Source organism: Paenibacillus sp. GM2FR (assembly GCF_002803325.1).
GTDB lineage: Bacteria > Bacillota > Bacilli > Paenibacillales > Paenibacillaceae > Paenibacillus_AQ > Paenibacillus_AQ lautus.
Map to the genome: position 1 here is coordinate 115343 of NZ_MKZM01000012.1, position 57671 is coordinate 173013.

Consider the following 57671-nt stretch of genomic DNA (forward strand, 5'->3'; position numbering starts at 1 on the left):
GATCGATCTCTGTAGCCAGCGTGACCGGTTTATCGGTGTTGTACATGCTGTATCTCATCATCCGGGCAAGGGCGGAGATCAGGGAGTAGATTCTCTTCATTCCATGCTCCAGCGCAAGGGTGCCGATCGTTTGCAGCGCATTGTTCATAAAATGCGGGTTCACCTGCGCCTGCAGCGCGCGGAGCTGGTTGGTCCGGTTCGCCAGCTTCAGCTTGTATTCCTGCAAGATAAGGTTGTTGATCGTATCCATCATGCTGCCGAACCTGCGGTGCAGGGTTCCGATTTCGTCTTTGCGGTTGGAGGAGATATCCACGGCCATTCGTCCGCTTTTGACTTGGCTCATGAGGCCTACCAATTCCCGGATCGGCGCCGTAATATAGACCGAAATCCAGATCGTGGCGGCGATGATGAGAATAAGGGACACGGCTATCAGCAAAATATTGACGAAGGCTGCTTTGTCCGCGCTGCTTAGAATATAGGAGGAAGGGATCTCCTTAATCATCGTCCAGTCGTTGATCGACGTCTTGATATTGTTATATAAATAGATTTTGTTGTTATACTCGAAATGGCCTTCCTTCTTGCCGGACTGCTTGATGCTGTCGTACCATTCCGTTTGAATCTGCTGTCCCAGCATCTCGCCATGGCCGGCATACATGATATACCCGGCTTCATTCGTAATATACAGCTGCTCATGTTCGGGCTGGAACAGCTGATTGCTGATCCGGCTCAGGAAATTCATGTCCATATCGATGGCGAGAATGCCCAATCGCTCGGTCGAAGGGACGCGTTCAATGACCCGGTACATCGTGAATACTTGTTTATTGGCCTCATAGGGATAAGCTAACTGAAAGCCATACGTGTGAAGGGGATGGGGCGGCTGTAAGACCACCGTATAGTTACCGAGATCGGGAATTTCGGGATAGAGGTTGACATCACTCGTTTTTCTGGCGATATCCTGGGCGAATAACGTGGCCTCTCTTTTGCCGTCGACATAGAGATAGACCTGTCTGGAGCCGCTAATGGCTTTTTGAATGGACTGCAGCGTGGCGGACTGCCTGCCGCTGGCATTGATGTTCTCATGACTATAATAAAGGCTGCGGAAAAAATCCGGATCCGAATAAACCGTAAGGGAATTCCGGTTCATGTCTTCCAAATAGCTCTCCAAGTTCAACCGTCCCTGATAGAGAAGGTTCATATTCTCAACAACGGCCCGTTCCTTGAGCGAGTTGGTGGTCATCACATAGCTGATGATCATGGAGATGGTGGTCGGAATGATGGTAGCCATGATCATAAAGGTAATCAATTTGGTGCGAATGCTGTTCCAATTCCAGTTCAATAAATTCACCGCCGATCAATTTTCTATACCATTTAGTTCACATCCTGTGGTAGTCCCAAGGTCTTCATCTTAGCATAATTAAATCATAGAGAAATGGATAGAGAAACGATAGGACAAGCGGAGGGGGATTTACATGAACAGCAAGAGAACGGCTGCCTTGACGCAGCAGTTGGTTTATATCGGACCCGCGCTGCTGTTTTTCGGTATTACGATCATTATCCCATTTGTGATGGGGATGTATTACTCGTTTACCAACTGGAATGGTGTATCGGGGAATGTCGAATGGGTAGGACTGGACAATTTCAAACAGATTTTCACAAATGACAGCGCATTCGCACAGTCCTTTTGGTTCACCACCAAGTTTACGATCGTTGGCGTGCTTCTAACGAATCTGGTCGGTTTTTTCCTGGCCTACTTCTTAACGAAAAATATTAGGGCGCGCAACTGGCTGCGGACGATCTTCTTCATGCCGAACGTGATCGGCGGATTGCTGCTCGGTTTCATCTGGCAGTTCATCTTCATAAAGGGCTTTGCCACCGTTGGCGAGGCAACGGGGATTCCGTTCTTTAATCTTCCGTGGCTGGGAGATGAAGTAACCGGCTTCTGGGGCATTATCATGGTCTTTGTATGGCAATCATCAGGCTATCTGATGGTCATCTACATCGCGTCCATTACGAATGTGTCCAAGGAAGTCATGGAAGCTGCCGAGATTGATGGTGCGAACCGGTTTCAAGTGCTCAAGAGCATCATCGTTCCGCTTATCATGCCGGCGGTCACCGTATGTTTATTCCTGGCGATATCCTGGTCCTTCAAAATGTTCGACCTGAACCTGTCGCTCACGAAGGGCGGACCCTACCGCTCCACGGAGTCGCTGGCCATGAACGTGTACAATGAGGCATTCCTGAACAACCGGTATGGACTCGGGACGGCCAAGTCCCTGATCTTCTTCCTGGTCGTTGCCGTCATCACGCTCATTCAAGTCCGTTTAACGAAGCAGAAGGAGGTCGAAGCTTAAATGAGATCGAAGAAACCTCCTATGTCGGCTTCCACGATCGTATTGCAGATTGTGATGGTCATTATTGCGCTGATCTTCCTGGCGCCCTTTTACTTCCTGCTGGTGAACTCGGTCAAATCGCTGGGCGATATTATGGTCGACGCGGCCAACTGGCCAACCGCTTTTCACTTTGACAACTACAGCAAGGCTTGGGAAATGACCCGCTTCCCGGAAGCGTTCGTCAATTCCGTCATTATTACGGTCATCAGTAACCTAATCATCGCCCTGTTGAGCGCGATGGCGGCTTACCGGATGGTTCGGTCCAATACGAGATTCAATCAAATCGTGTTCATGCTGTTCGTATCGGCCATGGTCATTCCGTTCCAATCCATTATGATTCCATTGCTGCAGGTCATTAACTTCCTGGGCGTTAACAACAGTATCGTCGGATTGATTCTCAGTTATCTGGGACTCGGCATCCCGTTGTCGGTCTTCCTGTTCCACGGGTTCGTGAAAGGCATTCCGCTTGAAATCGAAGAGGCCGCCACGGTCGACGGAGCTTCTCCGTTCCGAGTATTTGCCCGTATCGTTATGCCGATGCTGAAACCTATGATGGTTACGGTCATCATCCTGAACTGTCTGTGGGTCTGGAACGACTACCTGCTGCCGTCCTTGATCCTGCAAAGTCCGGAACTGCGGACGATTCCGCTCGCGACCTTTGCTTTCTTCGGACAGTATTCGAAGCAGTGGGATATGGCGCTGCCGGCTCTGGTGCTGGGCATTACGCCGATTATCATCTTCTTCCTGTCATTACAGAAGTATATTGTTGAAGGCGTCGCTGCCGGCTCCGTTAAGGGGTAACGGCAGCCTGGCTTCTTCCAAATCGGTTTTTCCATCTTTATATATAAACAATACTAGGGGGTAGTAAAGATGAACAAAATGAAATTATCACTCGTGATGCTGCTGGCTTTCTCGCTGCTGCTTGCGGCTTGCGGCGGCAAGTCGGAGGAAGGCCAGGGCGGAAGCTCGAACGGAGCTGCCGGCGAAGTTAAGACGGTTAAGATTTTCCAATTCAAAACCGAGATCGTGGACGGCCTGAATGAACTCAAGGTTGAATTCGAGAAGGAATATCCAAACATCAAGCTTGATATTCAAACCGTGGGCGGCGGCGCTGATTACGGTGCTGCACTGAAAACGAAATTCGCATCCAACGATGCGCCTGATATTTTCTCCAACGGCGGCGACGCCGAGATGGAGATGTGGATCGACCGTCTGGAGGATCTGTCCGATCAGCCTTGGGTGAACGATCTGGTGGACATGGCAAAAGAGCCGATGACCAAAGACGGTAAAGTATACGGCATGCCAATGAACCTTGAAGGATGGGGTTACATCTACAATAAAGATTTGTTTGAGCAAGCAGGCATTACCGAGCTTCCTAAAACCTATGCCCAATTGGAAGATGCTGCGAAGAAGCTGGAAGCGGCAGGCATAACTCCTTTTGCGAACGCTTACCAGGAATGGTGGCTGATCGGTAACCAAGGCATTAACCCGGCGTTTGCCCAGCAGGATGATCCGAATGCCTTTATCCAGGGCTTGAACGACGGTACTCAAACATTCGCAGGCAATGCGAAGTTCGAAGAGTGGGCCAAGCTGATGCAGCTGACATTGGATCACGGGAACAAAAACCCGCTGACCACTGATTATAATACGGCCATTTCCCTCCTGGCTACGGGCAAAACAGCCATGATGCAAAACGGCAACTGGGCCCAAACCGAGATTGATGCCATTAATCCGGACCTGAATCTTGGCTACCTGCCGATGCCGCTTGGCGACAATGCGGAGCTAAATGACAAGCTGAACGTTGGCGTACCTGCGAACCTGGTCATTAACAAGGATTCCGCGTCGAAGGAAGAAGCGAAGATCTTCCTGAACTGGTTTGTCACATCCGATATCGGTAAAGAGTACATCGTCAAAAAATTCAAATTCATTCCGGCCTTAAAGACAATTGAAGCAACGCCTGAGGATATGGGCGACCTGGGTTCGTCTGTGTGGGAGTATGTACAAGCTGGAAAGGTACTGCCAAGACAATCCGCGAAGTTCCCTGACGGTGTAGCACAGGAATTCTCCGGTGCGATGCAGGCCTTCTTCGCAGGCAAATCCGATGCGAACAAGATGCTTGAGGATATGCAGACATCCTGGGATAACCTGAAAAAGTAAGGAGCAACGCTCTAATTCAAGTTAGCTAATCGTTCATAAGAGGTATGATCCCTGTCCGACATGACATGGGATGGTACCTCTTTTCTTTAAGATTCATAGTTCGTTGATAGAGGTTTGCTCAGCTAAAGAACGATGAAGGAGGCAATTCGATGATTAATGAACATTTTCCTAAGATATGGTATGGCGGGGACTACAACCCCGAGCAATGGGATAAGGCAACGATGGAAGAGGACCTGCGGATGTTTGAGCTGGCCGGCGTTGACGTGGCGACCCTCAATGTATTCTCCTGGGCCAAAACGCAGCGCGATGAGGACAGCTATGATTTCACATGGCTAGATGAAATTATGGATCGATTGGCAGAGGAGCAGGTCCATGTCTGCTTGGCAACAAGCACGGGGGCGCATCCGGCCTGGATGGCCAAGAAATACCCGGACATCCTGCGCGTTGATTACGATGGGCGCAAACGCAAATTCGGCGGTCGTCATAATTCATGTCCGAACAGCCCGACGTATCGCAAATATTCGGTGCTGATGGCGCGCAAGCTGGCTGAACGGTACAAGGATCATCCGGCATTGGTCATCTGGCACGTCTCCAATGAGTACGGGGGGTATTGCTATTGCGACAATTGCGAGCAGCAGTTCCGCGTCTGGCTGAAAGAGCGTTACGGGACGCTCGATAAGCTGAATGCCGCATGGAATACCGGATTCTGGGGCCATACCTTTTACGAGTGGGACGAGATTGTGGTACCGAACGCGCTCAGCGAAGAGTTCAACGGGAACCGGACGTTCTTCCAAGGGATATCGCTGGACTATCGCCGATTCCAATCCGACAGCCTGCTGGCATGTTACCGGTTGGAGAAGGAAGAATTGAAGAAGGTTACGCCGCACATACCGGTCACCACCAACCTGATGGGATTTTATCCGGAGCTGGATTACTTCGAGTGGGCGAAGCATATGGATGTGGTATCCTGGGACAACTATCCCGCGCTTGATACGCCGGTAAGCTTTACGGCGATGTCGCATAATCTGATGCGCGGGCTGAAAAGCGGGCAGCCGTTCATGCTGATGGAGCAGACCCCGAGCGTTCAAAACTGGTCGCCCTACAATTCCGCTAAGCGTCCAGGCGTGATGAGATTATGGAGTTATCAGGCCGTAGCCCATGGGGCCGATACGATCATGTTCTTCCAGCTCCGCCGTTCCGTGGGGGCATGCGAGAAGTTCCACGGCGCATTGATTGAGCATGTGGGACATGAGCACACCCGGGTCTTCCGGGAATGCGCGGAGCTCGGGCAAGAGCTGCAGCAGCTCGGAGACAAGCTGCTCGACTCCCGTTCGGACGCCAAGGTAGCGATCATGTACGATTGGGAGAATCGTTGGGCGCTGGCGCTGTCAAGCGGACCTTCCAAAGCTTTGAACTACGTAGACGAGGTTCATAAATATTATGATGCGCTGTATCAGCTGAATATCCAGACGGATATCATCAGCGTTGAGGAAGACCTGAGCAAGTACGATGTGGTAATTGCCCCCGTGATGTATATGGTGAAGCCTGGCGTTGCCCAGCGCGTGGAGCAGTTTGTATCCAGGGGCGGAACCTTTGTGACGACCTTCTTCAGCGGCATCGTCAACGAGAACGATCTGGTGACCCTGGGAGGTCATCCCGGCGAACTGCGCAAGGTAACTGGTATCTGGGCCGAGGAGATCGATGCCCTGCTTCCCGGGCAGCAAAATCAGATCAACATGAAGCAGGATTGGGGATCACTGCGTGGAAGTTATCCATGTGGAATTTTGTGCGACGTCATCCATGCGGAGACGGCGGAGGTTCTGGCTGAGTACGGATCCGACTTCTATAAAGGCACGCCTGTTCTGACGAAGAATGCGTTTGGCGAAGGTCAGGCCTATTATGTGGCGAGCAGTCCGGATTCGCAGTTCCTGCAGGGATTTCTTGCCAATCTGTGCGAAGAACAGGGTGTGAAGCCGCTGCTGGAAACACCAGCCGGGGTAGAGGTGGTGGAACGGGTGAAGGATGGGAACTCCTATTTGTTCATCATGAACCACAATGCCGAAGAGATGACGTTTGATGCAGGTTCTGCCAATCAATTCGATCTCCTGGGCAGCCGACAAATTTCGGGCCATGTTACGATTCCGGGAAGGGACGTCATGATTCTGGAACGGACGGCCGCCGTAAGGTCTTAAAGAGGACCATGGAGATTTAACTCGGACCTTGGTTAGGGGGCAAAAGCAGTGAGTATACATTTTCATGAAGATCTGGGGGTATTCCATCTCCAAAGCGATCGATCAAGCTATGTGATTGAGCTTGTGCGGGGCGTTTATCCGGCGCATGCCTATTGGGGGCGTCGTATTCGCGATAACCGCGTCTTAGGATTGCTGGAACGCAGGGGAAGAGCATCCTTTTCGCCGTCGCCGTTTCGCGAAGATGCTTCCTTTTCCCTGGACAGTTTGCCTCAGGAATACCCGGGCTATGGCAGCGGCGATTTCCGGCAGCCTGCGTACCAGGTACAGCTGGCTAACGGGACCACCGTCACCGAAGCGGAATATGTCCGTCACCGGATATACAGCGGCAAACCGAAGCTGGAAGGCTTGCCTGCCGTATACGCGGAACAGGATGCTGAGGCGGATACGCTGGAGCTGGAACTGCTTGATCGGGTAAGCGGCTTGACGATTTATTTGTCTTATACGGTCATGAATGCATTCGATGCCATTACGCGTTCCGTGTCCTTCCGTAATGACAGCAAGGAGAACATTACCCTGCTGAAGGCCATGAGCGCCAGCGTGGATATGAATCATAGCCGTTATGACCTTCTGCATCTCCATGGGGCATGGGCGAGAGAGCGCCATGTGCAGCGCAGAAGGTTATCCCCCGGCATGCAGGGAAATGAGAGCCGCAGGGGTTCAAGCAGCCATAACCATAATCCGTTCCTTGCGCTGCTGTCCGAAGGCGCCGGCGAAGAGCACGGTGAGGTGTACGGCTTCAGCCTTGTATACAGCGGCAGCTTCTCTGCACAGGTTGAGGTGGATCAATACGAAACAGCCCGGGTTACGATGGGATTGAATCCATTCGATTTTTCCTGGCTGCTGGAGCCGGGACAATCGTTCCAGACGCCGGAAGCGGTGATGGTTTTCTCGGCGGAGGGCTTGGGCGGCATGTCCAGACGCTATCATAAGATGTACCGTACAAGGCTGAGCCGGGGGCAATTCCGGGATGCCACTCGCCCAGTATTGGTTAACAACTGGGAAGCGACCTACTTTAACTTTAATGCGGATAAAATCGAGCAAATCGCCAGCGCCGGACGGGATCTCGGCATCGAGTTGTTTGTGCTGGATGACGGCTGGTTCGGCAAGCGAAATGATGATACGACTTCCCTCGGGGATTGGGTCGTTGACAAGAACAAGCTGCCGGAAGGCCTTGAGGATCTCGTGAAGCGGGTTCGCGATCTGGATATGCAGTTCGGTTTGTGGTTTGAGCCGGAGATGGTTTCGCCGGACAGCGATCTGTACCGTCAGCATCCGGACTGGTGCCTGCATGTAGAAGGACGCCGGCGAACGGAAGGGAGACAGCAGCTGATCCTGGACTTCTCCCGCCAGGAAGTAGGCGATGCGGTGGCCGATATGGTTCGTAGCATCCTGAGAAGCGCGCCGATCACCTATGTGAAATGGGACATGAACAGGAATATGACGGAGATCGGGTCGGCCGCGCTGCCGCCTGAGCGCCAGCGGGAAACGGCCCACCGTTATATGCTCGGGTTGTATCGGGTGATGGAGCAGCTGACGACCGAGTTCCCGCATATTTTGTTTGAGAGCTGCTCCGGCGGTGGCGGACGCTATGATCCGGGGATGCTGTATTACATGCCGCAGACGTGGACAAGCGATAACTCCGATGCCGTCAGCCGATTGAAGATTCAATACGGAACGAGCCTTGTGTATCCTCTTAGCTCCATGGGAGCCCATGTATCCGCTGTTCCGAATCATCAGGTGCACAGGAATACTTCACTCCGTACGAGAGGCCATGCGGCGATGTCGGGCAATTTCGGATATGAGCTGGATCTGACGGTCTTCAGTGAACAGGAAAAGGAAGAGGTCCGCGAGCAGGTGAAACTGTATAAGGAGATTCGCCATCTGGTGCAGTTCGGGGATTTCTACCGCCTTCGGAATCCGTTCGAAGGGAACGAAGCAGCCTGGACCATCGTCTCCGAGGATCGATCTGAAGCGGTACTGTATTACTTCCGCATCTTAAGCGAGGCGAATGAGCCGATAGTGTGGCTGCGTACGGCGGGGCTGGATCCGGAAGGGGATTATCGGTGCATTGACGATGGAAACATCTACGGCGGAGACCGACTGATGAACGCCGGATTGGCCATTCCCTCGATGCATGGCGATTTCCAGAGCTTTATTTGGAGGTTCAAACGAGTGTAAGTTGCCATACTCAAGCTTTACGATCTGCGCCTGAGCGCAGCGTTATTTATAACATCGATCCAACATATAGCTGAATCATGCCATAAAAGAACCGCCAGAGATGTAACAGCTCTGGCGGTTGTTGCTGTTTCATTCCGGCTGCCCTTAGGTTGCCGTAATGGAATAGGTGCCCCGGTCCGTTGTGAGCACCACTTGACGGTCTTGGATGTCCGCAGCCGTTAACCCGTCCAGTCCAATGACAAAGGCATTGCTTGGCAGCGGCGCTTCATGGCCGGCCGTGATGACAACGCCGGGGCCGTGCAGCAGCAGCGCATGGCGGTCTCCGTAACCGTCGATGGACTGCTCTTGATGCTGCTGGTGTTCAAATCGTTCCAGCTGTATTTCAATTTGGTCCTGATCCTTCTCTTCTTGCTTGGATATGTGCAGAGTGTGATTGCTTTTGGATTGAAGCCAATGGGTGACCTCTTCGATCGATGGATTCATCATGAACACCTTCCTTGATTTTAGGGTGGCTTCAAATAGTCTGTCCATGAAACCGCAACCTTATTTCAATTACAAGGGGTTCCTTCGTCAGAAAGCATATGAAAAATTAACGCGGATCAAACCCTCTTCATCTATTTACGTGTTAAGATAGTTTAATAATATGGAACAATCGCATGATACATAAGGAGGGGCCATGAGCAAGAAATGGTATTATGTTCTCGCCATCCTGTTCGTAGCCTGCAGCTGGGTCGGGAATGTCTGGTATTATGAATCCAACCAACTGGGAAGAACCGTATTCCTTGAGCATCATGTGGAAACAAGGGAAGGGGGAGGCCGTGTATTTGACTTGTATTATGTAGAAGACAAACGAGCAGACAAGACGCTAAGCTCCATCCGGATCGAAGGTTATCCCGAACAGATCATAACGCCATACCCTCAATATGCAGAGTATCAGAGGCAGGACCTGGGAAAAATAATGGTGAACTTAAATAAACCCGCCCCCGAGGAAGAAGGGACAGGAGAGCAGTTGAAGGAGCCGGTTCTCGTTCGAGAGATTACTGCCCTATACTCCGATGGAACCTCGGAACGAGTGGATATCGGGGAGATTTACATATGGCCTGGCGTATATGATCAGGAAGATCAAGATCCGATATCGTGGACGTCCGGCGGATCCTCTTCCGATAACTCGGGTTACGAATCTGCCGTCGTGAAGCGGTCCCTTCAGTTAACGGCGTTCTCCTCGAAATGGCTGGATATCGCAGAGGAAGGAGATCTCCGAATCCATGTCGACATTTCCAGACAAATACCGGGTACTAGTTACCGGTCTCAGCCTTCGGAAGCACACATCGAGTTAAGAGGTAAACCTATCGACGAGATTCAGCTTCCACTCCAGATGAATAAAGGGGATTCCATAAGAATCAGCCACCAATTTGATATGCCATCGCTTGAGAAGAGCATGAAGGTATATCAGCTGATATTGAGAACCGCCTTTATGGAGGAAGGCCGTCGCTATCGGTATGGAGATACGATGATTCCTTATCATCCAAGGCCGACGGATCAGGAAATGACGGAATTTGTTCGGGAAAGCAGGAGGAAACCATGAGAAGCGCTTATTATCGCATCGTGTGGGGCCTGCTCTTTGTACTGGTCGATCTGAAGATCGAAGTTGTGGATGTATTGCCGGACATGCTGGGATACCTGCTGATTGCTTCGGGATTATGGCGGCTTCAGGCGTTGAACGGATATTTCAGGGCAGGGCATCTGTCAGCCTGGCTGCTGCTGATCTGGTCGGTTCTTTCATTATTCTGGTTTCCTGAGGTGGGGACAGGCGGCGTGCCTATGCAATCTGTGAAGGAGCTGCTGATTCAACTGCCTTCCGTCTGCTTGCATATGGGATTGATATTCGGAATCTGCCGAGGCATTCAAGCCAATTCGGCAGGTGCCGAATCCGGACTGGATCATAAAGCCCGCTTCCGGGGGCATTTATTTATGGCCGCGCAGCTGCTATGGCTTATTGCCTACCCGTTCATGCTAAATTTGGATTCGGGCGATATGATCCCTGTCATTTTTATATGCTCGCTCGCTGTGATGGCTGCCGAGATCGCGGTTCTGCTTCTCGTCAGGCTTGCCGGACGGGAATGGACAGAGGAAACGGAATAAAGTGCAAGACCTCAGTCCGTAATGGCTAACGGAGTTTAGTTTAACTGTTATCTTTGCTGGGATGATAAACAATCGTAACGCCCAGCTGGTTATATATTTCTTCGGTGTAGTGGTGATCCGGGCAATGCTTGATCGTAGCCATGTCTTCCTGCCTGGAAATCAGCTTCTGCTCGCAATCAGGGCAACGGTCCTGGAAAAGGAATTTCAGCTTATTCAACATGATCACCACACACCTCCTTGATTTCCGATACAAATACTTGGGTTTATTATAAATCAACAACGGGGTACATTCAATAGCAATGTGCGCGGTCACGAAATTAAATTGAACGGAGATCGATCACCTTGATAGTGCAGCTTGTAGTCATGATCTTTATAGGTATCATCGGTTCTTTTTTCTCAGGATTGCTGGGAATCGGCGGGGCGATCATTAACTTTCCTTTGCTGCTATACGTTCCTTCCTGGTTTGGATTGGAGGCCTTTACCTCCAAGGAGGTGGCGTCTATCAGCATGCTGCAGGTATTTTTCGCCTCATTGTCAGGCATGATCACCAACCGGATGAGTTCGCGCGGCGGTGAGTCGTACTTTCACAAGCCATTGGTCATTCAGATGGGGATCAGCACCCTGGTTGGGAGTCTGATCGGGAGTTTGTCCTCCATGCTGATGACGAGCGGTACAATTAACGTGATTTACGGTTTTCTGGCGGTTATCGCCGTGTTATTGATGATTGTGCCGACCCGGGCAACCATGGAAAACAGGTCGGTTACCGAGGTAACTTATCATTCAGGGATTGCGATGGGAGCCGCTTTTATTGTCGGCGGCATAGCCGGGATTGTCGGCGCTGGCGGCGCCTTTATCCTGATCCCCATCATGCTGACGATTCTTAAGATACCGACTCGGATAACCATCGCATCCTCACTCGCGATCGTCTTTCTGTCCGCGGTCGGGGGCGTCATCGGCAAAATCGCCTCGGGCGACATCCCGATCTGGCCGTCCTTGTTCGCGGTTGCCGGAAGCTTGATGGGTGCCCCCATCGGCGCCATCATCAGTCGCAAGCTGAACGTCCGACTGCTGCGGTATGCCTTGGCGATTCTCATTGCAGTTACGGCCGTGAAGATCTGGATCGATATTTTAGGGTAAGTAAAGAAGTAGAACCTTATTCATCATAGGGAAGAGGAGGAGATCAAGCATGAGAACCAATCCGCTAGGATCTTCGGAATTGTATGTAAGCGAAATCGGGCTGGGCTGTATGTCACTGGGGACGGATGAGGGACAAGCCGTGAAGCTTATCCATGAAGCGCTGGACCGGGGCGTGAATTTTCTGGACACGGCGGATCTGTACGACGAAGGTCGTAACGAGGAACTGGTAGGCAAAGCGATTGAAGGTCGGCGCAAGGATGTGATCATTGCCACCAAAGTCGGCAACCGTCGTGTACCCGGGCAGGATGGATGGGTTTGGGATCCTTCCAAGGACTACATCAAATCCGCCGTCAAGGACAGTCTTCGCAGACTCGGTACGGATTATATCGATCTCTATCAGCTTCATGGGGGGACGCTTGATGATCCGATTGACGAAACGATTGAAGCTTTTGAAGAGCTGAAGCGGGAAGGGTGGATTCGATACTACGGCATCTCGTCCATCCGGCCGAACGTCATCCGCGAGTATGTCGCGAAATCCAATATCGTCAGCGTCATGAGCCAGTACAGCATCCTGGACCGGAGACCGGAGGAAGCAGTGCTCGATCTGCTTGCTGAGAACGGAATATCCGCCATTGCACGGGGTCCCGTTGCCCGCGGCATCTTGTCCGAACGCGGACAAGCCAAAGCCGAGAAGGGCTATCTGGACTACAGCAAAAATGAGCTGCTTGATGTTCTCAAGGGGCTTGAAGGGGTTGGCCGTGGCACAGATCTGTCCCATCTGGCCATTCGTTATGCTTTGGCCCATGCCGCTGTTGCCTGCACCATCCCTGGAGCAAGCTCGCTCGAACAGCTGCTGCATAACTTGGCGGCGGGAAATAAGGAAGAGTTATCGCCGCAGGACATCCAATCGATCCAGGCGATCAGTCGCGCCAATCAATATGAGGCTCACCGGTAATGATGGGTGCGATAAGCATGTGAATGATCCATCCCGTTAATTTTTTGGGACATGAAATGTTTATGTCCTAAAGGTTTAAGGATGAACCGCATCTTCGCATGTTATAATAACTGAATAAGAGCCTGATGTCAGGTGAATATAGAACATGCCCGCAATCCGCTTTAAGGATCACGGGCTTTTTTGTACCTTATAAATTAATTGGCGTCAAAACGCCTCGAATGCCAAACTTTTTGAGACGATAGTTCGTTCCAAGTAACGTAAACCGCGCGGCTTATGCCATAATCGTTAATGGTGAAAGGATTCTAGAATGATTACCATTGAGCATTTATCAAAAACCTATCGCAAGGGCGCTTGGGCGCTCTTGGATGTTTCTCTACAATTGGATAAAGGCATGACAGGTCTGCTAGGACCCAATGGCGCCGGCAAAACAACGCTGATGCGGATTCTGGCGACCTTATTGACGCCAACCTCCGGACAGGTGAGAGTGAACGGGATATCGATTGGACGGCCGGAGGAGATCCGGCAGATGATCGGGTATTTGCCGCAGCATTTTCACATTTACCCGCAGCTGACCGGCCGAGATTATCTGGATTATGTGGCAGCCATGAAAGGGATCACGGAACGGGGTGCCAGACAGAAGGAAATCTCCAGGCTGCTCGAGATGGTGAATCTCCAGGGGAAGGCAGATAAAAAAGTGCGTACTTACTCCGGAGGAATGAAGCAGCGGCTGGGGATTGCCCAAGCGTTATTGGGATCGCCTGATATTTTGATCGTTGACGAACCGACATCCGGGCTGGATCCTCAGGAGCGTGTCCGGTTTCGTAATGTGTTAACCCGCTTTAGCATCGACCGGACGGTCCTGCTATCCACCCATATCGTTGCCGATATCGAGAGCAACTGCCGTCGTATCGCAGTCATGAACAAGGGGAGATTGGCCATGAACGGCAGTCTGGCTGAACTGCAGGCTTGCGGGAAGGGACAAGTATGGGAAGCGGTCATGAGTCCGGATGAATTTGCCTTGATTGATCCCATGTCCGTCGTGTCTACCCGTACCGTTCCGGAAGGCGTCCTGTGCAGGTTTATCGGCCAAGCGGCCCCGGTTGCAGGGGCGTTTCCCGCGGATCCAACCCTGGAGGATGGATATCTGAGCCTGCTGCGGAGGGATCGCCATGCATAAATGGTGGAGACATAGTCTTCTTGAGCTTCGGCTTTTGTTCGGCAATCCCTTGTTTGCCTCTCTTCCAATCCTCTATACGATTCTGTTCATCATTATGATGCTGCAGGCGGCAAGCGGCAACGGACCGAATCATAATTTATACTCGGCGGCTTATTCATTCCACATGCTGGGTCATACGATGACCCTGGGTCCGGCTATGTTAATTGGCATCTTGTCCATTCGCCGGGATGTCCGCCGTCGATCCTTTGAATGGAATCACAGCTTGCCCGTGTCTTTCTTTACCTTGTTATCGTCGAAATATGTGGTCAGTTTGTTGTACTTTTCCCTGTTCACGTTGTCGACGTCGGTTATATTCTATATCCTGTCGGTTAGCCAGGGAATCGCCGGTCATATTGCGATGATGCATACCATGCAATTTGCTGTGCAGTATGAGGTTTCCTATATGGTGACACTCGCGCTCGCCATGCTTCTCGGGGCAAGCATTCCGAATCGGATCGTTTATTTGATTGGCTTCTGTGCATGGATGTTCGGAACGTTTTTCATGGAAATTTATATTATCAGCGAATTAAGATGGATGCCGGCCCAAGTGTTTCACCTCAACCAATTCTTCCTTCAATCCAATCGGTTTGAATATGAGAATTGGGGGTACGGTCTGTTTAGCGAAGATTTAATGAGTTCCCGGTGGTTCGTGCTGGCCTTCACTTTCCTGCTGCTAACGGTGTGTTTGTTCCTGTTAAACCGCAAGCGCCCTACGATGCTCTTGAAAGCGGGATGGCTCGCAGTACTGGGGGCTGTCGTATTGACGGCAGCTGCCGCGGTACCCTACGGCACGCTATGGGCGGAACGATATGCCCAAATTGATGCGAAGATTGGAGACCCCACGGTTTCTTATATTGATGATCCTGAAGATGGATCTTTCTATCATGTTTCTTCTTATGATCTCAAGCTGAAGCGGCTGCCAAACGATGAACTTCGCGTGATTGCGAAGCTAACGATACCCGCCTCCGAATTATCAGGCACGAGGCAGCTTCCGTTAACCCTGAACCGGATGTTCAAGCTTGAGCGTGTCCAACTCCAGGGTGTTGACGCTCCCTATCACAGACAGGGAGATTGGCTATCGGTAAGGATGATTGGCCATGCCAAGGACGGAGAGATTCAAGCCGAGCTGGAATATAGAGGCAAGGTCATGGACTTTATGGCCGGGTATTCCCGTGAGGAATTTTCGGTTTACAGCGTGGGACCCGAAGTGAAGCTGGATGGTTATATCGCGTGGTATCCGCTTCCCGGTCATCAGCATGTATATTTAAAGAGTGATAACGGAGACCGTCCGCCGAAATATGTGTATCTGGGCTGGGAATTTGGCCGGATGCGTTATTCTTTCGGGGAGATGAAGCTGGAGGTCGAAGGTTATCCGGTACCCTTGTACACGGGGATGCGGGAGCTGGAACGAAGGCCCGGCTACCAGCGGTTTGAGGATAGGGAGATCGAGCAGAATGTCTCTCTGTACGGAGGTCAGTTCTGGAAAGAAATCCACCAGAGTGATCTGCCGATTACCATCGTGACAACGCCATATATGGAGAAGGCATCCGTGTTGATGCTGCGGGATATGAGAAAGAAGTATGACTATTTTTCCAAGTGGGTACCTGCGTTCAACAGCAACGTCGACAAGATCTTATATTTAGGTCAAGGTTTTGACTATCCCCGGGTGGACCATCGTCTGATTCTGTCCTCGAACCAGTACACATACAACCACTCAAACCTGCCCGGCGAATGGATGAACTCGGTTCTGTTCGGCAACCAGGATGGGCTGAATTATTATTTTGAACATCCGGAACGAGATGTGCGCGGAAAGATCAGCAGTCTGTTCTGGTATGTGTATTACGTGGAAGAGAAAGGGCTTAGCGATAAACAACTGAGATCCGCTTACGGAAATCTCCGGTCGGTACAGCAACTGTTGTTCAAAAATGGAGACGGTGATGATCCTCAAAACAAAATAGGGATAAGTATGGCTCAGCAAGTCAGAAGAGCATTGGAAGAAGGCAGAGGAGATCAGGTCAAAGAGCTGCTGGTTCATTTTTACCAGCAAGGGCTGATGCTTCCGAGCACCGAACGGAATTCGTACGTAAGCCCGGAGAGTCCGATTACCTACAAAGAATGGCAGCAGAAATGGGATGCCATGATGAATGTCAAATAATGACGACTATGCACATGCACACGGTCGGTTATAATTGAGAAATAGATATAATGGGAAGATTAGAATGCACATAGAAAGGGGGGGAAGGCATGATTTCCGATCAGCAGCTGTCCGAACGCATGGCTGCCGGCGACCAGGAAGCGTTTGAAATGTTGGTGACGAGGTACCATGGTCCGCTGCTCAGTTATACGACCCAGAGGCTGGCCGATAGGCAAAAAGCCCAGGATATCGTTCAGGAAACGTTTATCCGGCTCATTCGGCATCTGAAGCAGCACGGCACGCTGGAGCATGTTCGCTCCTGGCTTTATCGCGTGGCTCTGAATATGTGCAAGGATTATTGGAAAAGCGCATCATACAGGTCTGAAGGTCTTGCGGGTGAGGAGATGCCGGATGCATACGACCCTGCACCCGGCGCGGAGGAACTCGTGGAGAGGCAGGAAACCTCACTGGAAATTGCAGCATCGCTGGAGAACCTGCCCGATATACAACAGGAAGTCATATCTCTTCGATTCTTCCATGATTTGAAGCTGCAGGAAATCGCCGACCTGGTCGACCTCCCCTTAAGTACGGTGAAAACGCATTTATATAACGGCTTGAGAAAGCTGAAGAAAACATTGTCCATGGAGCATTCCGATTTGGTTCCCGTCCATTCGTCCCGAAGGACGCGGGAGAAGAGTCCTCAGGAACAGGTTCGGAACCGCTCCAAGTCGGAAGAGCCGGATTCGCAGTGCAAAGTAAAAGAAAGTGAGGTGTATCTCCATGGATCATCCATTCGATCATGAATTGAGAAGACTTGAAGACGAGCTTCGCGGCCCGCTTAGACGCGCTGCTCTTCCATCGCCGTCACCGGATGAGACGGCGCAGCTCATTGCGTCTCTTCAGGGAGAGTTCAATTTGCTTAGGATTGAGCCCGAGTCCCCCAAGCTGGATTTTAATCCGCAGGTCGACCCACCCTCATTAAAACAGATTCTTCGGAGCCAGATCCGATTGAACCAAAGATCCATTCTGCTCACAGCAGGCGCTGTATTCTGCATGTTGGTTCTGCTGATCGATCCGGAGTATCCGCTGGATCAGTTTGCCGGATTGCCCGGCGGCATTTTTCCGTTGATTACCCCTCTGCTGCTGATTGTATCGATGCTGTTCAGCAGCCGAACCTGGGATAAAGGGATGCGGGCCGTGGAGACCCTGACCCCATACCCGCCTGCGCTGGTGTTGTATACCCGGCTGCTGCTTGTGACCGGCATCGTTGTCGGAATGGCCTTGCTGAGTACCCTCGCGCTCGGGCTGCGATCCATCCAGGCGGAAACCTCCCGCTTTTTATTCGGCCCCTTTATTCTGGAGTGGATGGGCATTCTGCTGGTGACGGGAGGCGCTGCGATGTATATGCTGTTTCGCAAAGGCATGGTCGTCTCACTGATCTCGGCCATCCTGGTCTACGGAATGTGGATTGTGATTCAGGGACAAATCGTGGATCACGGCGTTTCCATGAGCGGCAAAATGATGACGGACATGGCCCTGCTTGTTATCGGAGTGATTCTGCTCGTCTCTTCTTACGGACGCAGCTTGAAACTGAACGGAGCCTGGAGAATGGCGAATGATTAGGCTGGAAGGACTGGAACGCCAGGCGGGTACGTACCGGCTTGAAATCGACAAAGCGGAGATTCACTCCGGCCTGAACCTTATCGTCGGAGCGAACGGGGCCGGGAAAACCACCTTGATTGAGCTGCTGACCACGCTGCAGGCGCCCGATGCAGGCGAAATTCTGTACAGCGGGCGCAGGGCAGGAGATCATTTGCCGCTGATCCGCAGTCAAATCGGTTATGTCCCGGCAGATATCGAGCTATATGGAGATATGAAGGTCGGCAAGCTGCTGACCTATATGGCCGAATTAAAGGGCGTCTATAACCCGGAGGCCATTGACAGGCTGATGATGGACTTTCGACTGGAGCCCTTCCGCAAGAGCAAGGTCAAGAATTTATCACAAGGGGTGCAGCGGCGCATTGCCGTTGTGCAGGCGCTGCTGGCCTCACCTTCTTTTCTATTCCTCGATGAGCCTTTAAACGGCATGGACGCCGAGGAACGCAAATTCCTGATCACGTACCTGACCAAATACGCCAGGGGCCGTATGGTGATCGTGGCCGCCCACGAGCTGAACGAATGGGAAGAAGCGGCAGATACCGTGATATGGATACACCGCGGTCGCATCCGGTATATCGGTTCACCGACCCAGTGGAAATTGAATGTAGCCTCCAGCGTCTGGGAAGGCGAGATCGATCTGGAAGTCTTCGAGCGGATACCGCAGGAGCTCCTGATTCATTTTCAAATGACGGAACATCACATGAGAGTAAGGCTGATGGGGAAAAAGCAGCCGGGCCCCGAATTTGTGGAGAAGGCGCCTACGCTGGAGGATACCTTTTTCCTACATATGAACGCCTTAGCCAGACGCGGCTGAGTATAGCTTGGATCATGAAAAATCATCGTCTTATTTTGGGCGATGATTTTTGCGTTTTCATCCGTTGGAAGCCGCTTACTTGGTCGTTTTCCCGCGCTTATGCCTCCAATTATAGATCCACGAGGCAACCATGGTGGAAGGCAAAAACAAAATTTGCGTGTTGTAGTGTAGCTGTTCTTCTTGAAACGACATCTTGTTGTAATACGTTTCCTGATCGACCCCTTGCCTCAGGGGATCCTTCTTTAACGCTTCAATATAACGGTACTGCACGGGGATCATGATCAGGAATACGGCAACTAGAACGCCCGCAATAATCCACATCACAGAACTCATAAGTACACCCTCCTAAATATTATCGTTTATGGAAAATCATATAATATTCAATACGTATTTAACCTTGGTATGGATTCATCTATTTACAATAACGAACGCCCGTCATGCTGACTTTGTCAAAAGAAAGCCAATCATCCGATTCAGAACAGGGTAAGGAAGGGTAGGCATGGTGCGTCGTATACGCTGAACAGCGGCGCAATCGTGTATGAATGGATGATGGAGAAGGGAGCGAGATGTAATGGGAACCGTAAGTAATTTAGGAACGGAGAAGGTGGCGCTGGTAACGGGCGCTGGCGCCGGAATCGGACGAGGGATTGCCAAGGTTTTGGCTGAAAAAGGATACCGGCTGGCGATGACCTACAATTCGAGCAAGGATGGAATATCGGACATAGCAGAGGATATTCGCCATACCTATGGCAAGACGCCTCTTATTATTCAAAGCGATTTGACCGTTCGCAGTGAAGCGGAGAATACGATACGAAAGACGATAGAGGAATTTGGCCGGATCGATCTGTTGGTGAACAATGCGGGGATCGGCCTATATGACGAGCTCACGGAGCTTGAAGAGGACGCGCTGGACATGACGGTTCATCTCGATTTTCGAGCGCCGATGCTGCTTAGCAAATATGCCGTCCGGGAGATGATCGCCCAGGGAATACCGGGAAATATCATTTTCATCACGTCCTCCCGAGGAGAGAGGGCTTATCCCAAGGACAGCATATACGGCGGTATGAAGGCAGCGCTTATACGTGCCGCACAATCGCTGGCGCTCGAGTGGGCGCCGCATGGCATCCGCGTAAACTGCGTCGCTCCGGGGGCGACCGTTCACAAGCCGGACCAATCGGCAGAGGATGAACCGCTCGGCAGAAAAGTTCCGCTGGGACGCTTAGGTACGCCTTCGGATATCGGGGAAGCGATTGCTTGGCTCTGCTCGGATGCGGCATCCTATATTACCGGCATTAACCTCCGTATTGACGGCGGTCTGATCTTGCCGGGCATGCCCGAGGATACATCCCCGGAAGCCGGTTATGGATGGGGTAAAGTTTATAAAGAGGAGAAGGAATAAAGCTGTTTTCAGACTGCTTCCAGCATAAAATAATTAATTCCGATGAAATTAGTTGGTTATCACTCTTTTCAAACAAAGGAAAGTATGAGAGAATGGGAGAAATTATGAAACCATAATACTTTCCATATGAAGAAAAGGGAGGAAACACCCATGTCAGAAGAACGCCAATTTTCAATTGAAACCTTAGCGGTTCACGCCGGTCAGGAGCTTGATCCGACCACATTATCCCGCGCTGTCCCTCTGTATCAGACGACTTCCTACGGGTTTAAAGACAGTGAGCATGCGGCGAATCTGTTTGCGCTCAAAGAATTCGGTAACATCTACACGCGTATTATGAACCCGACCACGGATGTGTTTGAGAAGCGGATTGCAGCGCTCGAAGGCGGTGCCGGTGCACTGGCGACATCTTCCGGGCAGGCAGCCATCACCTTCTCCATTCTCAACATCGCGGGCACAGGTGATGAAATTGTTTCTTCCTCTAGCTTGTATGGCGGCACTTATAATTTATTTTCCAATACGCTTGCGAAGCTGGGCATCAAGGTGCATTTCGTGGATTCCACGGACCCGGAAAATTTCCGCAAAGCGATCAATGACAAAACAAAGGCAGTGTTTGCCGAAACGATCGGCAATCCGCAGGGCAATGTGCTGGATGTGGAAGCGGTTGCGGCCATCGCGCACGAGAATGGCATTCCGCTTATCGTAGATAACACCTTCCCAAGTCCGTACTTGCTGCGTCCGATTGAATATGGGGCAGATATCGTCGTTCATTCTGCGACCAAATTCATCGGCGGTCACGGGACCTCCATCGGCGGGGTCATTGTGGATAGCGGTAAATTCGATTGGACGGCAAACGACAAGTTCCCGGGATTGACCCAGCCGGATCCAAGCTATCATGGCGTTGTGTATACGGAGGCAGTAGGTCCGATCGCATACATTATCAAAGCGCGCGTGCAGCTGCTGCGGGATATCGGCGCGTCCCTGTCCCCATTCAATTCCTGGCTGCTGCTGCAAGGGCTGGAAACGCTGCATCTTCGCGTTGAGCGCCATAGCGAGAATGCGCTGAAGGTTGCCAAGTATTTGGAGAGTCACGAGGCGGTGGAATGGGTGAGCTATGCAGGGCTGCCGAGTCACCCTTCGCATGAGCTGGCGAAGAAGTACCTGCCCAAGGGCCAAGGCGCTATCCTGACCTTCGGTATCAAAGGCGGGGCAGCAGCAGGTCAGAAGGTGATCGAGAATGTGAAGCTGTTCTCCCACTTGGCCAACGTCGGCGATTCCAAGTCGCTTATCATTCATCCGGCGAGCACAACGCATCAGCAGTTGACGGAAGACGAGCAGCTTACGGCTGGCGTAAATCCGGAATTGCTGCGTTTGTCGATCGGAACCGAGTCTATCGATGATATCTTGTACGATCTGGGACAAGCTATTGAAGCCAGCCAGAAGTAAGGCAACCTTTATCATTTGAATTGGAATATCAAGGCACTTTCCTCTTTAGGGGAAGGTGCCTTTTCCTTAATTTCAATCGCTAGGACGATTCATGTAATCGATCCAGGGATGCCCGTCCGGAAACTGCGTCCGCAGCGCTTGGGCAAGCCATCCTGCAGCCGCCTGCCGATCGAGGAAGGGCAGAACCTTCCTGAAATCCCGTTCGTCTTTTTCGCGGATGTTCTTGCTCCCTCCTTTATATAGGAGTTGTATCTCCGGTTTCAGAAAAGGAATGCCTTGGTCTGTTTTTAAGGATATATCTTGGAGCGGTCTTCGAATGGACGGTTCTCTGCGATAAACCCAGCTGTCCTGTTCGGTCTCCACCAGCATGATCTGGAATGAAAATGGGGCTTCCTCATTCCGGCTTACCCATACATCGCCAACCGAATGCAAATATTCGCCTTCCTCCCAGAGCGATAAGGTTCCTTGATCCGCTTTGTACAGCGTCCATTCGTTGGCTAATGCAGCGTAAATGGCGGCTTGCTCTTCGCGAAGGATCAGGATATCGATATCGCCGTGTTCTCTAGTCTGTTCTCCCAAATATAAATCCAAAGCCCAACCTCCGGCGATATACCAACGAGCAGGGATTTCAGCAAAAATTTTGACGGCATCCGATACGCTGATCGGTTTCCAATGATCATAATCGGTTCTCATGTTCTACTCTCCTTTTTTCCAGCATTGATCTATCCTCCATTGTAAAGGTTTTATCCTGCTCCTGAAATGATGATAAATAGATAGGGTCAGGCGTCCGCACCTTCGTGCAGGCATCCGGTACAAGGAGAGCAGGGCGCTTGGTTCGTACCGTCCCGATATTTTTCAGCCGGTGTTTATCCCGTGCCCTGTATATTTCCAATTGTTTCATAATAATCTGTAAGGAGGCGTTTATCCAATTCAAGGTGAAAGGGAGTAGAAGGATAACCATGACGGAAAGGCAATGGGGAGCAGGCAGTGAATTGGGAGAGCGTCGATTTGAAGATGAAGAGTTCATCGGAGCAGAGGAGATTACGGCAAACGAGATTTCTCCCGAGACAGATCTGCTGAAGCATTTTGCAATGGCAGGAGGAGTCACCCATGAGGAGGTATTGCTGTTACTGGCGTCGCCTGACGATATTGAAGAAGCCCTCAGGGTTTCAGGGATTCGGCATAACGGCACAGACAGACCGTCCTTGACCCGACTGCTGGGGTGGAGTGACAGGAACCGAAGACTGAAAGTCATGAGCCGATCCGCAGACCCTGAATCCATTGCACGAGATATCAGGCAAGGTGCTCAGGGAATCGGGCTGATACGCGGGGAGGATGCTTTGCAGCATGGCCTGCTGCAGGAGGTTTACACAGCGTGGTTGAATTCGCGGAGCGCAGAGAAGAGCGCCCTATTAAGGCGGAGACTTATTATGCTATGGAAGACCTATTGGGTGTCGGTGTTTCAGGCGGCGGATGGAGCCCGATGTGCGGTCAGCTTGCTGCACGATGCCCGGCTTTTCAACACGATGGAGTTGCGTGAAGCGCAGGATGCTCAGCTTGAGTCCTTGTTCCGGGCTATGGAGCAGTGCAGCGAGGAAGGCGTAGATTGCCAATTAGAGCTCCTGGCTGTACGCCCGGCACACGCGGATGACTTTATATCGATCCATAATTTTATCGAAGAAGTGGCAGAGCAGACCCTTATGGATCAGAGGCGTTTTGTGCGTATACGCTATGGAGCGCTGTTCGGAGAAGGAATGAACCCAGCGGCGGCAGCGGAGATTGCCCGTTTGGCCGATGTGATTGTATTCGATTCGGAGGGGACGGAGAATTCCGTGTCGTCGGATGAGTCAGGACACAAGGTCTCGGCTTTCTCAGAGATGATCCATCGTATTAGGCGAACGAAGCCGCAATTAACGCTCCGGATCAATGGGGTGGCTACCACGGATTTACGTATGGTTTACCGGCAGGGCATACACGAGGTGTGCTGTCAGCCCTCAGAGATTGCAGCCATTCGAATAACCGGTGCAAGGCTGGAGATGCGCCGCAGATGTTCGACGATTGTTGATTGATGGAATGTGAGCGCTTTACACAATAGGTGAGTGATTAGAAAGAAGTCCTTGCGGACAGAGATCGCAAGGGCTTTTTTACGTGCAGAAGATTCGTCTTCATCATCAAGAACGCCAATAGGTACGCTTCTGCATTTAAAAAATGTGAAAAATATGGTTTACAAATGAGGGTGAAGTGAGTATGATACATATAAAGTTGTACGAAGGAAAATAAATTGTATAAGTTCAAAAATGATTCTCATTCTCATTTAGCATGCTGCTCCGGCGAAGCCGGGGCAGCATGTGTCATTTTAAGGCTAGTAATAATGGATCTCATTCTCAACTAGGAAGGTGATTGGTTATGCAATGGATACAAAGTCAAACGACGACTGGACGCATATCGACAATAGAAAACGGAGCGGATCCGCGTGAGCCGCGGCAGCCTGGAAAGTGGGATATACGCAGCCTGCTGAGTAACGCGGAGGTCGTGGCTGCGCTGGGCAGCGGCCTGCTGATGCTGGTGGCTTGGCTGACCAGCCAATGGTCCGAGCCGCTCTCCGTTGTGCTGTACGTGATATCCTACGCCGTCGGCGGATGGGTGAAAGCGAAAGAAGGTGTGGAGACCCTTCTGAAGGAGCGCGATCTGGATGTGAATCTGCTGATGATTGCTGCCGCTATGGGAGCTGCGGCGATCGGATACTGGAATGAAGGTGCGATGCTGATCTTCATCTTTGCCCTCAGCGGGGCGCTTGAGAGTTACACGATGGAGAGAAGCCGCAAGGATATCTCGTCCTTGATGGAGCTGCAGCCGGAGACGGCCCTTCGCATCGAGAAGGGGGAGATGGTATCGGTATCCATCAACAAGCTGGAGATCGGCGATCTGATTCTGGTAAAGCCGGGCGAGCTTATTCCTGCAGACGGCAAAATTTATCGCGGCAGCTCCTCCGTCAACCAGGCTTCGATTACCGGCGAATCCGTACCGGTGGATAAGGCCATTGGGGATGAAGTGTTCACCGGAACCTTGAACGGGGAAGGCGTATTATACATTGAGGTTACTCAATCGGCGGAATCTACGTTGTTCGCCAAGATTATCAAGCTGGTGGAAGAAGCGGAGAACGAAGTTCCGGAATCGCAGCGGTTCATCAAGCGGTTCGAATCGATATATGCCCGTGTCGTTGTCATTGCGACCGCGGCTCTGATTGTTTTGGCTACTCCCGTCCTGGGATGGGATTGGGATACCACCTTCTATAAAGCGATGGTGTTTCTCGTTGTAGCATCCCCTTGTGCGCTGGTATCTTCCATCATGCCTGCGATGCTGTCGGCGATTTCCAATCGCGCCAGAAAAGGCGTATTGTTCAAAGGCGGCGCCCATATTGAGAATATGGCGCGCACGGCGGTTGTCGCTTTTGATAAGACCGGTACCTTGACGCTCGGTACGCCAGTGGTCACGGATTTTATCGCAGGCGAAGGCTGGGATCGGCATGAACTGCTTGGCATCAGTGCTTCTATCGAAAGAATGTCGAAGCATCCTCTGGCCTTGGCGATTGTCCAATCGGCTGAGAAAGAGGGGGCCGAGCTGCAGCAGGTAGAGAACGGACAGTCCATAACTGGATGGGGTATGCAGGCGGAAGTGGAAGGAATCACTTGGAAAATAGGAAAAAGCGATGTTTTGGATCATCCGACTATAGATCAGCATTCAGGTGCAGCTACCGCGCAAAAGGAGTTGAGCGCGCTTGAAGAGAATCGCCTGCACTGGCTGTCCATCCGGAACATGCTGGAATCCGAAGGCAAAACGGTATCCGTTATCCTGAAGGGAGACCGTATCGCGGGCATGATCGCTCTGCAGGATGCGGTCCGGCCTCAAGCGGCAATGGCTGTTAAGCGGCTGCAGCAGTTGGGCATCAAGGTAGCGATGCTGACGGGGGACCGCAAGGCGACGGCGGACGTGATTGCGAAGCAAAGCGGTGTAGACATGGTGTTCTCCGATTTACTGCCGGAAGATAAAGTTACACATATTAAAGAGTTACGGGCCCGTTACGGCCATGTGGTCATGGTTGGGGATGGTGTGAACGATGCACCGGCACTGGCTACCGCGACCGTAGGCATCGGCATGGGCGTTTCGGGAAGCGGAACGGCGCTGGAGGTAGCGGACGCGGTGCTGATGAATGACAACATCGACGAAATTGCCGGCACCGTCAAAGTGGCACGCCGCGTTCAGCGCATCGTGAAGCAAAATATGATATTTGCCATCACCGTGATTTTGACGCTGATTGCAGCCAATTTCATTCAAGGCGTTGCGCTGCCGTTGGGCGTCATCGGTCACGAAGGAAGCACCATTCTGGTTATACTGAACGGGCTTCGTCTGCTGCGCAGCAGCCATTAAGTTAATGGACCGAGTATCGCCTGCAATGACAAAGCATCCCCTTCTTTTCCTTGGTGGAGAAGAAGGGGATTTTTTATGGGCAGCGGAAATGATCTAGAATATCTTCAAGATTCAAACTGCTGCGATTCGCATTCAGTAGATCCCTTCAAGACCATCCTTATGTCTTCATCAAACATTCATCTTCCTGACGTCAAATGGATGGTGGTGGCCTTTTCGTGCCCCTGATTTCTTCTAACCCAAACGGAGCGCACCCATGACCTCGAAGTAAACGTTTTAAAATGAGGTACTCTTTCGTGAACGAGGTTCGTTTTTTCAAAATAGTAAAGTACCTTCCGATTTATGAAGAATGGATTAACAATATTTTCAGATGGGGTGTGATGTGGCATATTGACAGACGGCTCCGATATAACCATAATTAATATTAATTTATAATGATTATAATTAAGTGTTCCATATATAGGAGGGAAACGATATGTACAAATCCGTTATTATAGGTACAGGCCCTGCCGGCCTTACGGCTGCAATCTATCTGGCTCGCGCGAACCTGAGCCCGCTCGTCATTGAAGGTCCGCAACCTGGCGGGCAGCTGACCACCACAACCGAAGTTGAGAATTTCCCGGGTTTTCCCGAAGGCATCATGGGTCCTGAGCTGATGGACAATATGCGTCAGCAGGCTGAACGTTTTGGCGCGGAATTTCGTACAGGCTGGGTGAACAGCGTGGAATTCGGAGAGCGTCCGTTCAAGCTGGACGTAGACGGTATGGGCGAGGTAGTTGCCGAAACGTTGATCATCTCTACGGGCGCAACGGCCAAATATCTCGGCATTCCGGGAGAACAGGATAATGTAGGACGCGGTGTAAGTACTTGCGCCACATGCGACGGATTTTTCTTCCGCGGCAAAGAGATCGTTGTTGTCGGCGGCGGCGATTCCGCGCTGGAAGAAGCCAACTTCCTGACTCGCTTTGCATCCAAAGTGACACTCGTTCACCGTCGGGAGGAGCTTCGTGCATCGAAAATCATGCAGGATCGCGCCCGTGCTAACGAGAAAATCGAATGGGCACTGAACCGCACGCCGCAGGAAGTCATTGCGGACGAGACAGGCGTAAAAGGCATCAAAGTGCTCAACAATGAGTCTGGCGAAGAAGAGACGATTGCGGTCAGCGGCGTGTTCGTGGCGATCGGTCATCATCCGAACACCGGTTTCCTCGGCGGAAACATTACAACGGACCCGAACGGTTACATCGTAACGACTCCGGGAACATCCGAGACGAATATCCAGGGCGTATTTGCATGCGGCGACGTGCAGGATACCCGTTACAGACAAGCGATCACGGCAGCAGGTAGCGGCTGTATGGCAGCTATGGATGCAGAGAAATACATCGAGAGCTTGGAACACAACGCTGTCGTGTTGTAAACTGATAGATATAGGGACGAACGGGCTATAAGCAGCCCAAATCATGAGTAGAGGAGACTGACCAACCGTGGAAAATGTGATTGTATACACTTCGAACAACTGCCCGCACTGCAAACAAGTAAAAGGCTTCTTGTCCGATCAAGGCATCGAATTTGAAGAGCGCAACATCGAGCAGAACGACGAATTCGCGCAGCAAGTATGGGATATGGGCGTTCGCGCAGTACCCCTCACCATCATCGGTGAGCACCGTATTCTTGGCATGAACAAGCTCCAGTTCAACAAAGCTTTGAACCCGGAAGCTTAATCTAATCAGGCATGATGGCAGGCCAATCGCTTGCTTATGATAAAAAGCTCCTTCCCGAGGTTTGGGAAGGAGCTTTTTTTGTTGCCGAGCAATGCTGCCAAACGTTCGCACAAATCATGTTCACTTGTTGAAAAACAGACTCATGATGATTTGGAATACGACGTATGCGACCACGCCGGAGCCGAGGAGGATGAAGCCGGCTTTTTTCTTGCCTTGAAAAAAACGCATGATGGCGAGACTGAACAAAGGTGCGATAACTAGGAGAAACAGCAATACGGTCACAAACATTTGTGCCGATATTTCCGCAGTGCTTACATAGGTCATTTGAGCGTTTCCTCTCCCTTTTGTATAACGATCACACGTTTCTCACGAGGAGAATCGTGATTTAAATTATAGGACGAGATTAATTATAGCGGAAAATCGCTGGATTTTCCTTAATATGCAGGGTGTTAATTACGACAAAATATCGTCAATTTTAATGAATCGGCATGGAGACCCGCACCGGACCAAGAAACTGCGAGATGGCGGAATAGGCCGCGCCGATCAGGGTAGAGCGGCTGCCCAGCTCGGCAAACCGGATCTCCATCAACTCTCGGTGATAGGGAAGCGTGCGCTGGGCAACGACCTGCTGGAGCGTTTCTTCGATCCAAGCCCGGGCGTCGGACAGCGGACCGCCGATGATGACCGATTGCGGATTGAATCCGTTGACAAGATTAGTTATGCCAATGCCGAGATAGCGTCCCAGCTCCTCGAAATGCCGGATGGTCTCCTTATGACCGAGCTCGGCATGATGAACAAGCTCGGACGTCCGTCTGGATGGAAGAAGGGCATCTTTGCCGTCGTAGGATTTCTCCGAGGCGTACAGCTCCCAACAGCCGCGGTTGCCGCAGGTGCATTCCCGACCATCGGCTTCGATGGACATATGGCCGCTTTCGCCGGCATATCCGCGGGCGCCCTTATAGAGCTCGCCATTGATGATAATGCCGGAGCCGATACCGCTGCCCGCACTGATATAGAGGAGATGGCGGGCGTCCCGGCCGGCCCCGAAGCGCAGCTCACCTTGGGCGCCCGCGTTTGCTTCATTGTCGATAGTAACGGGAAGTCCGAGCTCGTGCTCAAGCTGCTTCTGCAGCGGCACCATGTCCCATCCCAGGTTGGGGGCGAAGAGGACGGTGCCGTCGCCGTCGACCATCCCCGGGACGCCTACGCCGATCCCGATGATGCCGTATGGGGAGGGAGGGGCCTGCCGCATCAGGCCATGAATCAGGCCAACCATCAGCCGCGTCACCGATTCCACATCATGCCCTTCAAGGGCGGTATCTTCTTCGGCAAGAATCCGGCCTTCCAGATCCGTAAGTACGGCGGTCATTTGCTTCACGCGCAGCTCCACGCCGACGGCATAACCGGCTTGTCCGTTAAACAGCAGCAGCTGCGGCTTTCGGCCGCCGCTGGATTCACCGGGTCCGATTTCCTGGACCAGATGGTTGCTGCACAGCTCCTGTACGAGATTGGAAACGGTAGCCTTGTTCAGACCTGTGAGCTTGGACACCTTCGCCCGGGAGACCGGGGCGTGTTGACGTATCGTATCGAGAATAATCGAGGTATTTATTTTCTTGACCAGAGCCTGGTCACCGGTAATATTCGTCATGTGTATTCATCCTTTTAGTCTTGCTTCCTAATCCTGTTAGGCTCTTGAGACTTGATATGCTCATAGTCTAGGGGCAAAGTCCGGAAATTGCAACAGCCCGTAACGCTGCCCGGGTGCACGCAATCCTGTGTCCCGTGGTTTCTATCGTCGTAACATTTGAATATGGATTTACAGGAATCATAGGCAGTGAGCCAAACGGAGATGTCCTGCATCTTAGCAGATAATCATTCTAACAGCGGTGGCATCGGTTTTGAAAAAGTTGTAAAACAATAACTTTGTTTAACCAATAGACAAAGTAGAAATCCTGTGTTAGGATAACCTTGTAAGCGTTAACCACACCTTAACAAGGTATAGGAGGATTTATACATGGCCTATTTTAACAACATTAGCAAAGTCGAGTACGAAGGCAGCAAATCAACCAACCCTTATGCTTTTAAATTTTATAATCCGACAGAAGTTGTAGCCGGCAAAACGATGGAAGAGCATCTCCGTTTCGCCATGGCTTACTGGCATACATTGACTGCAGGCGGTTCGGATCCGTTCGGCGCCGACACTGCGGTTCGTCCTTGGGGCAACTACTCCGGCATGGATCTTGCGAAAGCACGCGTTGAGGCAGGCTTTGAGTTCATGGAGAAAATGAATCTTCCGTATTTCTGCTTCCACGATGTGGACATTGCGCCGGAAGGCAGCAGCCTGCGCGAGTTCTACAGCAACATTGATACGATCGTGGATTCGATTGAAGACCACATGAAGTCCACCGGCAAAAAACTGCTCTGGAACACAGCAAACATGTTCACGAACCCTCGCTTCATGCATGGTGCGGGCACAACATGCAACGCGGATGTATACGCTCATGCGGCAGCACAAGTGAAAAAAGGACTTGAGGTCGGCAAACGCCTCGGCGCTGAGAACTATGTGTTCTGGGGAGGCCGCGAAGGATATGAGACCCTGCTCAACACGGATATGGGTCTTGAACTGGATAACCTGGCTCGCCTGTTCCATATGGCGGTTGATTATGCGAAGGAAATCGGCTTTGATGCCCAATTCTTGATCGAGCCTAAACCGAAGGAGCCAACCAAGCACCAATATGATTTTGATGCGGCTACAACGATTGCGTTCCTGCAGAAATACGGTCTCGACAAGCACTTTAAATTGAATCTCGAAGCCAACCACGCCACGCTCGCCGGTCATACCTTCGAACACGAGCTTCGCGTAGCACGCATCAACGGCATGCTCGGTTCCCTCGACGCGAACCAAGGCGATATGCTGATCGGATGGGATACGGACGAGTTCCCGGTAAACATCTATGACGCGACATTAACGCTGTACGAAGTGCTGATGAACGGCGGTCTCGGCCGCGGCGGCGTGAACTTCGATGCGAAGGTTCGTCGTCCATCCTTCGAGCCGGAAGATCTGTTCCATGCGCACATCGCCGGTATGGATACTTACGCAAAAGGATTGAAAGTGGCAGCGAAGCTGATTGAAGACCGCGTATTCGAGGACTTCATCGCGAAGCGCTACAGCAGCTTTAATGAAGGCATCGGCGCAGACGTCGTATCCGGCAAGGCTACACTGGCTTCCCTTGCAGAATACGCGCTGAACAACGAGTCACCGCGCAAAAACGAATCCGGACGTCAAGAAATGCTGAAAGCCATTCTGAATCAGTACATTCTTGCAAATTAATCGATACACTCTTTAGCGCTTGTACCATGAAATCCAAACCTTCACCGGCTCCCTCCAGGGAAGCCGGTGTACTTATTTCAAACAGGAAACAATAGCGAGCTATGGTCGACAGCCATCCAAGGCACGCCGTGGATCACGCACCGTGCGCCCGGGGGAAGTGCCAACGATGTTTTCATGTTCGGTTCATGAGGAGACGAAGGAGGATATAGATGAGTTACGTTATCGGAGTTGATTTGGGGACCAGTGCTGTGAAGACCGTGCTGGTGGACCGCAGCGGCAAGGTTGTCGCCGAGCATTCGGAGTCGTATCCGCTGAGCCAGCCGAAGCCGGGTTACAGCGAGCAGCGACCGGAGGATTGGGTGGACAAAACGGTATTGTCGTTACGGCAATTGATGAAAGGAAACAACATCGACCCATCCGAGGTGGAGGGTTTAAGCTTCTCCGGCCAGATGCACGGTTTAGTCTTGGTAGACGGTGAAGGTGCAGTGCTGCGACCAGCCATCCTGTGGAATGACACGCGCACAACGGCACAATGCCGTCGCATCGAGGAGACTCTGCAGGAGAAGCTGCTTGGCATTGCACGCAACCGCGCGCTGGAAGGTTTCACCCTGCCCAAGATTCTGTGGGTGCAGGAGTTTGAACCGGAGCTGCTCGAACAGGCTGCCCTGTTCCTGCTGCCTAAGGATTATGTGCGTTTCCGCCTGACCGGGCAATACGCGATGGACTATTCCGATGCAGCCGGAACGCTGCTGCTGGATGTGGCGGGCAAGTCTTGGAGCACCGAAATTCTGGATGCCTTCCAGCTGCCGCACACCTTATGCCCTCCCCTGGTCGAATCCTTCGACGAGTGCGGCACCTTGCTGCCCGAGATCGCCGAGCAATCGGCTCTGCTGCCGGGGACGAAGGTATTTGCCGGCGGGGCGGACAATGCCTGCGGTGCCATCGGCGCCGGCATTCTCGAAGAAGGGCAGACGATGTGCAGTATTGGTACATCGGGCGTGGTACTCTCCTATGAGGAGCGTCGCGAGGTGGATTTTGAAGGGAAGGTCCATTTCTTTAATCATAGCGAGAAAGATGCTTACTATATCATGGGTGTGACCCTGGCAGCGGGATACAGCCTGACCTGGTTCAAGGATACCTTTGCACCGGATGTCTCCTTTGACGCGCTGTTGAGCGATATCGGAAGCATCCCGGCTGGCAGCGGCGGGTTGCTGTTCACGCCGTATATCGTCGGTGAACGCACCCCGCATCCGGATGCAACCATTCGCGGCAGCTTCATCGGAATGGACGCCGGTCATAAGCTGCCCCACTTTGCACGTTCGGTACTCGAAGGGATCACGTTCTCTCTCCGCGAATCCATCGATATCCTCCGCGCATCCGGCAAGCGGATCGACCGCGTCATTTCCATCGGGGGCGGCGCCAAGAACGAGATCTGGCTGCAAATGCAGGCGGACGTGTTCAACGCTGAAATCGTGAAGCTGGAAAGCGAGCAAGGGCCGGCTATGGGCGCAGCGATGCTGGCAGCCTACGGCTGCGGCTGGTTTGCAAGCCTTCAGGACTGCGCAAAGGCGTTTTTGCGGCCGGCACGCTCGTATTCTCCGAATCCGCAGGCGGTTTTGGCCTATGACAAATTGTTTGGACTCTATCAAAGCGTATACGGAGCCACGCGTGAACTCGGCGCAGAGCTGTCCGAATTCCGCGGATAATCCTATAGATGTTAAAGAGCAGGTCGGGAAGACATTTTTCCCGGCCTGCTTTTTTTGCGTGAACGCTTCGGACCGCATATACTTGAGGCAGGTTGAAGTCAAGCAGGTTACGTCAGGGAATGAGCGTCAACCCTCTTCGTGGGGACCGGTTTGGATATAGGTTTTTTCAGGTTCCTTTCATTGGATAGCCTGTGATCATTTGTGTAACATCCGCGGCCAATTCGATTAAGGGTGGTGCGGGAAGTGTAAATAGAAATGGGGGGAAGACATTGAAACTGACAGCTGAACTCAAACGCGAGAAAATCGTTGCCATCGTACGGGGCATTACGAAAGAACAGGCGGGCTTCGTAGGAGAGGGATTGAGCCAGGGCGGAATCCGGTTCATGGAAGTGACGATGAATACGAAGGGTGCTTTACATATGATACAGGATTGGCGCGCCCGCTATGACGGTGACGTGTATGTTGGCGCGGGTACCGTCCTTGATGTGGAGATGGCGAAGGAAGCGGTCTCTGTCGGGGCCCAATTCCTGATTTCGCCGAACACGGATCTTTCTGTCATCGAATTTGCCCTAGAGCAGGGAATTGATGTATGGCCCGGGGCCATGACGCCAACGGAGATCGTTGCGGCGTACGCAGCCGGGGCAGAGATTGTGAAGCTGTTTCCCATGGCCAGTCTGGGCTTGTCATTTATCCGGGAGCTTCAGGGCCCGCTGAACCACATTCCGCTGCTTGCAACGGGTGGAGTTACGCTGGATAATCTTCCGGATTATTTTAATGCAGGCGCGGCAGCGGTCGGTTTGGGCAGCGCGCTGCTTCCGAAGGATGCGCTTATGTCCGGCAATATGGAGGAGATCAAGCGACGCACTGCGGCTTTTGTTGAAGCGGCGCGGCTTGGTTAAGATGTGTCGAAAGGGAATTCCCCATTCACAAGAAGCGGGATCGAAATAGTTACACTTTGTTCATCCTTAACCATGCAGGTTATGTTTTGGAAGCTTACTACATAAGGAATATATAGACAAGTTATGGTATTATTTAGGTAGCTTGGTTATGTCATTGCTGCCGTGTACAGGCACTTGTTAGGGATATCATCATGTGTAAGTAAGACATGGTTAGGTTCAAGTAATGGAAGGGAGCGAATCAAGTGAATCCATCAGGTAAGAAGAAGGTAAGGGTAAAAAAGACCGTGTGCGCGGTTACGGCTACAGCCATGCTGTGTTTGGCGCAGCCGGTATGGGGTGACAATTCGGTTCCGGGCGGCGGAGTCGCTGTATCCGAAACGGTAACTGCCGTGGACAGCAGCGGTCAAGCCGGTTCCGAAAGCGTAACGGATAACGAAATACCGAAGGGCGCAAAAATTTCATCCAAGCAGGCGGAAGACATCATTAAGAAGGCTTTCCCGGAGCTCAAGAACGTGAAGGTAACGAACGTGCAGTTCCTGGAGAATGATGGCATGAGATCGAGCGCGCTTGCTTGGGATCTGCAAATGGTACTGACCAAAGGGAACTCGAGCTCCGGCTTTAATGCCCAGGTCAATGCGGTTACAGGTGAACTTCTCAACATTTATATTCCTAATTCTTTGGTGAACCATGGTAGCGACAAACCGGTGTTAACCCGGGAAGCAGCCAAGGAGAAGGCGCTGAAATGGATCGGCAGCCATGTATCGGATGTGAAGGCCAGCGAGCTTAAGGAGAATGAGGCTTATCTCGGGATGCAGGCGGCATTGTTCAGTCCGCCGCGGTTCGAGTTTTATTTCCAAACCTCGGTGAACGGGATTGAATCGGATGTGAACAGCATCTCAATCACGCTTGACGGGCAGGGTAATACCATTAACTATTCCCGCAATCAAATCAATGAGGAGTTTCCTTCATCCACACCGAAATTGAACGAGGCTTCCATCCGTAAATTGTTTGAGGATCAATTCCAAGTATCCTTGGCTTATGTACCGGATCATTTATATAACAATGCCAAAGGCAATTATTTCTTAGGTTACATACCTAATGATCAATCAGGCAATTCACTGGATGCCAATACAGGCAAGTTCATTAGTTTCTCAGGGGAAGAGAGCGGGCTTACCTCGGTTGAGAACGGCGCGATTCCGACATCCAAAGAAACCTTTAAGCCAATCACGGCTCCATTCGCTGGCGGAGAGGCAGCGGCCAGATGGGTGGAATCGCAGATCAAGCTTCCGTCTGGTTTAAAGACAGAATCCAAGAGACTGGGTACGAGGTGGAACAACAGCGAGATCAAGACGTGGAACATAAGCTGGGGCGAAAATAAGCTCTCTGCCATGGGCGGAGGAGAGATGGTATCCGCAGAGGTGGACGCCAAGACCGGACAGATCTACTCGTACAACCGATACCGTTTTGACCGGACCGGTGCTCCGGAAGTGAAGAGCCCGATTTCGCAGCAGGCGGCGCAGGACCTGGCATTCGAGACGGTAAGCAAGCTGGTGCCGAATGCGGCCGAAGAATGGAAGCTGACATCGGTTGATAAACTGGGCAAGGACAATCAAACGCTCCATTATCAATTTTCATTCCAGCGTTATATCGGTGATATTCGCATCATGGGCGATTCCTTGAACCTCACCATGGAGGGCGACGGACAAATCCAGGGCTTTAGCGTGAATTCCGACGCTGTCCTGTCCAAGCTGCCAACGGATGTAAAACCGGCTATCAGTGCGGAGCAGGCAAGAGCTAAATATTTGGAAGAAATCGATCTAAAGCTGAAATACGGTTACTACGGAGGTTACGCAACGACCGGTAATGAGATTATGAAGCCTTTCATTAAGCTGATTTATTATCCGACACACAAAAAGGCGGGTTATGGCGGCATTGCGGTACCGCTAGATGCCAAGAGCGGGGAATGGCGCGATATCATGCCTGAAATGAGCCGCAAGGATATTCCTGCGGTTACCGATGCGGCGGGGCATGATGCGGAAGCGTCTCTGAAGGAGCTGGTGAAATATCGGGTGCTGGTTCCGGACAAAGACGGAAAGGTATACCCGGATCGCCAGATTACCCTTGGCGAATGGTATCAGCTGGTGGCTGCTTCGGTGAGCCCGTCTTACGAGCAGGTGTATGGAAGATCTACCATGGATCCATACGCAGGCTTGCAGCCGGACCATCCGTATTACCAGGCCATTCAGGTGCTGATCGGGCAGAACTGGATACCTTATGATCCGGACAGCCCGCTGCAGCTGGACCGCAAGCTGACAAGGGATGAATTGGCCAGCTCGCTGACCCGTATTCTGAATTACGAGAAGCTGTCCAAAGCCTTTATCCTTCCAACCGACGTTCAGGGGATATCGGATGCCGACGCCGTAACTAACAAAGGCGCAGCCCTGATCGCCCTCAAGCTGGGTCTTCTCCCGGCAGTCGATGGCAAGTTCCTGCCGGAACGTGAGGTGACGCGAGCGGAAGCTGCCGAGGTTCTGGTCCGCATGTCGAAGCTGGCGGGACGCAGCGATTCCTTCCTGTCCTCATTTTATTGGTAGGTATTTGATATTCGTGCCCGGTCGACAAAACTAGAACCCTTAAGCCCTGATGTTATGTGTTACAATACGGATGAGGAAGATGAAGGGCGGGTGTACCGATGAAACGAAGCCGAGGAACGATCGTTAAATTACTGTTCATAGGGTCTTTGGCGGTAACCGTTGCAGCAGTACCTGAACCAGCTAATCTCAGTGATGTCTATGCCACCTCCAACAAAGCGGTCGTGAAGTCGGTCAATGGGATTCAGCAGAAACTGCTGACAGCGATGAGCGACAGGCAATCGACGGTGCGTTTTGTTTATCAGGGCGAGACCCAATCGCTGAAATCGCAGCTTAAAGATGCACTTGATCAGGCGATGGCCAGTGACCCCTATATTCACTACACCATCGCTAGTTATAGCTACGACTATCGTGGGACTTCCAGTTCCGCCAATGTCACCGTTCGGTTGAGTTACCGCGAGACCGCGGAACAGACGAACTATGTGAACCAGAATGCCGACAGCATTTTGAAGCAGATCATCAAGCCGGGCATGAATGATCATGAGAAGGTGAAAGCCATCCACGATTGGGTTGTCCGGAACTTGAAATACGATACCACGCTTACGAAATATACGGCCTATGACGGGCTTTACACCGGAAGCACGGTATGCCAGGGCTATTCTCTGTTAACGCATAAACTGCTGAAGGAAGCCGGGATCCAGAACAAAATTGTGGAGGGCACGGCTTATGCCTCCGACAATCCGAAAGGCCAGCTCCATGCCTGGAATCTGGTCCTTCTGGACGGCAAATGGTATCATCTGGACACGACGTGGAACGATCCCGTGCCGGATCGCGACAACGAGGTATCCTATACGTACTACCTCCGGACGGATGAACAGATGGGCCGGGATCATACCTGGGTGAAATCCTATCCGAAGGCGAGCACCCTTTACCGCAACACGCTGGCAGGGCTAGCCGTGAAGGATCGTTCGAGAGCCGGAGTATACGAACAATTAAAACGGGATCTGGAATATCAGCTTTATGATGCCCGTTCCATCGTCAGCTCCTACAAACAGCTCCAACCATTGGTGAAAGCTGCAAAGGCTGAAGGGAGCCAGAAGCTGGTGTTCCGGTTTGACGGCAGTGAGCGAGAGCTTGTAAATGTGCTCCAGCAATTACAGATGAAGAGCAATCTCGGCTCCATCAAATACTATCACCATGCGTTTGAGAACACCGATGATCTCAGAGTGCAGATCATCTGGTAATATGTCCGCATCACAAAAAAGCAGCTTCCGTTCCCAAGTATGGGAGGGAAGCTGCTTTTGGCATGACTGGTTATTATTATTTGACGTTTGTGCTCAAATCGCATTCGTCCAACGGCACGATGCGGCTCTTCTTCATCAAGCGGTAGCCGAACCAGATGGAGAGGAACAACGGAATGCTGACATACGTGGCAATGATCGTTAACCAATCGATCTCCCCGCTGAAATTGCCTTGACCGATAATAGCAACAAGACAGAGCAGGAAGGCGAAGATGGGACCGAAGGGGAACCAGCGTGCACGGAACGGAAGATCCTTCAGGTCCTTGCCTTGAGCAACGTAGGCTTTGCGGAAGCGGTAATGACTCACCGCAATTGCCAGCCAGTTAATGAATCCGCACATCCCGGAGGCGTTCAGGAGCCACACGTACACGACCCCATCGCCGAAGAAAGAGGCCAGGAAGGCCAGCATACCTACGGCGGAGGTTACGATCAGAGCCGCAACCGGTACGCCGCGGCTGTTCAGGCGGCTGAGCCATTTTGGTGCCATGCCCTGCTTCGCCATGGCATACAGGACACGGGTTGAGGCATACATCCCCGAGTTGCCTGCCGACAGCACGGAGCTTAGAATTACGGCATTCATAACGGAAGCGGCAAAGGCAAGCCCGGCCTTCTCAAACACCAGCGTGAAGGGGCTGACTCCGATATTATCGACCCCGGATTGAAGCAAGCTGGGGTGAGTGTAAGGGATCAGCATGCCGATGACAAAAATAGCAAAAATATAGAAGATCAGAATGCGCCAGAACACCTGACGGATGGCTTTAGGGACATGTTTTCTCGGATTTTCGCTCTCGCCGGCCGCGACACCGATCAGCTCGGTTCCCTGGAAGGAGAAGCCTGCAGCCATAAACACGCCGACCAGTGCGAAGAATCCGCCGTGTACCGGCCCGTCGCCTAGGCTAAAGTTGCTGAATCCAACGGCTTCACCGCCAAGAATACCGAATATCATCATGACACCGATGATAAGGAAGATAATGACGGTTGCCACCTTAATGATAGCAAACCAATATTCCGATTCGCCGTATCCTTTGGCGGAGAGAACGTTTAAGCCGAACATAATCGCCAGGAACAGAAGACTCCACAGGAATGACGGGCTGTCCGGGAACCAGAATTTAATAATAACCGTCGCTGCCGCGAGCTCGGCGGCGATGGTAACGGCCCAGTTGTACCAGAAGTTCCAGCCGACGGCAAATCCGAAGGCAGGGCTGACAAACCGGGAGGCGTAGGTGCTGAATGAGCCGGAGTCCGGAAGATACGTAGCGAGCTCGCCCAGGCTGGTCATCAGAAAGTAAACCATGAGGCCAACCGCGGCATAGGCGATAAGCGCTCCGCCTGGGCCGGCGGAGGCGATGGCCGTTCCGCTTGCCAGGAACAGGCCGGTACCGATCGATCCGCCAAGGGCGATCATGGTCATATGACGAGCTTTAAAGCTCTGCTTCAGCGAAGCAGCTGGTGCTTTTTTGCGATTCAAGATCGAACACTCCTTCTATGCATTAAGAAATGATATTTAAAATATACCCTGTTAGAACAAAAAGACCGCAGGTCTATACCTGCGGTCTTTATCGTATCCGCATCATACCCTCCATGAAGATAGCACAACACGGGGGAATCCCCGTGACAGTTCCGTCTCTTTCGACAACGGCCCCAGCACAGGATACAAGAGTATACCCTGCACTTCGGCATTCATGCCTTTCACTGTGCTTCACCGGCTTCTCTTCGCCTCGGCACAACTACTGATCATGTCTGCAACCTCTACCTCATCTTGGAATGATGAGGCTATCTGTATATTCAATTCTAACAAGAGAGTCCTAGTATAAATCACATCCCATGTCAGAAGCAATGGTTAAATTTAACGGTTCTAAGTAGTCCCGCTGATGCGATTACGATTGATTCCGTTTGGCCATTTGCTGCCAGACGGTTCCGGCCGCTTCTTCGCCGGATTCGATGCGCTCCAGTGCCATTCGTGCCTGCAGACTAACCTCGAATTCCGGATCATTGGCAGCTTCCTCCAGGGCGGAGCGGGCTTCCTCGGTACCTACTTCATACAGGAAACGTGCTGCACGCCAGCGTACGATCTTGCTGCTGTCTTTGAGCGATTCGATCATGACCGGGGTAGCGGCAGCATCGCCGATATCGGACAGCGTATCGCCTGCGGTACGGCGAACGGCCGGTGTTTCGTCACGCATGGCCTCATATAGGAGCTCCATCGCTTCAGGGGTGCGAAGATCGCCCAAGTACACGACGACGAGCCGGCGGATCTGCATCTTCGGATCCCGAAGCGCTTTGCGGAGAAGCGGAATATGTTTCTCCGATGGCTCCAGTGCATCCAGCGCGGCATAACGGACGCGCCAGTCCTCATCCTGCAGCGCGGCTTCGGTTTCCTCGTCGGTCAGCTTCCGGCGCTGCTCAACGAAATCCTCGTCGCTGGCACCGTGGGCAATCGCCTGGGCAACAACCTTATCGAGGCGCTCCTGCGGGAAGGCAGCTTCAAGCTCCTGCTCTACGTCACGGGCGATGTCTTCCAGCTGGCCGTATCGCACGCCGTACTCCTTGAGCTTGCGCTCCTTGATGAGCGTCGTGGTTCCCACCGCGGCTACCGCTTTGGCGAAGCGCTCCGACAGACCGATGCGTTCTTCCTGATTCCCGCTTTTGACACGAATTTGCATCGGAATATTCCTGAAATATTGCACGAACACTTGAGCCTCTCCAAAAGCGATGTCATCCGCACCTTCTTGGAGCCCGGCGGCCAGCCCCTCCTGACCGAATATTTCCTGAACGGCACCCAGGATGGAAGGCCAATCGGCGTTACCTTTACGGTCGAGCGCGATGAAATCAAGGGTATGAAAGACGCTCTTTACGCCCGGGATATGGAGCAGCTGCCTGATCCAGGGGGGAGCCGACCGTTCGTTGTCTAGTGTATATGTTCTGCGAATCCCGGACTCCAGGGTTTCGTCAAGGTGAAGCATCATGGAGTTCGGGCTCGGGGTTGGTTCAATAAATGTAATTTTCATGGGTTTATCTCGCCTCCTTATCCTCTTATTGTACCTCTTTTCCATGCAGGAAAAAACATCATGGCAAGGATTCAAACAAAATGACCGGACTTTGGATAAAAAGAGGAAAGGTTTGTAAAACTGATAATGATTGGATATAGGCCATTTATGTTCTTCAAAGAGTTAGTGTCGAAGGGCCGCTCCCCTGCAGAAGGGCTGAAATATATAAAGGAGGCTTGACTAACGGATGCACAGGAAGCAGGAGCGAAAGCTTGCGATTCTATGCTTTGTTGTTGCGGCCATTATGCTATATGGCGCCGTGAAAGGGTATCTGCGCTATATGAAATATTTTGGATAAAGAAACCGAGGAGTGAATCTGATGTCTTCATTGGACCCCGTACTGATGAGCCGGATACTGACCGGTTTGACCCTGTTTGTACATATTGTTCTGGCAACCATCGGCGTTGGGATCCCGATTATGCTGGCTCTGGCGGAATGGAGGGGGATTCGGACAGGAGACAACCATTATACCTTGCTCGCCAGGCGCTGGGCGCGTGGATACGTGATTACGGTGGCCGTCGGCGTCGTGACAGGTACCGCCATCGGTTTGCAGCTCAGCTTGTTATGGCCCACCTTTATGCGCGTAGCCGGCAAAGCGATTGCGCTGCCGCTGTTCATGGAAACCTTTGCTTTTTTTGTGGAGGCGATCTTTCTTGGCATTTATCTCTATACATGGGATCGATTCAAAAATAAATGGACCCATTTACTGCTGCTGATCCCCGTAGCGATCGGCTCCTCCGCGTCAGCGTTCTTTATCACGAGCATGAATGCTTTTATGAATCAGCCCCAGGGCTTCGAGCTGGTGGATGGGGTATTTACGAATGTGGATCCGTTCGTGGCCATGTTCAATCCGGCGACGCCGACCAAGGTAAGCCATGTGCTGGCGTCAGCGTTTACGACCAGTGCCGCCGCGCTGGCCAGCATAGCCGCTTTCAGTATATTGCGGGGAAGCAGGCACATTTACTTTAAAAAAGCGCTGAAGCTCACTGTTGTGTCCACCTTTGTTTTTGCTGTGGCCACCGTGATGATCGGGGATTTTTCCGGCAAATTTCTGGCCAAATACCAGCCCGAGAAGCTGGCGGCGGCCGAGTGGCATTTTGAGACGATGACACAAGCCCCGCTCATTTACGGCGGCTTCCTGGATGAGAACAACGAGATTAAGTATGCATTGAAGATTCCCTATGCGCTTAGCATATTGGCAGGGAACAGCCCCAGCACGGAGGTCGTTGGCCTGAATGAATTTCCGGAGAATGAGAGGCCGCCGATGTCGGTGCATTATTTTTTCGATTTGAAGGTGACCAGCGGCGCCGTGATCGTTCTGATTCCGCTTTTATATATGTTTCGCAAGAAACTTCCTGGCAAAAGGCCTTATCCAAAATGGCTGCTGCTCAGTATATTGGCTTTAGGGCCTCTATCGATGTCAGCCATATGGCTGGGCTGGTTCCTTGCCGAGATCGGAAGGCAGCCATGGATCGTGCGGGGATACATGAAGGTATCGGATGCGGCAACCACTTCATCAAGCGTCGGCTGGATGCTGGTGTTGTTTATTATCCTGTATCTGGTGCTATCCGTATCCGCGATCCGCGTGCTGAGCCAATTGTTCCGGAATAAAAGCGCCGAAGAGGAAATCCGGCTGCTGGGACTCGAAATCGAAGGGGGAGACCGCAAATGAGCTATGCAATGGTGGCAATAACCGTGCTGTGGACATTTCTATTTGGCTATTTGCTGGTGGCCTCGATTGATTTTGGTGCCGGATTTTTCAGCTATTACAGCGTGCTCACCGGACACGAGAACAAGATTCATAACATCATCCAGCGATATTTATCTCCCGTCTGGGAAGTGACCAACGTATTCCTGATCTTTTTTGTGGTCGGACTTGTCGGATTCTTTCCCGATGCTGCGTATTATTATGGCACCGCTCTGCTTGTGCCGGGGAGCTTGGCCCTTGTGCTGCTGGCGATCCGCGGCGCTTACTACGCCTATCACACGTATGGCAGCCAGACCGGGAACAATATTGTGTATATGGGGCTCTACGGGGCAACGGGGCTGCTCATCCCTGCCGCGTTGTCGACGATATTGGCCATCTCGGAAGGCGGCATTATCTATATGGACAACGGCAAGGTGGAGCTTCATTGGTATACGTTCTTCACGAACCCGTACACGTGGTCGGTCATCCTGCTTGCGCTTGTGAGCGTTCTGTACATCTCGGCGATGTTCCTGTCCTATTACGCGCAGCGTGCCGGGGATGAGGTCGCGTTCGGCGTGGTCCGGGGTTATGCGCTGGGGTGGAGCGGACCGACGATCCTGGCTTCGGTTTTCGCGTTTTTCCAGATCAACCATCAGAATCCGGTGCATTTTCAGCAGATGCTGGATATCGCATGGATGTTTATCGCGTCGTTCATCTGCTTTGTCATTGCGGTGTACCTCGTATGGAAACGAATCCGGCTCGGCATCGCTTTTATCATGGTCATGCTCCAATTTGCCTTTGCCTGGTATGGGTATGGACGCTCACATCTGCCGTATATTCTCTATGATTACATCCACATTCACGAGAGTATTACCAACGATACGATGGCGATCGCTTTGATTACCGCATTTATCCTGGGATTCTGCGTATTGGTTCCTTCCCTGATCCTGCTGATGCGATTGTTTCTGTTCGATGCGAACTATATTCGCGGTAAATCCGCGAAGAAGGGGTGAGGCAAGTGGAGGACTTCGGTATTTTCATAGCACCGCTGCTCACCGTACTGGCTGCCGTAGCCTTTATGGCGATCTACGTCGTCAAGTATAAAGATCCATCGGATTGAGTCTGGATTGTTTCGCCAAGAATCATTCGGTGTAAAAAGAACAACAAACGCAAAGTTGAGCGGAGAGGTCAATACGGGGTAAAATACAGGGTAATGGAAGGAGGAGGCTGCATGCCAAAAATTCGCTATAACAATATCGATAACGTCAGCACGGATAAAACACTTAAACAATTCAAGCAGTGGCGCGACGAACGTCGTCAGAAGAAGAAGGATTATTCCTACTGCATTCCGAACCTGACGCCGGATCTTCAGTATTTGCATAGCAACCGGCACGAAACCTCCGTTACCTGGATCGGGCACGCTACGTTCTTCATCCAATATGAAGGCTTGAACATCGTGACTGATCCCGTATGGGCGCGGAGAATGGGGTTTAATAAGCGCCTTGGAGAGCCTGGACTTCCCATTCATGAGATTCCCCCGATCGATGTCATTTTGATTTCGCATTCCCACTATGACCATATGCATGTTGCCTCGATCCGTAGGCTGTACCGTGCGGACACCACGATCCTCGTACCGGTTGGTCTGCGTCGCAAAATGATCAACAAAGGCTTTCGCCGCGTGATCGAACTGCAGTGGTGGGAATCCGCAACCATCAAGGGCGTGAAATTCTCCTTCGTGCCGACACAGCATTGGACTCGGCGTACGCCGTTTGACACGAATACATCCCATTGGGGAGGATTCGTAATGGAGCCCGTGCTGCAGGATGCGAAGACGGATTCGGATTCTTCCGAGGAATCGCCATGCATTAACGAACCTGTCGCGGAGGATGGGACCCGCCTGCTTCCGCCGAATTTGTATTTTGCCGGAGACAGCGGATATTTCGAGGGCTTTAAGCTGATCGGAGAACGCTTCAATATTCACCTTGCACTGATGCCCATCGGTGCATATGAACCGGAATGGTTCATGACGTCGCAGCACGTCAATCCGGAAGAGGCGCTGCAGGCATTCCAGGATGTGAAGGCCGAGACGATGATTCCGATGCATTACGGCACCTTCAAGCTGGCAGACGATACGGCCAGAGAAGCGCTGGACCGGATGGAAGCGGAACGCGAGCGGCTGGGGATCGCCAAGGAGCGGATTCGCGTATTAAAATACGGAGAGACCTTCAAGGTTCAGCCTGAGCGGAGAAGCGTGACATCGTAACCGAAACGTACAAACGATTCCGAACACTATACACCATAGACTGCCAAAAGAGGCCCGAAAGGTCATATAACCTTTCGGGCCCATTTTCAGTTTCTTTCACGTTCAGCCTCCGAAACGTCTGAACGACCCATGCGCCATTCGATTGGTTTCTTTCATTAATAGAAAAGCTTCTTTTTCTATTAAATCTGAAAAAGTAGCTTCAGATCGTCGGCCTCCTGCGCAATTGCTTGAAAATTGGGGGGCACGAAGGAGGTTATATTTGTTTAAAACCGTTTTATATCGTCCAGAAGCTTCGATAACCGTCGTACTTATGCTATAATGTGCTGAAACCAATAGTGATAAAGGATGGTAATGCTTAATGATCAGTACAAGCGGCGTAACGCTCCGCTATGGCAAACGAGCACTATTTGAAGATGTCAATATAAAATTCACCCCGGGCAACTGCTACGGCCTCATCGGCGCCAACGGGGCGGGTAAGTCTACATTTCTAAAAATCCTCTCTGGTGAGATTGAACCGAACCAAGGCGAGGTCCATATGACACCGAATGAACGGATGGCGGTTCTGAAGCAGAACCACTATGAATACGACCAGTATCCAGTCCTGGAGACGGTAATTATGGGTCATTCCCGGCTGTATACCATAATGAAGGAGAAGGATGCGCTGTATGCGAAGTCCGATTTCTCCGAAGAAGACGGTATGCGTGCGGGTGAGCTGGAAGGCGAATTCGCAGAACTGAACGGATGGGATGCAGAACCGGATGCGGCAGCACTCCTGATCGGTCTGGGCATTCCACGCGAGCTGCACGATAAGAAAATGTCGGAGCTGAGCGGCAACGAGAAGGTACGCGTTCTCTTGGCGCAAGCATTGTTCGGCCGGCCGCATAACCTGCTGCTCGATGAGCCTACCAACCACTTGGACCTGGAATCGATTCAGTGGCTCGAGAACTTCCTCATGGATTATGAAGGCACCGTTATCGTGGTATCCCATGACCGTCACTTCCTGAACAAGGTGTGTACGCATATTGCGGATATCGACTTCGGTAAAATCCAGCTGTATGTCGGCAACTACGACTTCTGGTATGAATCCAGTAAGCTGGCGCTTGAACTTCAACGGGATGCCAACAAGAAAAAGGAAGAGAAGATCAAGGAATTGCAGGCATTTATTCAACGCTTCTCGGCGAATGCTTCCAAATCGAAGCAGGCGACTTCCCGTAAGAAACAGCTCGATAAAATTACGTTGGAGGATCTTCGTCCTTCGAACCGTAAATATCCGTTTCTCCACTTTAAGCCTGAACGCGAAGCGGGCAAGCAGCTGCTTACGGTTGATGGCATTACCAAATCGATGGATGGAGAAAAGGTTCTGGATCAAATCAGCTTTGTTGTAAATAAAGGCGACAAAATCGCGTTTGTTGGACCGAACGGTATGCCGAAAACGACGCTGTTCCAGATCATAACCGGTGAAACCGAAGCGGATGCCGGTGAATACAGCTGGGGGGTAACAACCACCCAGGCGTATTTCCCGAAAGACAACTCTGCTTATTTTGACGGTGTAGATATCAATCTTGTGGAATGGCTGCGCCAATATTCCAAGGATCAAGATGAGACATTCTTGCGCGGATTCCTTGGCCGCATGCTGTTCTCGGGTGAGGAAGCGCTGAAGAAAGCAAGCGTATTGTCCGGGGGCGAGAAGGTTCGCTGCATGCTGGCAAAAATGATGCTGAACGGCGCGAACGTGCTCATCTTCGATGAGCCGACGAACCACTTGGACCTCGAATCCATCACGGCACTCAACAATGGTCTGATCGATTTCGACGGAACGATTCTGTTCACCTCGCATGACCATCAGTTCATTCAGACGATTGCCAACCGAATTATCGAGATTACGCCAAATGGTATCATCGACCGCAGCATGAGTTATGATGAGTATCTAGAGAGTGAAGAGATCAAGGGACTTCGCGAAAGCATGTATCCGGTTGAAGCTTAAGAAATAGGATGCGGCGAAGTTGAGGGCGTAAGCTTTCATCTTCTCGATCCATTATAAAAATGCTGCACCTTCCAATTATGGGAGGTGCAGCATTTTTTGCGTTATGCACGGACTGGCTCTTCTACGAACCGCCGGTACGACGACGCTGGTTGTTTGGTTTTTTATTGTTTTGGCTTTTCATTTTTTGCGCTGAACCGGCCTGAAATTGTCCGGGCTTGTTCGCGGACGAATGTTGCTGTTTCTTCTGTTCCAGCTTTTGTCGGATCGCATCAGCCAAATTCACTTTACGTGACTCATTATTCTCGGGCATAGTATCACCCTCCTCTTTGTGTTCGCTTGTCCTCATTTTATTCGTTTTTAAATCGCGCGGCAAGGGTAACAATGATTAATACCATTTTCTACGTCCATGGTTCTTTGACCGAAGCAATTATGTTTCTCTAGACCCACACGAATGACCTTTGCTAGGATTAAATATGGATAATGATGGATATCGCTTGAGGGCTGCCAAAGAGCAAGCAAAGGAGAGACGTGTAAAGTGAATGCCTATGATAACATCAAACAAGGGGAGCGCGGGGCCTGGATCAGCATTGCCGCTTACCTCGTGTTGTCATCGTTTAAAATATTCTGTGGATACTTATTCGCATCCAGTGCTTTGCTTGCCGACGGTTTTAACAACCTGACGGATATTGTGGCATCACTCGCCGTATTGATCGGACTGCGAATTTCCCAGAAACCGCCGGATTCCGATCATGCGTATGGGCATTTAAGGGCGGAGACGATTGCGGCTCTGGTTGCTTCATTTATCATGGCGGTCGTGGGTATCCAAGTGCTGGTTGAAGCCGTTCGTTCATTTTTTGAAGGCTCTAAGGAAATACCAAATTTATGGTCTGCCGGCGTGGCCGGCATCTGTGCCGTTGCCATGCTTGGCGTATACCGGTACAATCGGAACCTCGCACGGCGCATCGATAACCAGGCACTCATGGCAGCGGCCAAGGATAATTTATCGGATGCACTTGTCAGTGTGGGGGCAGCTGTTGGTATTATCGGCGCACAATTCGGTCTGCCCTGGCTGGATACCGTCGCAGCGGTTGCGGTTGGCGTCATTATTTGCAAAACGGCTTGGGAAATATTCAGAGATTGCACCTATAGCCTGACGGACGGTTTTGATGAAAATCGTTTGTCGGACTTGCGTAGTACGATTGCCCGTACGCCCGGTGTCGAGGGAATTAAGGACATGAAGGCCCGAATTCACGGCAATCATGTGCTGGTGGATGTTGTCATCGAGGTAGACCCGGATATCAGCGTTTTGGAGGGTCATCAGATCAGTGACCGTATCGAAGAACAGATGGAGAAGATTCACAATATTATGAGCGTCCACATACACGTGGAGCCTAAGGAAACGTCCTAGGAGATACTGATGGATACGAATACAAATGGCAGGCCAAGGTAATCTTGACCTGCCATTTAATCTGCAAGGATACATGAAGGATCATGAAGTCCGGCAGTCATATACAATTACTCTACATAAATCCAAGCTTTACCGAGCCATGTATAAACTTCAACCCATTCCCCGCCAAGGACGACACCTGTTCGATTACCGGTCGTGTCGATTTTTTGCGGAGCCAAGGCACCAAGCTTTTCGCCGTTTGGTGAGTTATAAAAGTAGGTTCTTTCCGTAATATCGATCATAGGTGTAGGCACCAGCACTACTTCTTCCGGTTTAATAATAGGCTCTTCCGCCGAGATGGGAGCCGGCCCTGAAGTGTCGGATACCGTCCCGTTAATCGGATCTGCGCTTGCTACGGCGGTCAGGGACAGGGTGAGTGCTAGGGCTGCGGTAATGCTCAGTGTTTTTTTCATGGAATAATTCCTCCTTGGGACCGAAGTATGATTTGACATTATCGTAATAACCACGATTTGGATGTTTTGAACCAAGAAAGTTGGGTACATTTCTCAAATCGTGACAAGCTTCAAGGATTCCTATATACTTTGGAGATGGGAAAAGCCTTGTTGTTGTAAGGATATCCTATGGGAGGAGGGACTTTGAATGGTGCGTCGAAAAAAAAGAGCCGGACGTTTCCTGTTGGGTATATTTGTCCTTCTGCTTGTGATTATCGGTGCGTTAGTCTGGTTTGTTTATCCTACGCAATCTCTGGACATGCGCTACCGTTCCGTTGATTTCAAGGACAAGTTGATGACCATGGTGTCAAACCGGGATACCCGTATGCTGCTGAGCACAGAAGAAGTCGGGGAACTCAGCAAGAAGAACATGGTAAAATATATGAGCACCCATGACCTGGGCGTCGATATTACAGGCGCCGATTTTTTGATGAATGGCACCACGATGACAGCCCATATGAATGGGCAATGGGGGATCCTTCCCTTTGGCGCTGTGCTGCGCTTTCAAATGTCGGCCGAGGGAAGCCATCTTCACTTGACGCATGAATCGACAACGATCCGGGGGGTTGAGATCCCTTTGAATATGTTTCGACTGGAGCCGATCCAAATTTCGCTCAAGGACTATTTACCGGATCTGGTAACTGTGAAAGATGTGAAGTTTCTGTCCGATGGCTTGGAATTGAACTTCACGATGGATTGGATGTCCATTCCGTCGCTATTTAAGTAAAGCAAGAGAAACGGCTAAAGACTCAGACAAGGAACGAATGTCTGGGTCTTTTTTGTATTTTCACAGAGATGTCATTATTTTCAGAAAAAAACTATGAAAAAAATATATATGTAAACATTGACACTAAAATCGTCCCCCACTATAATCAGTAATTGTTTAGAAATAAATGTTTTAGTACTAAAGTATATAGAGGCGCCAGTAGGTTGTCTCTATTGAAGGAGTGCTGGACCTTTTAAAGGAGTGTAAAAAATACATGTCCATGCGGAATGAAATTCTGGAGTTGGAGATGCTATTTAAGAAGATGGTTCGGACAGTGCATCATGAGTGGCAGAAGGAGGGGTTTCCTAAACTAGGCAGAACCCAGTATACCGCCTTGGAGATGCTTCATGAACAGGGAGCTTTGAGATTATCGGACTTGGCTGATTCCATTCATGTAACATGCGGGGCGGTGACGGGCATATCCGATAAATTGATCGAGGGCGGATTCGCTCGCCGAATAAGGGATACAGCCGACCGCAGGGTCATCCATCTGGAGATTACGCCGCTTGGGCGCGATCTGATCGAGCAGCTGGCCAATAAACGCGCGGAGTTGAGCCATTTGTTATACGGTTTTCTAACGGACGAAGAGGTTAAGCAGTTGAGTGTCCTGTACCGCAAAATTATGACCAATGTTGAATTTATCCAAGGTCAGATGTCCACATAGAACAAACATGCTATATGTATGATTTTACTTAGAAAGAGAGTGAAGGCTGCACATGAGTACCCATACCATTGCTCGCCACGGCGAGCCTGTTAAGAAAGGCCCTATCATTGCTGCACTTATGATTGGCGCTTTTGTCGCCATTCTTAATCAGACATTGATGAATGTTGCTCTGCCGAGCATCATGGAAAATTTGAGCATTAAACCGACCGTAGCCCAGTGGCTGACCACAGGCTTTATGCTGGTAAACGGGGTCTTGATCCCCGTTACCGCTTATCTGATCGCGCGTTTCTCGACAAGGCAGCTGTTCATCAGTGCGATGACGCTGTTTACGATTGGCACCTTGCTGTGTGCCATCAGCCCCAATTTCGCGTTTCTGCTTACCGGACGCCTCGTTCAGGCTGCTGGTGCAGGCATTTTGATGCCGCTTATGACCGTTGTATTTCTGAACATTTTCCCTATTGAGAACCGCGGCAAGGCGATGGGGATGATGGGGATCGCCATGATATTTGCTCCTGCTATCGGACCCACGCTTTCAGGCTATATTGTGGAGCACTATGATTGGCGTGTGTTATTCTACATGATCTTGCCTTTCTCAATCATTGCTACACTAATCGGGGTTTTCTTCCTGAAAAATGTTACCGAGGTCAGCCGGCCGAAGCTGGACATGATCGCCATCATTTTGTCCACCCTGGGCTTTGGCGGTTTGCTGTACGGCTTCAGTGATGCCGGGAATGACGGTTGGTCCAGCACCCCGGTTGTTACGACCCTAGCGGTCGGCGCGATTGCTCTCATCCTGTTTGTATGGCGGGAGATGAAGGCCGACAATCCGATGCTGGAATTCCGGATATTCAAATACAACATGTTTACGTTGACGACCCTTATCAATGTCATTGTTACGATGGCGATGTATGCCGGGATGATCCTGCTGCCCATTTATCTGCAGCAGATTCGTGGATTCACACCGGTGGAATCAGGACTTCTCATGCTTCCCGGCGCTATTCTGATGGGGATCATGTCACCGATTACGGGAGCGATCTTCGATAAGGTTGGCGCAAGATGGCTGGCTGTTATCGGTCTGGCGATTACGGTCATTACGACGTGGGAGTTCAGTAATCTGACCGAAACCATATCTTACAGCCAGATGATGATCATATATACGGCTCGCATGTTCGGGATGTCGATGCTCATGATGCCGATCCAAACGGCCGGACTAAATCAGCTGCCGCGAAGTTTGAACGCCCACGGTACGGCCATGTCGAATACACTCCGCATGGTTTCCGGCTCGATCGGAACGGCAATTCTTGTTACCGTCATGTCCACCCAGGCAGAGAGCAAAGGGGAAGCCCTGATGCAATCGGGACTATTTGATCCGAAGAATCAGGCCGACCTGCTTAAGCTGGGTAATGAAGCAACCATTTATGGCATTAACTATGCCTTTGTTATTGCCACGTGGATCAGCGTCGCTTCGTTGATCCTGGCGTTCTTTATCAAGAAGACTAAGCCGGCGGAAGAGCCGAAAGCCTCAGGAAATCAGGAGGCTGCAGCAACGAACGTATAACCCGATCCCATTTTTCGCAGCGCAAAAAAAGGGTGTCCTATCCGTTTATCAAACGGAGGACACCCTTTTTTTTATTCCTTTTGTGTATATACAATGCATGGGCTTTAGTATGTGACAGCGTCACATACTTCGTCTGCGTCCGGTAAAGAGAGAGATCACAAACAGGACAACGAAGATGAAGAACAGCACCTTCGCGATACCGGCTGCAGCCTCAACGATGCCGAAGAAGCCAAAGATCCCTGCAATCAGTGCAACAACTAGAAAAATTACGGACCATTTTAACATCCTATTCACCCTGCTTTCTTCATCGATTTTATTGGATATAGCATGTAGTCTCATGATGCTCCACGAAGCGGCACATATCCAATTTGAAGCTTGGTAGAGAGCCATCGGCCGTTGCCAACAGCGCCCTTCGTAGTGTTCTTTAACCGGGGCGGCAAGGGATGAAACAAGCTGCAGAACAATGGCATTATTGGCAAGGATCCCTTTGTTTCGTGGGCTGGGGGATAGGGTAACTATTCCGTATCCGAAACCAACATACTTGAAAGTGAGGGACAACGTATGCTAACCCAAATCAGTGTTGCCATTATTGCCGTAGCATTTGCGGTTCTGGTTTTCTTTTTAATTAAGACACTAAAGGCTGCGACACAATCGCTCGAAAAGGTAACAGAAACCCTTCAGGATGTCCAAAAGACGGTGGACGAATTGAGTTATGAAGTGAAGCAGACGATTCGAAATACGAACGATATTACGGTGGATGTTCAGCATAAGATGAGACAGATTGATCCGGTACTGGATACCGTCAAGAATCTGGGAGAAGCTTTAAGCGAAGTCACCTATGCGGTAAAGCAGGTATCCTCCGGCATGGTTAGCCGCTTTAAGCAATCCCGGATGGAGCAGAAGAAAGAGCAGCCTGCCCGTACGGAAGTGCCTTTGACGGCCCAGGATCGTACGTTCCAGTCTTATGACGCGGTATATCAGAATACGGAAGCAGAAGAAAAGTCACGCGGTCGGAACTGGTTAGCTTATGTGGATACAGCGGTTGGTCTGTGGAACAGCTTCCGTCGTCAAAAAGCCAGATAAAAGTAAAAAAGCAAAACCCGGGTATAGCTCTGCAAGCTGAAGAAAGGAGGAGGTCGCATGTGGAATGTCGCACTGTTGATGGTAGGGCTCTTGATTTACTCCGGAGGTGGAGGTGCTGTGGCAGAGCCGCAGTCTTCCGCCGGGATGTCGCCACCGCCTATGATTCATGCCGCTTCGGATGCTGGACAAGCACAGACCAGCGACAACGCTACAGAGAGCTATGGAACTTTAAACGGGATTTCGCTAACGGATAACAAGGGCGATGTCATTCGCAAGCTGGGAGCACCGGCTCGAATTGAGCATGAGGAGCTGACCGGAATGACCAAGCTGGATTACAAAGATATGGAGGTTGGGGTCCGCAACGGCTATACGGAATATGTTCATGTGAAGCCCTCTGCCGTATCCTTTCAGGTTGAAGGCCAGCGTATAGGTATGACAACCAATCAAATTCGGGCATCTCTGGGTAAGCCGTATTTTAAAGCGGAGGACGGGGATGTGTACCTTGAGAACCATCATGCGCTTAAAGTATTTATTGACCGGAGCTCCGGTGAAATTGCAGGAATTGATTTATTTTTTGATTATAGCGAGTAAATTTGTTTCAACCTTAAGAAATAAGGTTAATAACAAATGGACTATAACCTAAATTAAGGTTTTACACTATTAGGGGAGGTTTTCACAATGGAATTTACCAATACGAAGTCATATGCCAAAGTCGTTGAGAACGGTACTCAAGCGGTTCAGGAGGTTCAGAATCTGCGACAGTCCGGTTACGATCATGATCGGATTTATGTATTGGCTCATGATTCGGACAAGACAAGCCGGATCGTGGATGCATCCGATGCCAATAACGTAGGCATCAAGGAAGAAGGCGTGTTTGACGCCTTTGCGAATTTGTTCCGGTCCCGCGGCGATGAGCTTCGCGCCAAAATCGTATCGCTTGGATTTACGGAGGCCGAGGCTGGATTCTATGAGAAACAGCTGGATCTAGGCAAAGTACTTGTCATCGCTAAAAAAGATGAATGATATAGCATTGAAAGCACAGCTTTATGGCAGCATCGCGGGTAGGCATTAGCGTTATAGGACTTAAAACATAGATAAGGAATGAGACCTTTGACGTCTCATTCCTTATCTATGTTTTAAAAGAATGTTCCATAAATCTTATAAAAGTGGAAGATTCAAGAGGTAGAGCCTTTTTCTATAGCAATAGATCAGAGGGTTATTATAGTATAATAGTAGGAAAAGGATTTCTATCGTATAATCCGTAACGTTAAGGGAGAGGGCAATGAGAATATTAATCGTAGATGACAATCCGACTAACGTCATTATTATTCGAGAAATCTTGAAAAAGGAAAATTATCAGAATACTCTATCTGCATCTTCAGCACTGGAAATGCTGGAACATCTGGGGATTGGCGATCGCAGCCGTGAGCTGCAGCCCCGGAGAGCGGATATCGATCTGATTCTGCTCGACATGATGATGCCTGAGATGGATGGAATAGAAGCTTGCCGTATTGTACAGCAATATGAGCATTTGAAAGATATACCGATCATTATGGTCACTGCCGTCGGGGATTCCAAGAAGCTGGCGGAAGCGCTCGATGCCGGAGCCGTCGATTATGTGACGAAGCCGATCAACAAGGTGGAGCTTATGGCGCGGATTCGCTTGGCGCTCCGTTTGAAGCATGAGAAAGACTGGCATATTGAGAGGGAACAGCGGGTCCAGGCTGAATTGAAGCTTGCGGCCATGGTTCAGAATGCCGTATTGAGCTCACCAATTGAAGATGATCAGCTTGAGATTCATGCGCTGTACCAGCCTTCGGCGGAGCTTGCGGGAGATTTGTATGCATGGTACCCGCTTGGCGATGGCCGTTATGGCGTGATTCTGCTGGATATGATGGGACACGGGATTACTTCGTCCTTATTTTGCATGTTCATCGCTTCGGTTCTGAAGGACACGGTGACGACTTATGTCGAACCGGAGAAGGTGGTTCAGGAATTGAACCGCAGGTTCAATCAGTTAAACCTCGGCGAACAGCTGATACAGTACTATTTTACAGCGATCTATCTTGTTGTAGACACCCGTTTGAAGCGGGTGGATTACGTCAACGCAGGGCATCCTCCGGCTCTCTTCTTTCAGGAAAGCGGGGATGTGATGACTTTGGATCAAGGCTGCTGCCCAGTTGGGTTATTCGACCGGATCGAAGACATGGAGCCAAGAAGCTTTCAATATGAAGGTGAAGGACATTTGGTCATGTATACGGATGGCCTACTCGAACTGGTAGAGGGTGGTCATGACGAGAAGCTGGATTATCTGAAGGAGCATTTGGGCGGCCCTCATCATTGGAGAGAAGATGAAATGAAGGAGCAATATTTTGTGGATGATCCATCGCAGGAGCGAGAGGACGATAAATGCCTGGTTTGGATATCTCTTAAAAAAGGAGAGGAAACCAATCAATGAAGCTTAGGAGCAAGTTAGTCATTGGTTTTACGACTTTGCTGGCGCTCATGCTGGTTCTGACCTTGATTGGTTATGACCGAATCAGTTATATGAACGACCAGATGGACCAGATCTATCAGGAGCGCTATCAAAAGGTACGAAACTCCAGCGCAATGCGCGGAGAAGTCAACGACATGGCACGAGAGCTTACGAATATGATATTGAGCAATGACCAGTCCACGTATGCTGTGTCCGAACAGGAACTGGAAGCGATGACAGCACGAGCTCAGTCGTATTTTAAAGCGATCCAGGAAAGTGCAAATACCGCAGAAGAGCAGCAATTGTTAGTCCGGATTGAGCGTGCGGTGAATCAATATATCGTTTATCAAAACAAGACACTGGAGCTGTTGGCGAAGAGCAACGCAACAGAGGCCAATTTGCTTCGCAATTCGACAGGACAATCTGTCCAGGAAGAGATGCTGACGAGTTTGAACGAGCTTAGCAGCTACGAGAACCAGAAGATCAATGATGATATAACAGCAGCGAAAGCGGCATATGACCGCTCTGTCCAAATGTTCATCTATATCATGGCTGGCGGATTGTTAATAGGGATGCTGGTCATTCTATGGATTCTTCCAAGCATTACCCGAGGCATCAACGTGGTCTCCATGATGTTGAAGAGCTTTGGAGAAGGCAGATTGAAGGCGATCCGTCGTATTAAAGTGACGTCCAAGGATGAGTTTGGCGATGTCGCTCGGGTATTTAAAGACCTGTCTGAAGACATTATCGAGAAGCAGCGCATCGAGGAAACCTATCTCCAGGCGCAGCGTGATCAGTCCTGGCTGAACTCGAACATGGCCAGAGTCACGGAGCTGCTGGAGGGGATCAATTCCCTGGAGGAAGTCGGTCAGCGGTTCATCAGCGAATTCACGCCGATTTTGGGTGCTCATTATGGAGCTATCTATATCCGTCAAGAAGACAAACATCCGAATAAGTTGGAGATGAAAGGTTCCTACGCCCATGAAGGCGGCGAAGAGCCGAAGATTTCCTTCATGATCGGGGAAGGGCTTGTAGGTCAAGTTGCGCTCGACAAGAAACCGATCGTACTGAAAAGCGCACCGGAGGATTACATGAAGGTGGAATCCGCATGGGGATCATCGAAGCCGGTATCCGTCATAATTTATCCGATTCTGTTTGAGAATGAAGTGATGGGTGTTATTGAGTTGGCAGCTTTTGAGGAAACAACATCACTACAGGAGCAGCTAATATCTCAGCTGAGCCAATCTCTTGGCATCATTCTGAACAATATTATTGGCCGTCTACGGGTGGAGCAGCTGCTGCGCGAATCGCAGGCCATGACCGAAGAACTTCAGGTTCAATCGGAAGAGCTGCAGACCCAGCAAGAAGAGCTTCGCCGCACCAACGAAAATCTGGAGGAGCAAACCAATGCCCTCAAGCGCTCCGAGGACTTGCTGCAGCGCCAGCAGGAAGAGTTGGAGCATTACAATACCGAGCTTGTTGCCAAGACGCGTGCGCTTGAGGAACAGGTGCAGGAAGTGGAAGAGAAGAACGATGAAATCGAGAAGGCAAGAATGCAGCTTGAGCAGCAAGCGAAGCAGCTGTCGATTACAACCAAATATAAGTCGGAGTTCATGGCCAATATGTCTCACGAGCTGCGAACTCCGCTAAACAGCCTGCTGATTTTATCACAGCTGTTGTCGGAGAATAAGGATGGAAATCTGAGCACCAAGCAGATTGAATATGCACAGACCATATATATGTCAGGCTCCGATCTGCTCAAAATGATTGATGAGATTCTCGATTTGTCTAAAGTGGATGCAGGGAAAATGGAGATTCATTATGAGGATGTTCAGCTTCCGGATATTGAAGCCTTCGTGGAGCAGAATTTTGCCGCCGTGGCATCACGCAAGCATATCGACCTCGGTGTGCACATTAGTGAAGATATTCCGCAGAGCATCGTTACGGACAGCCATCGCGTGAAACAAATTCTTCGTAATCTGTTATCGAATGCCTTCAAGTTTACCAATAGCGGCTCAGTCGAGCTGCATGTGGAGAAGGCCGACAAGGAGAAGCTTCCGCTTTACCTGAATGCCGAAGCGGATTATGTGGCCTTTGCTGTCAGAGATACCGGAATCGGTATCCCGGCTGATAAAACGGACCTGATCTTTGAAGCCTTCCAGCAGGTAGACGGCACAACCAGCCGTAAATACGGGGGAACCGGGCTTGGTTTATCCATCAGCCGCGAGCTTTCCCGTCTGCTGGGCGGGGGCATTCTGGTTGAATCGGAAGAGGGCAGGGGAAGCTGCTTCACGCTCTTCCTGCCAGCCAGTCGTCCGGATTTGGTAGAAGGTACACAGGAAGCTGCCGCAGCAATTGAGGCACCACCGGAGCGTAATCTGATCGTACCGAAGG

At 51.0% G+C, this 57671-nt stretch carries 51 protein-coding genes and 1 riboswitch (2 of these 52 running past the window's edge); of the genes, 39 read left to right on the top strand and 12 right to left on the bottom strand.

The genetic code is table 11. From position 1 onward, the window contains the following. Positions 1-1345, bottom strand: partial view of a cache domain-containing sensor histidine kinase gene (locus tag PAEVO_RS31815; protein ID WP_243391012.1) — the 5' portion only. 500 nt of this gene lie to the left of the window's left edge; only the first 1345 of its 1845 coding nucleotides appear in the window; the start codon lies at positions 1343-1345; the stop codon falls past the left edge of the window. A gap of 124 nt (positions 1346-1469) precedes the next feature. Between PAEVO_RS31815 and PAEVO_RS31820 the strand changes: the two genes are divergently transcribed. The 5 genes from PAEVO_RS31820 (at position 1470) to PAEVO_RS31840 (ending at position 8977) form a co-directional block, all read left to right on the top strand. Continuing rightward, positions 1470-2351 (top strand): carbohydrate ABC transporter permease, encoded by an 882-nt coding sequence (locus PAEVO_RS31820; RefSeq protein ID WP_100541450.1) that lies wholly within the window; start codon positions 1470-1472, stop codon positions 2349-2351. Then, entirely contained in the window at positions 2352-3191 is an 840-nt protein-coding gene (locus PAEVO_RS31825; RefSeq protein WP_100541451.1) for a carbohydrate ABC transporter permease, read from the top strand. It begins immediately after the preceding gene. Positions 3192-3260: 69 nt separating this feature from the next. Continuing rightward, positions 3261-4547 (top strand): ABC transporter substrate-binding protein, encoded by a 1287-nt coding sequence (locus tag PAEVO_RS31830; protein WP_100541452.1) that lies wholly within the window; start codon positions 3261-3263, stop codon positions 4545-4547. 149 nt (positions 4548-4696) lie between these two features. Beyond that, complete coding sequence (locus tag PAEVO_RS31835; protein WP_100541453.1) at positions 4697-6739, top strand: beta-galactosidase; 2043 nt, start codon at positions 4697-4699, stop codon at positions 6737-6739. Between the two features lie 48 nt (positions 6740-6787). Continuing rightward, positions 6788-8977 carry an alpha-galactosidase gene (locus tag PAEVO_RS31840; protein WP_100541454.1) on the top strand — a complete coding sequence of 730 codons (2190 nt, stop codon included), beginning with the start codon at positions 6788-6790 and terminating at the stop codon, positions 8975-8977. A 144-nt stretch (positions 8978-9121) separates the two neighbouring features. Here the strand turns inward: PAEVO_RS31840 and ymzB are convergent, their stop codons facing one another. Continuing rightward, positions 9122-9508 carry a protein YmzB gene (gene ymzB, locus PAEVO_RS31845; RefSeq protein WP_243391013.1) on the bottom strand — a complete coding sequence of 129 codons (387 nt, stop codon included), beginning with the start codon at positions 9506-9508 and terminating at the stop codon, positions 9122-9124. A gap of 145 nt (positions 9509-9653) precedes the next feature. Here ymzB and PAEVO_RS31850 point away from each other — a divergent pair, with 145 nt between their 5' ends. Continuing rightward, positions 9654-10562, top strand: coding sequence for a hypothetical protein (locus PAEVO_RS31850; RefSeq protein ID WP_100541455.1), 909 nt, complete (start codon positions 9654-9656; stop codon positions 10560-10562). Next, positions 10559-11119, top strand: coding sequence for a hypothetical protein (locus PAEVO_RS31855; protein WP_100541456.1), 561 nt, complete (start codon positions 10559-10561; stop codon positions 11117-11119). Before PAEVO_RS31850 ends, PAEVO_RS31855 begins: the two co-directional genes overlap by 4 nt. Positions 11120-11159: 40 nt before the next feature. On the opposite strand, the gene PAEVO_RS31860 is transcribed toward PAEVO_RS31855, so the two are convergent. Continuing rightward, the gene (locus tag PAEVO_RS31860) at positions 11160-11339 is read right to left on the bottom strand and encodes a hypothetical protein (protein ID WP_071219655.1); all 180 of its coding nucleotides are present in this window, start codon (positions 11337-11339) and stop codon (positions 11160-11162) included. 122 nt (positions 11340-11461) lie between these two features. Here PAEVO_RS31860 and PAEVO_RS31865 point away from each other — a divergent pair, with 122 nt between their 5' ends. From PAEVO_RS31865 to PAEVO_RS31895, 7 genes are all read left to right on the top strand, one after another. Continuing rightward, complete coding sequence (locus PAEVO_RS31865) at positions 11462-12256, top strand: sulfite exporter TauE/SafE family protein (RefSeq protein WP_100541457.1); 795 nt, start codon at positions 11462-11464, stop codon at positions 12254-12256. Between the two features lie 49 nt (positions 12257-12305). Next, entirely contained in the window at positions 12306-13211 is a 906-nt protein-coding gene (locus tag PAEVO_RS31870; RefSeq protein WP_100541458.1) for an aldo/keto reductase, read from the top strand. A gap of 307 nt (positions 13212-13518) precedes the next feature. After that, entirely contained in the window at positions 13519-14388 is an 870-nt protein-coding gene (locus PAEVO_RS31875) for an ABC transporter ATP-binding protein (protein ID WP_100541459.1), read from the top strand. Further along, the gene (locus tag PAEVO_RS31880; protein WP_100541460.1) at positions 14381-16582 is read left to right on the top strand and encodes an ABC transporter permease; all 2202 of its coding nucleotides are present in this window, start codon (positions 14381-14383) and stop codon (positions 16580-16582) included. Before PAEVO_RS31875 ends, PAEVO_RS31880 begins: the two co-directional genes overlap by 8 nt. 89 nt (positions 16583-16671) lie before the next feature. Beyond that, positions 16672-17364: an RNA polymerase sigma factor gene (locus tag PAEVO_RS31885; protein ID WP_100541461.1), complete on the top strand. Its 693-nt coding sequence runs from the start codon at positions 16672-16674 to the stop codon at positions 17362-17364. Then, a complete protein-coding gene (locus tag PAEVO_RS31890; RefSeq protein WP_100541462.1) occupies positions 17342-18184 on the top strand; it encodes a hypothetical protein in 843 nt (280 codons plus the stop codon). Before PAEVO_RS31885 ends, PAEVO_RS31890 begins: the two co-directional genes overlap by 23 nt. Beyond that, positions 18177-19034, top strand: a complete 858-nt coding sequence (locus PAEVO_RS31895) for an ATP-binding cassette domain-containing protein (RefSeq protein WP_100541463.1) — start codon at positions 18177-18179, stop codon at positions 19032-19034. Before PAEVO_RS31890 ends, PAEVO_RS31895 begins: the two co-directional genes overlap by 8 nt. A gap of 75 nt (positions 19035-19109) precedes the next feature. On the opposite strand, the gene PAEVO_RS31900 is transcribed toward PAEVO_RS31895, so the two are convergent. Then, positions 19110-19367, bottom strand: coding sequence for a DUF3949 domain-containing protein (locus tag PAEVO_RS31900; RefSeq protein WP_100541464.1), 258 nt, complete (start codon positions 19365-19367; stop codon positions 19110-19112). Between the two features lie 238 nt (positions 19368-19605). On the opposite strand from PAEVO_RS31900, the gene PAEVO_RS31905 reads away from it, so the two are divergent. Both PAEVO_RS31905 and PAEVO_RS31910 read left to right on the top strand, forming a co-directional pair. Continuing rightward, on the top strand, positions 19606-20433 hold the full coding sequence (locus tag PAEVO_RS31905; protein WP_100541465.1) for an SDR family NAD(P)-dependent oxidoreductase: 828 nt from the start codon (positions 19606-19608) through the stop codon (positions 20431-20433). A 150-nt stretch (positions 20434-20583) separates the two neighbouring features. Continuing rightward, positions 20584-21876: a homocysteine synthase gene (locus PAEVO_RS31910; RefSeq protein WP_100541466.1), complete on the top strand. Its 1293-nt coding sequence runs from the start codon at positions 20584-20586 to the stop codon at positions 21874-21876. 72 nt (positions 21877-21948) lie between these two features. Here the strand turns inward: PAEVO_RS31910 and PAEVO_RS31915 are convergent, their stop codons facing one another. Next, complete coding sequence (locus PAEVO_RS31915) at positions 21949-22569, bottom strand: nucleotidyltransferase domain-containing protein (RefSeq protein ID WP_100541467.1); 621 nt, start codon at positions 22567-22569, stop codon at positions 21949-21951. A 266-nt stretch (positions 22570-22835) separates the two neighbouring features. On the opposite strand from PAEVO_RS31915, the gene PAEVO_RS31920 reads away from it, so the two are divergent. The 4 genes from PAEVO_RS31920 (at position 22836) to PAEVO_RS31935 (ending at position 28022) form a co-directional block, all read left to right on the top strand. Beyond that, positions 22836-23945 (top strand): PEP-utilizing enzyme, TIM barrel domain protein, encoded by a 1110-nt coding sequence (locus tag PAEVO_RS31920; protein WP_100541468.1) that lies wholly within the window; start codon positions 22836-22838, stop codon positions 23943-23945. A 337-nt stretch (positions 23946-24282) separates the two neighbouring features. Beyond that, on the top strand, positions 24283-26304 hold the full coding sequence (locus PAEVO_RS31925; RefSeq protein WP_100541469.1) for a heavy metal translocating P-type ATPase: 2022 nt from the start codon (positions 24283-24285) through the stop codon (positions 26302-26304). A 472-nt stretch (positions 26305-26776) separates the two neighbouring features. Continuing rightward, a complete protein-coding gene (gene trxB, locus PAEVO_RS31930) occupies positions 26777-27718 on the top strand; it encodes a thioredoxin-disulfide reductase (RefSeq protein WP_100541470.1) in 942 nt (313 codons plus the stop codon). Between the two features lie 67 nt (positions 27719-27785). Continuing rightward, positions 27786-28022, top strand: a complete 237-nt coding sequence (locus PAEVO_RS31935; protein ID WP_006212730.1) for a glutaredoxin family protein — start codon at positions 27786-27788, stop codon at positions 28020-28022. Positions 28023-28142: 120 nt separating this feature from the next. Here PAEVO_RS31935 and PAEVO_RS31940 read toward each other — a convergent pair whose 3' ends face one another. Next, entirely contained in the window at positions 28143-28346 is a 204-nt protein-coding gene (locus PAEVO_RS31940; protein WP_100541471.1) for a hypothetical protein, read from the bottom strand. A 151-nt stretch (positions 28347-28497) separates the two neighbouring features. Beyond that, on the bottom strand, positions 28498-29670 hold the full coding sequence (locus tag PAEVO_RS31945; protein ID WP_100541472.1) for an ROK family protein: 1173 nt from the start codon (positions 29668-29670) through the stop codon (positions 28498-28500). 366 nt (positions 29671-30036) lie between these two features. On the opposite strand from PAEVO_RS31945, the gene xylA reads away from it, so the two are divergent. The 5 genes from xylA (at position 30037) to PAEVO_RS31970 (ending at position 37793) form a co-directional block, all read left to right on the top strand. Next, positions 30037-31353 (top strand): xylose isomerase, encoded by a 1317-nt coding sequence (xylA, locus tag PAEVO_RS31950; RefSeq protein ID WP_100541473.1) that lies wholly within the window; start codon positions 30037-30039, stop codon positions 31351-31353. A 209-nt stretch (positions 31354-31562) separates the two neighbouring features. Continuing rightward, a complete protein-coding gene (gene xylB / locus PAEVO_RS31955) occupies positions 31563-33059 on the top strand; it encodes a xylulokinase (protein ID WP_100541474.1) in 1497 nt (498 codons plus the stop codon). Between the two features lie 269 nt (positions 33060-33328). Beyond that, positions 33329-33958: a bifunctional 4-hydroxy-2-oxoglutarate aldolase/2-dehydro-3-deoxy-phosphogluconate aldolase gene (locus PAEVO_RS31960; protein ID WP_100541475.1), complete on the top strand. Its 630-nt coding sequence runs from the start codon at positions 33329-33331 to the stop codon at positions 33956-33958. Between the two features lie 242 nt (positions 33959-34200). After that, entirely contained in the window at positions 34201-36552 is a 2352-nt protein-coding gene (locus PAEVO_RS31965; RefSeq protein WP_100541476.1) for a YcdB/YcdC domain-containing protein, read from the top strand. A gap of 98 nt (positions 36553-36650) precedes the next feature. Then, complete coding sequence (locus PAEVO_RS31970; protein WP_100541477.1) at positions 36651-37793, top strand: transglutaminase domain-containing protein; 1143 nt, start codon at positions 36651-36653, stop codon at positions 37791-37793. A 76-nt stretch (positions 37794-37869) separates the two neighbouring features. On the opposite strand, the gene PAEVO_RS31975 is transcribed toward PAEVO_RS31970, so the two are convergent. Next, the gene (locus PAEVO_RS31975; protein WP_243391015.1) at positions 37870-39261 is read right to left on the bottom strand and encodes an amino acid permease; all 1392 of its coding nucleotides are present in this window, start codon (positions 39259-39261) and stop codon (positions 37870-37872) included. 169 nt (positions 39262-39430) lie between these two features. Then, positions 39431-39610: riboswitch (Lysine riboswitch) on the bottom strand. 117 nt (positions 39611-39727) lie between these two features. Further along, positions 39728-40858 carry a virulence factor gene (locus tag PAEVO_RS31980; protein WP_100541479.1) on the bottom strand — a complete coding sequence of 377 codons (1131 nt, stop codon included), beginning with the start codon at positions 40856-40858 and terminating at the stop codon, positions 39728-39730. Positions 40859-41216: 358 nt separating this feature from the next. Here PAEVO_RS31980 and PAEVO_RS31985 point away from each other — a divergent pair, with 358 nt between their 5' ends. The 5 genes from PAEVO_RS31985 to PAEVO_RS32000 all read left to right on the top strand — a co-directional run bounded on the left by PAEVO_RS31985 (position 41217) and on the right by PAEVO_RS32000 (position 46831). Next, the gene (locus PAEVO_RS31985) at positions 41217-42569 is read left to right on the top strand and encodes a cytochrome ubiquinol oxidase subunit I (protein ID WP_100541480.1); all 1353 of its coding nucleotides are present in this window, start codon (positions 41217-41219) and stop codon (positions 42567-42569) included. Next, positions 42566-43597, top strand: a complete 1032-nt coding sequence (locus PAEVO_RS31990; RefSeq protein ID WP_100541481.1) for a cytochrome d ubiquinol oxidase subunit II — start codon at positions 42566-42568, stop codon at positions 43595-43597. Before PAEVO_RS31985 ends, PAEVO_RS31990 begins: the two co-directional genes overlap by 4 nt. Before the next feature lie 5 nt (positions 43598-43602). Next, positions 43603-43704 (top strand): cytochrome bd oxidase small subunit CydS family protein, encoded by a 102-nt coding sequence (gene cydS, locus PAEVO_RS34975; protein ID WP_015737491.1) that lies wholly within the window; start codon positions 43603-43605, stop codon positions 43702-43704. Positions 43705-43815: 111 nt separating this feature from the next. Beyond that, on the top strand, positions 43816-44847 hold the full coding sequence (locus PAEVO_RS31995) for an MBL fold metallo-hydrolase (protein WP_100541482.1): 1032 nt from the start codon (positions 43816-43818) through the stop codon (positions 44845-44847). A gap of 358 nt (positions 44848-45205) precedes the next feature. Further along, complete coding sequence (locus tag PAEVO_RS32000) at positions 45206-46831, top strand: ABC-F family ATP-binding cassette domain-containing protein (protein WP_100541483.1); 1626 nt, start codon at positions 45206-45208, stop codon at positions 46829-46831. A 121-nt stretch (positions 46832-46952) separates the two neighbouring features. Here the strand turns inward: PAEVO_RS32000 and PAEVO_RS32005 are convergent, their stop codons facing one another. Further along, on the bottom strand, positions 46953-47141 hold the full coding sequence (locus tag PAEVO_RS32005; RefSeq protein ID WP_100541484.1) for a hypothetical protein: 189 nt from the start codon (positions 47139-47141) through the stop codon (positions 46953-46955). A gap of 225 nt (positions 47142-47366) precedes the next feature. Here PAEVO_RS32005 and PAEVO_RS32010 point away from each other — a divergent pair, with 225 nt between their 5' ends. Further along, on the top strand, positions 47367-48239 hold the full coding sequence (locus PAEVO_RS32010; RefSeq protein ID WP_100541485.1) for a cation diffusion facilitator family transporter: 873 nt from the start codon (positions 47367-47369) through the stop codon (positions 48237-48239). Between the two features lie 107 nt (positions 48240-48346). Here PAEVO_RS32010 and PAEVO_RS32015 read toward each other — a convergent pair whose 3' ends face one another. Then, a complete protein-coding gene (locus PAEVO_RS32015) occupies positions 48347-48691 on the bottom strand; it encodes a hypothetical protein (RefSeq protein ID WP_100541486.1) in 345 nt (114 codons plus the stop codon). A gap of 187 nt (positions 48692-48878) precedes the next feature. Here PAEVO_RS32015 and PAEVO_RS32020 point away from each other — a divergent pair, with 187 nt between their 5' ends. The 3 genes from PAEVO_RS32020 to PAEVO_RS32030 all read left to right on the top strand — a co-directional run bounded on the left by PAEVO_RS32020 (position 48879) and on the right by PAEVO_RS32030 (position 51718). Beyond that, a complete protein-coding gene (locus PAEVO_RS32020; RefSeq protein WP_100541487.1) occupies positions 48879-49457 on the top strand; it encodes a hypothetical protein in 579 nt (192 codons plus the stop codon). Positions 49458-49710: 253 nt separating this feature from the next. Next, positions 49711-50160 carry a MarR family transcriptional regulator gene (locus PAEVO_RS32025; RefSeq protein WP_100541488.1) on the top strand — a complete coding sequence of 150 codons (450 nt, stop codon included), beginning with the start codon at positions 49711-49713 and terminating at the stop codon, positions 50158-50160. Between the two features lie 52 nt (positions 50161-50212). Then, positions 50213-51718: a DHA2 family efflux MFS transporter permease subunit gene (locus PAEVO_RS32030; protein ID WP_100541489.1), complete on the top strand. Its 1506-nt coding sequence runs from the start codon at positions 50213-50215 to the stop codon at positions 51716-51718. A gap of 120 nt (positions 51719-51838) precedes the next feature. On the opposite strand, the gene PAEVO_RS32035 is transcribed toward PAEVO_RS32030, so the two are convergent. Beyond that, on the bottom strand, positions 51839-52003 hold the full coding sequence (locus tag PAEVO_RS32035; RefSeq protein ID WP_082341766.1) for a DUF1328 domain-containing protein: 165 nt from the start codon (positions 52001-52003) through the stop codon (positions 51839-51841). A gap of 276 nt (positions 52004-52279) precedes the next feature. Here PAEVO_RS32035 and PAEVO_RS32040 point away from each other — a divergent pair, with 276 nt between their 5' ends. From PAEVO_RS32040 to PAEVO_RS32060, 5 genes are all read left to right on the top strand, one after another. Next, positions 52280-52801, top strand: coding sequence for a DUF948 domain-containing protein (locus tag PAEVO_RS32040; protein WP_100541490.1), 522 nt, complete (start codon positions 52280-52282; stop codon positions 52799-52801). A gap of 57 nt (positions 52802-52858) precedes the next feature. Beyond that, positions 52859-53392 carry a hypothetical protein gene (locus tag PAEVO_RS32045; protein ID WP_100541491.1) on the top strand — a complete coding sequence of 178 codons (534 nt, stop codon included), beginning with the start codon at positions 52859-52861 and terminating at the stop codon, positions 53390-53392. A gap of 87 nt (positions 53393-53479) precedes the next feature. Further along, positions 53480-53824 (top strand): YflT domain-containing protein, encoded by a 345-nt coding sequence (locus PAEVO_RS32050; protein WP_100541492.1) that lies wholly within the window; start codon positions 53480-53482, stop codon positions 53822-53824. Between the two features lie 259 nt (positions 53825-54083). Next, a complete protein-coding gene (locus PAEVO_RS32055; RefSeq protein WP_100541493.1) occupies positions 54084-55259 on the top strand; it encodes a PP2C family protein-serine/threonine phosphatase in 1176 nt (391 codons plus the stop codon). Beyond that, positions 55256-57671 carry the 5' portion of a response regulator gene (locus tag PAEVO_RS32060; protein ID WP_100541494.1) on the top strand. The gene runs 1244 nt beyond the window's last position, so the window shows 2416 of its 3660 coding nt (coding positions 1-2416); the start codon lies at positions 55256-55258; its stop codon lies off the right edge, out of view. Before PAEVO_RS32055 ends, PAEVO_RS32060 begins: the two co-directional genes overlap by 4 nt.

What these genes read in the sequence shown, in the direction of transcription:
- PAEVO_RS31825 (WP_100541451.1), top strand. Translation starts at nt 2,352, where the DNA reads ATGAGATCGAAGAAACCTCCTATGTCGGCTTCCACGATCGTATTGCAG.
- PAEVO_RS31875 (WP_100541459.1), top strand. Translation starts at nt 13,519, where the DNA reads ATGATTACCATTGAGCATTTATCAAAAACCTATCGCAAGGGCGCTTGG.
- PAEVO_RS31850 (WP_100541455.1), top strand. Translation starts at nt 9,654, where the DNA reads ATGAGCAAGAAATGGTATTATGTTCTCGCCATCCTGTTCGTAGCCTGC.
- xylA (WP_100541473.1), top strand. Translation starts at nt 30,037, where the DNA reads ATGGCCTATTTTAACAACATTAGCAAAGTCGAGTACGAAGGCAGCAAA.
- PAEVO_RS32015 (WP_100541486.1), bottom strand. Translation starts at nt 48,691, where the DNA reads ATGAAAAAAACACTGAGCATTACCGCAGCCCTAGCACTCACCCTGTCC.
- ymzB (WP_243391013.1), bottom strand. Translation starts at nt 9,508, where the DNA reads ATGGACAGACTATTTGAAGCCACCCTAAAATCAAGGAAGGTGTTCATG.
- PAEVO_RS32040 (WP_100541490.1), top strand. Translation starts at nt 52,280, where the DNA reads ATGCTAACCCAAATCAGTGTTGCCATTATTGCCGTAGCATTTGCGGTT.
- PAEVO_RS32050 (WP_100541492.1), top strand. Translation starts at nt 53,480, where the DNA reads ATGGAATTTACCAATACGAAGTCATATGCCAAAGTCGTTGAGAACGGT.
- PAEVO_RS31880 (WP_100541460.1), top strand. Translation starts at nt 14,381, where the DNA reads ATGCATAAATGGTGGAGACATAGTCTTCTTGAGCTTCGGCTTTTGTTC.
- PAEVO_RS32025 (WP_100541488.1), top strand. Translation starts at nt 49,711, where the DNA reads ATGTCCATGCGGAATGAAATTCTGGAGTTGGAGATGCTATTTAAGAAG.
- PAEVO_RS31895 (WP_100541463.1), top strand. Translation starts at nt 18,177, where the DNA reads ATGATTAGGCTGGAAGGACTGGAACGCCAGGCGGGTACGTACCGGCTT.
- PAEVO_RS31835 (WP_100541453.1), top strand. Translation starts at nt 4,697, where the DNA reads ATGATTAATGAACATTTTCCTAAGATATGGTATGGCGGGGACTACAAC.
- PAEVO_RS31945 (WP_100541472.1), bottom strand. Translation starts at nt 29,670, where the DNA reads ATGACGAATATTACCGGTGACCAGGCTCTGGTCAAGAAAATAAATACC.
- PAEVO_RS32030 (WP_100541489.1), top strand. Translation starts at nt 50,213, where the DNA reads ATGAGTACCCATACCATTGCTCGCCACGGCGAGCCTGTTAAGAAAGGC.
- PAEVO_RS31975 (WP_243391015.1), bottom strand. Translation starts at nt 39,261, where the DNA reads ATGACCATGATCGCCCTTGGCGGATCGATCGGTACCGGCCTGTTCCTG.
- xylB (WP_100541474.1), top strand. Translation starts at nt 31,563, where the DNA reads ATGAGTTACGTTATCGGAGTTGATTTGGGGACCAGTGCTGTGAAGACC.
- PAEVO_RS31940 (WP_100541471.1), bottom strand. Translation starts at nt 28,346, where the DNA reads ATGACCTATGTAAGCACTGCGGAAATATCGGCACAAATGTTTGTGACC.
- PAEVO_RS31920 (WP_100541468.1), top strand. Translation starts at nt 22,836, where the DNA reads ATGACGGAAAGGCAATGGGGAGCAGGCAGTGAATTGGGAGAGCGTCGA.
- PAEVO_RS31820 (WP_100541450.1), top strand. Translation starts at nt 1,470, where the DNA reads ATGAACAGCAAGAGAACGGCTGCCTTGACGCAGCAGTTGGTTTATATC.
- PAEVO_RS31970 (WP_100541477.1), top strand. Translation starts at nt 36,651, where the DNA reads ATGAAACGAAGCCGAGGAACGATCGTTAAATTACTGTTCATAGGGTCT.
- PAEVO_RS31855 (WP_100541456.1), top strand. Translation starts at nt 10,559, where the DNA reads ATGAGAAGCGCTTATTATCGCATCGTGTGGGGCCTGCTCTTTGTACTG.
- PAEVO_RS31915 (WP_100541467.1), bottom strand. Translation starts at nt 22,569, where the DNA reads ATGAGAACCGATTATGATCATTGGAAACCGATCAGCGTATCGGATGCC.
- PAEVO_RS32035 (WP_082341766.1), bottom strand. Translation starts at nt 52,003, where the DNA reads ATGTTAAAATGGTCCGTAATTTTTCTAGTTGTTGCACTGATTGCAGGG.
- PAEVO_RS31910 (WP_100541466.1), top strand. Translation starts at nt 20,584, where the DNA reads ATGTCAGAAGAACGCCAATTTTCAATTGAAACCTTAGCGGTTCACGCC.
- PAEVO_RS31870 (WP_100541458.1), top strand. Translation starts at nt 12,306, where the DNA reads ATGAGAACCAATCCGCTAGGATCTTCGGAATTGTATGTAAGCGAAATC.
- trxB (WP_100541470.1), top strand. Translation starts at nt 26,777, where the DNA reads ATGTACAAATCCGTTATTATAGGTACAGGCCCTGCCGGCCTTACGGCT.
- PAEVO_RS31990 (WP_100541481.1), top strand. Translation starts at nt 42,566, where the DNA reads ATGAGCTATGCAATGGTGGCAATAACCGTGCTGTGGACATTTCTATTT.
- PAEVO_RS31900 (WP_100541464.1), bottom strand. Translation starts at nt 19,367, where the DNA reads ATGAGTTCTGTGATGTGGATTATTGCGGGCGTTCTAGTTGCCGTATTC.
- PAEVO_RS32045 (WP_100541491.1), top strand. Translation starts at nt 52,859, where the DNA reads ATGTGGAATGTCGCACTGTTGATGGTAGGGCTCTTGATTTACTCCGGA.
- PAEVO_RS32055 (WP_100541493.1), top strand. Translation starts at nt 54,084, where the DNA reads ATGAGAATATTAATCGTAGATGACAATCCGACTAACGTCATTATTATT.
- PAEVO_RS32020 (WP_100541487.1), top strand. Translation starts at nt 48,879, where the DNA reads ATGGTGCGTCGAAAAAAAAGAGCCGGACGTTTCCTGTTGGGTATATTT.
- PAEVO_RS32005 (WP_100541484.1), bottom strand. Translation starts at nt 47,141, where the DNA reads ATGCCCGAGAATAATGAGTCACGTAAAGTGAATTTGGCTGATGCGATC.
- PAEVO_RS31885 (WP_100541461.1), top strand. Translation starts at nt 16,672, where the DNA reads ATGATTTCCGATCAGCAGCTGTCCGAACGCATGGCTGCCGGCGACCAG.
- PAEVO_RS31980 (WP_100541479.1), bottom strand. Translation starts at nt 40,858, where the DNA reads ATGAAAATTACATTTATTGAACCAACCCCGAGCCCGAACTCCATGATG.
- PAEVO_RS31890 (WP_100541462.1), top strand. Translation starts at nt 17,342, where the DNA reads ATGGATCATCCATTCGATCATGAATTGAGAAGACTTGAAGACGAGCTT.
- PAEVO_RS31925 (WP_100541469.1), top strand. Translation starts at nt 24,283, where the DNA reads ATGCAATGGATACAAAGTCAAACGACGACTGGACGCATATCGACAATA.
- PAEVO_RS31985 (WP_100541480.1), top strand. Translation starts at nt 41,217, where the DNA reads ATGTCTTCATTGGACCCCGTACTGATGAGCCGGATACTGACCGGTTTG.
- PAEVO_RS32000 (WP_100541483.1), top strand. Translation starts at nt 45,206, where the DNA reads ATGATCAGTACAAGCGGCGTAACGCTCCGCTATGGCAAACGAGCACTA.
- PAEVO_RS31860 (WP_071219655.1), bottom strand. Translation starts at nt 11,339, where the DNA reads ATGTTGAATAAGCTGAAATTCCTTTTCCAGGACCGTTGCCCTGATTGC.
- PAEVO_RS31995 (WP_100541482.1), top strand. Translation starts at nt 43,816, where the DNA reads ATGCCAAAAATTCGCTATAACAATATCGATAACGTCAGCACGGATAAA.
- PAEVO_RS31830 (WP_100541452.1), top strand. Translation starts at nt 3,261, where the DNA reads ATGAACAAAATGAAATTATCACTCGTGATGCTGCTGGCTTTCTCGCTG.
- PAEVO_RS31905 (WP_100541465.1), top strand. Translation starts at nt 19,606, where the DNA reads ATGGGAACCGTAAGTAATTTAGGAACGGAGAAGGTGGCGCTGGTAACG.